Origin of the sequence: Paraburkholderia bannensis (assembly GCF_014200455.1) — a bacterium.
Lineage (GTDB): Bacteria > Pseudomonadota > Gammaproteobacteria > Burkholderiales > Burkholderiaceae > Paraburkholderia > Paraburkholderia bannensis_A.
The window spans coordinates 288,358-346,028 of record NZ_JACHBW010000003.1 but is presented as its reverse complement, the minus strand read 5'-3'; the positions used below and the strand labels follow the sequence as shown (position 1 = coordinate 346,028).

Below are 57,671 nucleotides of genomic sequence, written 5' to 3'. Positions count from 1 at the left end.
AAAGCGCTGGGCGACGCGCGAAGCCGCTCCCGCGTGTGGCACCACGATCGAAAAGCGCCGCGCGAGCGGTTGGGGCCCGATGCGGATCTGCGCGAGCGCGCCGTCCTCGTGCCGCATCGACATCGCAGACACGAAGCCAATGCCCATGCCCGCGCGCACCGCTTCCTTTACGCCCTCCACGCCCGCGATTTCGAGCGCGACGCGCATCGGCACTGCCGCGCGCGCAAAGGCGCGCTCGACCACCTGGCGCACGCCCGAGCCGTCTTCGCGGGTGACCAGCGGCAGGTCGCCGAACGCGGCCAGATCGCAGCGGCCGCCCGCCGCCGCGGCCGCAGCTTCAACCAGCGCATGGCCGCGCGGCACGATCGCCACGATCTCGTCTTCGTGCCACGGATGCACGGCGCAATCGGCAGGCAATTGCGCGCCCACCGGGCCTTCGACCAGCGCGATATCGAGATCGCCGAGCATCGCCACCACGTCCGCTGTATTGCCGCTGGCGGTTTCCAGCTTGACGTCCGGATAGCGCCGATGAAACGCCGCGACCAGATACGGCAGCCGGTAGCTCGCGGGCGTCGTGCTCGCGCCGATGCGCAGCGTGCCGCGCTCCAGACCGCGCAGCGCATCGCGAAACGCCAGCGCATCGCGCCAGTTCTCTCGCAGGCGCGCCGCGTAGGCGGCCAACTGCTCGCCGGTGGGCGTCAGGCGCACGCCGCGCCCGTCGCGCAGATACAGCGGCTCGCCGAAGTCTTCCTGCAACAGCCGCAACTGCCCCGACACGGCAGGCTGCGACAGATGCAGTGCGAGCGCCGCGCGACTGATGTTGCGATGCTCTGCAACGGCGGCGAAAGTTATCAGTTGTTCCGGGGTCATCAGGTGAAATTATCGGGTTGGCTTATATTTTACTTCGCAAATGACGATTTTTCATATCGTTATATGTAATTTAGGATTAGCGCATTCGTAGCGAAATTGCTGCCAACACGGAACACCCCCTGCCATGTCCACATCGCCGGCCACTCTTGCGCGTCCTTCGCAATCGTCGCAATCGTCGAATTCGTCACTTTCGACGCGCGGCCAGATCAACGGCGTGCTGTTCGTCGCGCTGTTTGCGTTCGCCGTCACCCGCCTCGCGGCGCTGCCCGCGATCGCCAATCTGGGGCTGAGCCCACTGATCGTCGGCATCGTCGCCGGGGCGGTCTACGGCAATCTGCTGCCCGACGCGATGCCGGAAAGCTGGGCGGCCGGCGTCAACTTCTCGGCGCGCAAGCTGCTGCGCATTGCCGTGGCGTTTTTCGGTCTGCGCGTGAGCCTGCAGGAAATCGCCCAGGTGGGCATGCCGGGTCTCGTCGAATCGGTGGCGATCGTGGTGAGCACGCTCGTGATCGGCACCTGGGCGGGCATGAAGATCATGAAGCTCGACCGCGACACGGCCATTCTGACAGCTGCCGGCAGCGCGATCTGCGGCGCGGCCGCCGTGCTCGCCTTCGAATCGACGCTGCAATCGAAGCCGCACAAGAGCGCGATGGCCGTGGGGAGCGTGGTGCTGTTCGGTACGCTTTCGATGTTCCTCTATCCGCTGCTGTATCGCGCTGGCTGGCTGCATCTCGATACCGTCGGCGCGGGTCTGTTCTTCGGCGGCACGATTCACGAAGTGGCGCAGGTCGTGGGCGCAGCCAGCAACGTGAGCCCGGAAGCCACGCATATCGCCACCATCGTCAAGATGACCCGCGTGATGCTGCTCGTGCCGGTGCTGCTGTTGCTCGGCGTGTGGCTCAATCGTTCGGCGCGTAAGGCGATCGGTGCCGATGGCGTGAAGCAAGGTGCGCGCAAGCTGGCGGTGCCCTGGTTCGCGCTCGGTTTCCTCGCGCTGGTGGTGGTGAACTCGCTGCATGTGCTGCCCGATGCCGCGACCTCGTCGCTCAATCTGCTCGACACCTTTGCACTCACGATGGCCATGACGGCGCTCGGCATCGAAACGCGCGTCTCGCAGATTCGCCAGGCCGGTCCGCGGGCGCTGACCACGGGTTTCATCCTCTATGTATGGCTGGTGCTGGGTGGTCTTGCGATCACCTGGGGTGTGCAGCGGCTGTTTGGTTGATGTTCGGTTGATGACAACGAAACACTTCGGGCCCAGCCTGAGAGACCGCGCACCGGCTGGTCCGGTCGCTTGCCCCGCCGATGGCGGGGCTTTGTGCGTTTCCGGTTGCGTTTCCGGGATTGATTGCGCATGCGTGCTTCGTCATGCCGCCACGCCACACAGCGCCCGGGCCCGACGGTTGCGGCCCATACTGTCCCATCCGACGAAGGGGACAAGCAATGGCATACGAACTGTATTACTGGGACGGTCTGCAGGGCCGTGGCGAATTCGTGCGGCTCGCGCTGGAGGAAGCCGGTGCGCCCTATGTGGACGTCGCGCGCGGCGAGAAAGAGGACGGCCAGGGGATCGGCGCGCTGATGGCTGGACTGGAGAGCGACGAGCCGTACCCACCCTATGCGCCGCCCTTTCTCAGGGATGGCGATCTGATCGTGCCGCATGTGGCGAACATCCTGTTCTATCTCGGGCCGAAGCTGAAACTCGCGCCTCGCGACGAGGGCCTGCGTATCATCGCCAACGGCCTGCAACTGACGATCGCCGATCTCGTCACCGAGGTCCACGACACCCATCATCCGATTGCCAGCGGCCTCTACTACGAAGACCAGCAGGACGCGGCGAAGGCGCGCTCGAAAGACTTCATCCAGCATCGCATGCCGAAGTTCATGCGCTACTTCGAGCGCGTGCTCGTGCACAATCCGGACGGCCCGCAGCATATGGTGGGCACGGCGCTCAGCTATGTCGATCTGTCGATGTTCCAGATCGTCGAGGGCCTGCGCTACGCGTTTCCGAAAGCGACGAAGCATCTCGCCGGCCATTATCCAAACGTGATTGCGCTGCACGACGCCGTGGCCGCGCGCCCGGCGATCGTCGCTTATCTGCAGTCCGAGCGGCGGCTTGCATTCAACGAAACGGGTATCTTCCGCCACTATCCGGAACTCGATCGGGCCACGCATTGAGCGCATTGAGCGCATTGGTGGCGCGATGCGCGCGCGCCACTGGGCGCGCTACCACACATATACAGACCCTTGCGGCCCCCGCCTCGCGCGGCGCCGCTTTTCCTTTGCCACTTCAACCTGTCCGCCTGCCGTGCTGTCATTCCTGCTGAAACTGCGCACCCGCGCCCGTGACCTCTTTCGTCTCTCCGATGCCCACACGATGTTGATCTGGTCGGTGATCGTCGGCGTGGCCGGGGCGTTCGCGACCGTCATCTTTCGCGAGGGGATTGCCCATCTGCAGATCCTTTTCACCGGCAAGGAAGGCAGTTTCGTCGAGATGGCGCGGCGGCTGCCGTGGCACACGCGCATCTGGCTGCCCGCGGCGGGCGGCTTTATCGCGGGCTGCCTGCTGCTGATCGCCAGACGCCAGTCGGCCAGCGCACGCAGCGCCCCCGCCGCCGGTAACAAGCCGATCCACACGGACTACGTCGAAGCCGTGGCGATCGGCGACGGCGTGATGCCGGTTGGCACGAGCCTGTGGCGCAGCGCCTCGTCGCTGTTCACGATTGCGAGCGGCGGCTCGATTGGCCGCGAAGGGCCGATGGTCCAACTCGCCGCGCTCGCCGCGTCGCTGATCGGGCGCTGGGTTCACTTCGATCCGCAGCGTCTGCGTTTGCTGGTTGCGTGCGGCGCGGCGGCCGGTATCACCTCGGCCTACAACGCACCGATCGCGGGCGCGTTCTTCGTGACGGAGATCGTGCTCGGCGCGATCGTCATGGAGAGTTTCGGGCCGATCGTGGTGGCCTCCGTGGTCGCCAACATCACGATGCGTGAATTCGCAGGCTACAAGCCGCCCTACGAGATGCCGGTGTTCCCGCCCGTCACGGGCGTCGAAGTGCTGCTGTTCGTCGCGCTGGGCATTCTGTGCGGCGTGCTCGCGCCGCGCTTTCTTTCCATGCTCGACGTGACGAAAGCCGGTTTCGGCCGCCTCAAATTGCCGCTGCCCGCCAAGCTTGCGCTCGGCGGCCTGGTGTGCGGCGTGCTTTCCGTGTGGACGCCCGAGGTCTGGGGCAACGGCTATAGCGTGGTGAATTCGATCCTGCATTCGCCCTGGACGTGGACGGCGCTTGCGACCGTGCTGGTGTTCAAGCTCGTCGCCACTGCCGCGACGGTGGGTTCGGGCGCGGTCGGCGGGGTGTTCACGCCGACGCTCTTCATGGGCGCGGTGATCGGCTGCCTGTTCGGCCAGGGCATGAACGCGCTGTGGCCGCACGGCACGTCGGCGCCATTCGCGTATGCGATGGTCGGCATGGGCGCGTTCCTCGCGGGCGCGACCCAGGCGCCGCTGATGGCGATCCTGATGATCTTCGAGATGACGCTCAGCTACCAGGTGGTGCTGCCGCTGATGCTCTCGTGCGTGGTGGCGTATTTCGTGGCGCGCGCCACGGGCACCCAATCGATGTACGAAATCACGCTGCACCGAAATCGCGAAGAAGCCGAACGCCTGCGCCTGCGCGCCACCCAGATGCGCGAGCTGGTGCGCCCCGCCGACACCGTCGTGCGCGTCGACGCCACCGTTCAGGAGATGACGCGCGTGTTTCTCGAATATCCGGTGAAGTACCTCTACGTGACCGACGACACCGGGCGCTTCCTGGGCGCAGTCGCGCTGGCGGACATCACCAGCGATCTGCTGCAAAAGCGCGATACCTCGAACAAACACGCCGGCGATTACCTCAAGGCGTCGTTCGCTGTGCTCACGCCCGATATGCCGCTCGCCGTGGCATTGCAGCACTTCATGTCGTTCCAGGGCGAGCGCCTGCCCGTGATCGAAAGCGCGCAGCAGCCGCGCCTGGCGGGGGTCGTCTACAAGACCTCCTTGCTGGACGCCTACCAGCGCATGAATCCGGAACGATAACAAGCGAGAATAACAACCGGGAGCGACCAGCATTTCAGGGTTAAGTCGATGATTTCATGTGACAAATAAAAAAGCACATGCGTTCGAGACGTGGTGCATCATTTGCTGCCATTATGAGATTTCCGCTCGCGCGTGCGCCCTGACAGATCTCGTCTGGTTGTCCTGTCACCGCTTTCCTCGCACCGCCGGCGGTGTGCCGCATGGCTCGCGCCGAATCACTTGTCTTCCTGCGCGCGGCCGCCCCGCCTCGTCCGGTCAGCCTGACCGCCACGGCACGGCACTTGCCGCGACCTTCGGGCCGCATGAGCAAAGGAGGTCGAGCGATGAAAACCTCGACGCTGTTGACGACCGTGCTGCTGTCGGCCTCGTGCTTCGCCGCACCTGTGCGCACGCAGGACGCCCAGATCGACCGAGCCAGCGCACCTGCGCCAGAGATGCGTTCGCCCATGGCGGACGTCCCTGTGGCGCCGCCCGCGCCCGACGTGCCAAGCGCAACTGGCGTGCAGCACTGGGAATATCTGAGCCTGCCGAAGTCGCACCGTCTGGACCGTTCGCTAAGCCCGGTTCTCCATCAGCAGACCTGAGCGCCTGCGCGGGTCCGTGAGCGCCTGCGCGGGTCCGCTATGCACCGCTGTGCACCTACTGGCTCAGCGGTGCGGGCTTTGTGTATGCTTGTCTGCGCGACGCCACTCACCCCGTCTCTTTGCGGGGCATCTATCTATCCGGTCTGAGCTGTTTTAAAGTTCGCGCGCCCGCCGCGCCGAGGATTTCGCGCATGTCCGCTTCATCCATCCCCGACGAACCCATCGACCTGCAGTTCTCCGATGTCCTGCGTGAAGTGCGCTGGCCGGCCAACAAGGATGATCTCGTAGAAGCCGCCCGCAACGCCGGGGCGAGCAACGAGGTGCTGGCGATACTCGACGGGATGCCCGAACAGGACTATCGCGACGTTGCTTCCGTCACGCGTCTGATCGGCAGCAATTACGGCCCTGGCCTCGGTATCTAGGGATTTTCGTGCGCGCGGCTCAGGCGTCGCGGCCGAATACCACGCGCGCGAAGAAGCGGCCCAGCACCGCTTCCACCACCGGCGGCGTCACATGCTGCGGATCGGCGGTGGCAAAGAATTGCACGCCGTCGCACAAGCCCATCAGTCCCAGCGCCATCAGGTCCGGTGCGATTGGCAACGGCGTGCCGACTCGCGCGGAAAACTCTTCGATATAGGCCGCGAGGCGCTCGCGCTTTTCTTTCATGAAGGCGTTGAAACGCGTGCGAAAGCGCGCGTCGCGGGCCGCGAGCAGCTTGGCCTCCACCCACAGCAGGAACATCTTGTTGTCTTGTGGCAGGCGGCTGTAGAACGTCAGCACCCGCGCTTCCATGATTTCGCGCGACGCATTGGCTTCGAAGATCGCGCGCAGATCGACCTCCATCGCCTCGTGGTCGCGCCGCAGCAGTTCGACCAGCAGTTCCGCCTTGCCGTCGAAATTCGAATAGAACGCGCCGCGCGTATAGCCGGCCTCCTGCGCGATGTCCTCGACGCTCGCGCCGACGAAGCCCTTGGCGATGAACAGATCCCGCGCAGCATCGAGCAGGCACTCGCGCGTCTGGTCGCGGCTCTGTTCGCGGGTGAGTCGGGTGCGCGGAGTGGCTTGGCGCGTCATGGTGTTGAAGTCACCGTCTAGTGAAAGGATTACGCCATCGCGGCCATGCTCCCGGCATCGCGATGGTCGCGCGAGTCTAACACTGAATCTTTCTTCGGATTCATTTCTGCATCCAGATACAGCGCTGTATTAGAATTCATAAAATCATCTGAGACCGGACGGTGTGCGACGGAGGAGACATCCAGGCGCCCCACGTCCTGCGCGCCTGACTGGCGCAGGCGAACGGACTCAGCGGCGGCGCGACAGGCCCGGCGCGAGCGACAAGCGCGCATGGGTTGGGCGCGCGTGCGTTCCAGGCATGTCGAGGTCCATGTGAATCGTCGCGGTCGTGGCGCATCGAACAGAATGCGCAGTCAGTCCCAGTGCCAGTCCCAGACTATCGTCGTCAATCCGTCCTTGCGGGGGGCTTCGCGTCCAGGTGTTTTGAGGTTATCGCGCTTCGCGAGCGCGTGCGCGTTGTGCGCCCTCGTCGGCCTTGCCGCCTGCGGCAAGCATGAAGAAGCCGCCCCGGGACCGCGTCCGGTCGTTTCGATGACGGTGCACGCCGACCAAAGCGCGCCCTCCACCACCTATCCGGGCGGCGTACAGGCGCGCAACAGCACGCCGCTGTCGTTCCGCGTGAACGGCAAGATCATCGAGCGCAGCGTTCGTCTTGGCGATGCAGTCAAGCCCGGCCAGGTGCTGGCGCGGCTCGATCCCGCCGATTACGACAAGAATGCCGCAAGCGCCCAGGCCCAGTACGACGCCGCGCAGCATCGTCTCGTATTCGCGAAACAGCAGCTCGACCGCGATACCGCGCAGGCGCAAGCCAACCTGATCGCGCGCGCCCAGTTAGAACAGACGCAGGACGCGTATGCATCGGCCGTGGCGCAGCGCGACCAGGCGAAACAGCAGCTCGCGCTGTCACAGGATCAGCGCCGCTACACCCAGCTCGTGGCCGATCACGCGGGCGTCATCACCGCCGAAAACGCCGACACCGGGCAGAATGTGCAGGCGGGCCAGGCCGTCTATCAGCTCGCGTGGACCGGCGAGGTGGACGTGGTGAGCGATCTGCCCGAAAACGCCATCGCCGGCTTGCATGCGGGCGACACCGCCCAGGTGACGCTGCCCGCCCTACCGGGGCGCAGCTATTCGGCGAAAGTGCGCGAACTGAGCGCAGCCGCCGATCCGCAAAGCCGCACCTGGCGCATCAAGCTCACTTTGGAGCATCCGGATGCGGACGTGCGGCTGGGCATGACCGCCAATATCGCCCTCGCGCCCAATCCGACCGGTAAGGCTAATGCGCAGCCGCGCTCCTTCACGATTCCCGCCACGGCGCTCTTTCACGACGGCAACGCGCCCGCGCTGTGGATCGTGCAAGGCACAGCCGGCGCGGATAACGTGCTGCAACTGCGGCGTGTGAGCGTGTCGCGTTATGACGCGCGCACGATCACCGTGACCGACGGCCTCAAGGACGGCGATCGCATCGTCCTGCAAGGCGTGCATACCGTGAGCGTGGGTGAGAAAGTGCAGCCGATTGCGCCGCTTCATCCGGAGGACTTCGCGTCATGAGCGAACGCGAAGCGCCGCAAAACATGGAACCTGACCTGAGCCCAGGCCACGATCACGACGAAGGCCGCTTCAATCTTTCGGCCTGGGCGCTGCGCCATCGCTCGCTGGTCACCTTTCTGATCGCGCTGGCGACGATCTTCGGCGCGCTGTCGTACACGCGTCTTTCGCAGTCCGAAGATCCGCCCTTCACGTTTCGCGTGATGGTGATCCAGACTTTCTGGCCGGGCGCGAGCGCGCGCCAGATGGAAGACGAAGTCACGAGCCGCATCGGCCGCAAGCTGCAGGAAACGCCGTATATCGACTTCCTGCGCAGTTACTCGCGGCCCGGCGAGTCGCTGGTGTTCTTCACGATGAAGGATTCCGCGCCCGTTTCCGAGGTGCGCGAGACCTGGTATCAGGTGCGCAAGAAAGTCGGCGATATTGGGCCGATGCTGCCGCAAGGCGTGCAAGGGCCGTTCTTCAACGACGAATTCGGCGACGTCTACACCAACATCTACACGCTCGAAGGCGACGGCTTTTCGCCCGCCCCACTGCACGATTACGCCGATAACCTGCGTGAAGAACTACTTCGCGTGAAGGACGTCGGCAAGGTCGACTATTTTGGCGATCCGAATCAACGCGTCTATATCGAGATCGCGAACGCGCAGCTCACGCGTCTGGGCATCTCGCCTACGCAGCTTGGCCAGGCGATCGGCGCACAGAACAGTGTCGCCGCAGCGGGCACGCTCACCACGCCCGACGACCGTGTTTTCGTGCGCCCGAGCGGCCAGTTCACGGATCTCAAGGCGCTCGCGGACACGCTCATCAGCGTGAATGGCCGCAGCTTCCGGCTGGGCGACATCGCCACCATCCGGCGCGCTTACGACGAGCCGCTCGCCACGCAGATGCGCTTCCAGGGCAAGGCCGTGCTGGGCATCGGCGTCACCATGCAGCCGGGCGGCGATGTGATCCGTCTGGGCAAGGCGCTCGATGCGCGCGTCGAGCAGTTGCGCCGCGAACTGCCTGCGGGCCTCAAGCTCGTGGAAGTGTCGAGCATGCCCGATGCGGTCTCGCATTCGGTCGACGATTTCGTCGAAGCGGTGGCCGAGGCGGTCGGCATCGTGCTGATCGTAAGTCTCGTCTCGCTGGGCGTGCGCACGGGCATGGTGGTGGTCATCACGATTCCGATCGTGCTGGCCGTCACCGCGCTCGTGATGTATCTGTTCGATATCGGCCTGCATAAGGTGTCGCTTGGCACGCTGGTGCTAGCGCTCGGCCTGCTGGTGGACGACGCCATCATCTCCGTCGAGATGATGGCTGTGAAGCTTGCGCAGGGCTGGAACCGCACGCGCGCGGCGGCGTATGCGTACACCAGCACCGCGTTCCCGATGCTCACCGGCACGCTGGTCACGGTCTCCGGCTTCCTGCCGATCGTGCTCGCGAAATCGAGCACGGGCGAGTACACGCGCTCGATCTTCCAGGTTTCGGCGATTGCGCTGATCGCTTCGTGGTTCGCGGCCGTCGTGCTGATTCCCCTGCTCGGCTATCGCCTGCTCCCCGAGCGCAAGCCAGACCCGAACGTGGCTCACACGCATGGCGCGCATCCCGAAGAAGACATCTACGACACGCGCTTCTACCATCGTCTGCGCGGCTGGGTGGGCTGGTGCATCGAGCGGCACATCGTCGTGCTCGCGCTCACCATTGTGCTGTTTGTCGTGGCGCTGGCGGGTTTCACGCTGATTCCGCAGCAGTTCTTCCCAAGCTCCGACCGCCCCGAACTGCTGGTGGATGTGCGCCTGCCCGAAGGCGCATCGTTCGACGCCACGCTGCGGCAGACGAAGCGGCTCGAAGAGGCGCTCAAAGGTCGCCCGGAGATCGATCATTCGATCGACTTCGTCGGTACCGGCGCGCCGCGCTTCTATCTGCCGCTGGACCAGCAGTTGCAGCAGCCGAACTTCGCGCAGTTCGTCATCACGGCGAAATCGGTCGAGGATCGCGAGAAACTTGCGGATTGGCTCGAAACGAAACTGCGCAACGATTTCCCCGCGATCCGCACACGCCTTTCACGGCTCGAAAATGGGCCACCGGTGGGCTATCCCGTGCAGTTCCGCGTGAGCGGCGACGATATCGCCACGGTGCGCGCCATTGCCGATCGCGTGGCGAAGCAGATGCGCGCCGACCCGCGCACCGAGAACGTCGGCTTCGACTGGGACGAGCCCGCCGAGCGTTCGCTGCACTTCGCCATCGACCAGCAGAAAGCGCGCGCGCTCAATATCACTTCGCAGGACGTAGCGAACTTCCTGCAGATGACTTACTCCGGCTACACGGTCACGCAGTACCGCGAACGCGACAAGCTCATCAGCGTCGATCTGCGCGCGCCCGCCAATGAACGCGTCGATCCCGCCCATATGCTGGCGCTGGCCATGCCGACCGCCAACGGACCGGTGCCGCTGGGGGCCATCGGGCACCTCGAAAACACGCTTGAATACGGCGTGATCTGGTCGCGCGACCGGCAACCGACCATCACGGTGCAGGCCGACGTGCGGCGCGGCGCGCAAGGCATCGACGTGACCCATGCGCTGCAGAAGTCGCTCGCCTCGATGGAAAGCACGCTGCCGACCGGCTATCGCATCGCGGTCGGCGGTTCGGTCGAGGAAAGCGCCAAGGGCCAGGCGTCGATCTTCGTGCAGTTGCCAGTGCTGATGATCGCCGTGTTGACGCTGCTGATGATCCAGTTGCAAAGCCTCTCGCGCGTGATGATGGTCGTGCTCACCGCGCCGCTCGGGCTGATCGGCGTGGCCGCTGCGTTGCTGCTGTTTCACGAGCCGTTCGGCTTCGTGGCGATGCTCGGCGTGATTGCGATGTTCGGCATCATCATGCGCAATTCGGTGATTCTGGTCGATCAGATCGAGAGCGATATCCGCGCCGGGCACAAGCGTTTCGACGCCATCGTCGGCGCCACGGTGCGGCGCTTCCGGCCCATCATGCTGACCGCAGCTGCCGCCGTGCTCGCGTTGATTCCGCTGGTGCGCTCGAACTTCTTCGGGCCGATGGCCACCGCGCTGATGGGCGGCATCACCAGCGCGACCGTGCTCACGCTGTTTTTCCTGCCCGCCCTCTATGCGGCGGCGTTCCGCGTGCGCAGCATCGAAAGCGACGCCGCGCGCCCGAATGCGGAGAATGCATCATGAAACGATCCGCGTTGATGAAAACCTCTGCCTTGCCGCGCCTGCCGGTGCGTGCGAGCGCGGCCGCACTCGCGGCGTTGTGCGCGAGCGCCTGCTCGTTTGGTCCGAGTGGCGAGCCGCCTGCGATTCCCAATCCCGCCCACTATGGCATCGATGCGCAGCCCACGCAGACCGTGGCTGCGCAGGGCGTCGCGCAGCAGTTCGTGGTGGGCGCGCAACCCGTGCCGCAATGGTGGACGCAGTTCGATTCGCCTGCGCTCGATGCGCTGGTCGAAGAAGGATTGGCGAACAGCCCGAACCTCGCCTCCGCCGATCACAGCCTGCAGGCCGCGCGCGAGCAATTGCGCGGCCAGATCGGCAGCACGCTGCTGCCGACCGTCGATGCGATCGGCACCGCGCAGCGCCAGCGCGCGCCCGGCATCCCGCAACTGGGCGTCGACAAGCTCGAATACAACCTGTTTGCGGGCCTCGTCGAGGTGCGCTACTCGTTCGATCTTTTTGGCGCAACGCGGCTGAACAACGCCGCGCTCGCCTCACGCGTGAATTTGCAGGCGTTCCAGTTCGAGGCGGCGCGCCGTGCGCTGGCCGCCAATATCGTCACGAGCGCGGTGGGGATCGCCACGCTGCATGCCCAGATCGATACGACACAGCAACTCATCGCCATCGCCAACGCGCAGGCCGACGATCTGCAAAAGCGCTATGCGCTGGGCGCGGTCTCGCGCACGGATCTGCTCAATGCGCAGCAAAGTGCGGCGGCGCTCGCCACCAATCTGCCGGGCCTGCAACAACAGGCCGCTGCGCTGCGTCACGCGCTGGCCGTGCTGCTCGGCCGCACGCCCGATCAGGCGCCGGCCGATCTCGATCTCGCGAGTTTCCATCTGCCGCAGCAAGTGCCGGTGGTGGTGCCATCGGACCTGTTGAAGACGCGTCCCGATATCGAGGCCGCGGGCGCGGCGCTGATCGCCGCCTCCGCCGATGTTGGCGCGGCGACAGCGCAGATGTTCCCGAGCATCACGCTTTCCGCAGGGATCGGCCAGGGCGGCTTTAGCTGGCCAGTGGCAACCTCGGGCGTGGGCGCGCTGTGGGCGATCGGCGCTTCGCTCACGCAGCCGATCTTTCACGGCGGCGCGCTGCTCGCGCAACGGCGCGCGGCCCTGCAGTCGTACGACGCGGCCAATGCTTCGTACAAGCAGACCGTGCTCGCGGCCTTCCAGGATGTCGCCGACCGACTCGCGGCGCTGGAGCACGATGCCCAGGCGCTCGACTCTGCCGGCACCTCGGCGCAGACCGCGCAAGGCGTCTACGACGATACCAACGCGCGCTACAAGCTGGGCGCGGTGCCCTACTACGCCGTGCGTCAGAGCGAGCAGCAATGGCGCAACGCCAGTCTCGACGCGATCCGCTATCGCGGCGCGCGGCTTTCGGATACCGCCGCGCTGTTCCAGGCGATGGGCAATCCGCCAACCGACGGCGGCACGAAAGCGGCCAGCGCGACGACATCGACGCCGTGAAAGCGCGTCGCCGTGCGCATGCAAGGTGCGCACGGCCATCCGGATGGCGGCGGATTTCGCGCCGCCGCGCGCCGTCTTCCCTGCCTTGAATCTCTGCGATTTTGCGCAGATTTCATGGTGTTCCGACAGAAAGATCTCAAGTAAATATTTAGGACTTTACTGATACACTCGGCCGCAAATCGAGCGTATAGAGATCCCTTTTAATTCTAATTAATTTGGATTCCTACATATAAATCGACGGCTTTGTCCGGAAAACGGACCACCCACAACCTCGCCAAGGGGGCCCCACCAATCATGGCACTCATCCCTCATCGCGGTCTTTGCGCCGCAGTGTTACTCATGGCTAGCGCCGCGGCGCATGCGGGCTTCGACTGCTCCAGTTCGCACGGCGGCTTTCGCGTGCAGACCGACGACAGCTGGACGGGCACGGACAAGCTGGAGCACTTCGGCGTCTCCGCGCCGTTTGGGGCGCTAGGCGGCTGGCTGATGCGCGACACCGATCATCCGGTGATCTACGGCACGCTGCTCGGCGCGGTGCCGGGTCTGCTGAAGGAAACCCTCGACGGCACCTGCCGCACCGATGGTTTCTCGTACAAGGATCTGTTCGCCGATACGCTGGGCGCGCTCACGGGCGCATGGCTCGCGCACTGGGCGCTGATGTATTCGGGCAGCCCGCACGGCAAAACCATCGGACTCCGATACGACAATACTTTCTGATCCGAACTGCCTGATTGCCGACGCATGAGAACAAGCGCTTGTGGATCAGGCAGTTAGCTTCGCTCTCCCAAGGTTACCCACAGGGCTGCCAACAAAAACTGTGGACAACAGACCATCGCACGCACGCGCGACTTATCAACAGATTCTGTTGAAGGTCCTGTGGAAAAGCCCTGGGCAACCTGCCCAAGTGCCTGTCGCAAAAGGATTTTGTCCGCAGAAAACAAAACACGGCACACCGTTGCCGATGTGCCGTGTCAGGGATTGGGTTTACCGGAATCGCCCGGGTTGCCGGTGATCGGGCAACCCGATGCTTCCATCAAGGCTTGTTCGTCTCGAACAGATCCATGATCTGCTGCTTCTCGCTCGACGTCACGCCAGGCGGCGTCATGCCGCCCGGCCCCATGCTGCCGGTCGCGCCGCTGGCGTCGCTGGCCGCACCTGCGGGCACGCCCGAATCCATGCCGATCGAGGCAACAAAGCCCGCTCCCGGCGTCACATCCGAGTAGTAAAGCTCGCCGCCGATCGTGGTGATACCGGCCGGCATCGGCGGCTCGGACTGCGGAATGTTGCGCAGCGCCTGGCTCATGTAGTTGACCCAGATTGGCAGAGCGAGCTGCGCACCGAATTCGCGGCTGCCAAGGCTCTTGGGCTGGTCGTAACCCATCCACGCCACCGCGACCAGGTTGCGCTGATAGCCGGCGAACCAGCCGTCGTGCGCGTCGTTGGTCGTACCGGTCTTGCCTTGCAGGTCGTCGCGGTGCAGCACGTTGGTGCCAGCGCCCGTGCCTGCCGTCGCCACCGAATGCAGCAGGCTGTTCATGATGTAGGCATTGCGCGGCGTGAGCGTCTGCGGCGCGTTCTGGCCCGCGACCAACGGCTGCGCGCGCGACACCGGCTGACCGTGCGCATCGTCCACTTCGGCGATCAGATACGGATTGATGCGATAGCCGCCGTTGGCGAACACGCTATACGCGCCCGCCGACTGCAGCGGCGTGACCAGACCCGCGCCGAGCGCCATCGGCAGATACGGCGGCGTCTTGTCGGCGTCGAAGCCAAAACGTTGCGTCACGTAGTCCTGCGCGTACTTGGTGCCGATATACGACAGGATGCGGATCGACACGAGATTCTTCGACTTCTGCAGCGCGAGGCGCATCGGCATCGGACCGTCGGGCTGGTCGTCGTCCTTCGGCTCCCACGCGTCACCGCCAGGCGAGCTGGGCGGGAAGTACAGCGGCGCATCGTTGATGATGGTCGCCGGTCCCAGACCCTTTTCGAGCGACGCCGAATAGATGAACGGCTTGAAGCTCGAACCCGGCTGACGCCAGGCTTGCGTCACGTGGTTGAACTTGTTCTTGTTGAAGTCGAAGCCGCCGATCAGCGCGCGGATCGCGCCGTCCTGCGGCGTGAGAGAAACAAGCGCGCCTTCCACCTGCGGCAACTGCGTGATCTGCCAGTTGTTCTTCTCGTCGGCGATCAGGCGCACGATCGAACCCGGGCGAATCTTGAGCGCCTGCGAGGCGCGCGTGGACAGTCCGGGCGCCGCGAAGCGCAGGCCCTCGCCCGTGATGCTGACCGAGGTGCCGTCGAGCAGCTGCGCCGTAACCGACTTCGGCCCCGCTTCGGTGACCACGGCCGAGACGATGTCGCCGTTGTCCGGGTGATCGGTGAGCGCATCGTCGATCGCCTGGTCGCGGTCGTCACCGGCTTGCGGCAGTTGCACGAAGCCTTCCGGGCCGCGATAGCCGTGACGGCGTTCATAGTCCATCACGCCCTTGCGCACGGCGGCGTAGGCAGCGTTCTGATCGGCCGAATCGATGGTCGTGGTGACCGTCAGGCCGCGCGTATAGGTTTCGTCCTTGTACTGCGCGTACATCATCTGCCGCACCATTTCCGCAACGTACTCCGCGTGCACGCTGTATTCGGTGCCGGCGGTGCGCGTGCGCAGCGGCTCCTTCACGGCTTCGGCGTATTGGTCCTGGGTGATGTAACCGAGATCGAGCATGCGCTTGAGGATGTACTGCTGGCGAATCTTCGCGCGCTTCGGATTGACGATCGGGTTATACGCGGACGGCGCTTTCGGCAGGCCCGCGAGCATCGCCGCCTCGGCGAGCGTGATGTCCTTCAGATCCTTGCCGAAGTACACGCGCGCCGCCGCCGAGAAACCATAGGCGCGCTGACCCAGATAGATCTGGTTCATGTACAGCTCAAGGATCTGGTCCTTCGTGAGCGCGCGCTCGATCTTGTAGGCGAGCAGCATTTCGTAGATCTTGCGCGTGTAGGTCTTCTCGCTCGAAAGGAAAAAGTTACGCGCGACCTGCATCGTGATCGTGCTCGCGCCCTGCGACGCGCCGCCGTGCATCAGGTCGGCCACGCCTGCACGCAGGATGCCGACGAAGTCCACGCCGCCGTGCTCATAGAAGCGGTAATCCTCGATCGCGAGGACGGCCTTCTTCTGCACGTCGGGGATATCCTGGAAGCGCACCAGCTGGCGTCGTTCGTCGCCGAACTCGCCGATCATCACGTGATCGGCCGTGTAGATGCGCAGCGGCACCTTCGGCTGATAGTTGGTGAGCGCGTCGAGCGAGGGCAACTGCGGCCCCATGACGACGAGCGCATAGCCAACGATCAGCGCGCCCACCACGGCAAGCGTGGCGAACAGGCCGAAGAAGCCCAGTGCGATCGACGAGAAAATGGAACGCTTGCGCGGGCGCTCGTTGCGCGAACCGGAGCGTGATTCGGAACGCGATTCGTCGTTACGCGGCTGGCGTCCGTTGTTGAAGGAGGGTTCCCGATCGTCGTTCGGGTATTGCGGTGAAGGCGGTCGTTTGATGATAGGCATGACTGGAATGATTGGCGCGTCTCAAGCTGCGCCCCGGCTGCGCGCAATAAAGCACGCATAGATCTGATCATGGCGTCATGGCGCCAATGCGGCGTGGACGGCATCGCACCCCGAGTGCGGTGCCGCGGCGTGACCGGCAACGCCCCCGTCCGGTCACGCGGCGCGTGGGTAAGACGCGCCGTCGCGTGGTCACTCTTTCAGCAACCTTTCGCGCAAAGCCTCTGAAGCGTGCATCTGCGCGAAATGTAACAGCGCATTCTAAATAAATCGCGCGCTGACAGTCGCGCTTTTTTTGTAAGAGTTTCCTGGACTCGGCCCGGGCGCGAGATCGCTTCCGCTTCGTGACTGCAGCTTGCGCCTTCTGCGCTGTTCCGCGGAGAAAATATCGACTCGAAGCCCGACTCGATATCGTAACGCGCGCCCATTATCATCATGCCCGATACATTGTTGCGTGCGTTGAGGCGCCCGCGGGTGCATCTTTGCGTTGCGCAGCGCGTGTGTCGTCTTATGATGGAAAGATTGCTCAACGCCTGCCTACTCTGAGCCGATCATGAACAAGCCCAGCGAACGCATCGTCGTCTTCGTCACGCCCGCCCAGAAGCGTGCGATCTCCGCCACGGCCGACGAACTCGGCATCAGCGTCAGCGAGCTGATGCGGCGCGCTGTGATCGCCTTCAGCGCGACGAGCGATCAGGTGAAGGCCGCGAGCATCGTCGACCGGCTGAACGCACCGCGCGAACCCGATGCGCTTGCCCAGGTGCTGCGCAAGGCGGCAAAGCCGCTGCGTGTGGGACGCGGCGCGGGAATCCGGCCCCCAACGCAGGTGCAGTTGCAGGCGCAGGAAGAATCCGCCGATGCTCCGCAACAGGAACCCGCGCTGAATCACGCCGAACGCGAACTGGCCCAGACTGTCGCCCGCCTTGCTGCCCAAGCGCACGCAGCCGAATGGGTGGAACCGGCGGAACCGGAAGAACGCGCAGCCGATGGTGGGAATTCACATTCCGATACCGTAAGTTTGCGTGAAGGCCCACCCTTGCAACCGCTCAGTAACGCGCCATTCGCGCGTACACAGCGCGTGCGCGACGAGACAGGCGAATCGGATAGCGACGCCGCGCCAGAAGGCGGAAAGTTCGCCTGAGGCCCGAAGCCTGCCGCGGGTATCGGCCAGCGTTCCAGCTTCAGTCGCCGCAGCAGTCTATGCGGGCCTTTAAGTCCCTTTTAAGAGACCCCGTGGTGTAATATCCGCGAGCATTGTGGGCGGGCCAGACGATCGAAACGAAGACGTAAGGTTTTGTCCGCACGGGCAATGCAGGTGACGCAATCGCACACCGTGAGCAATTTTCGATCACGCACCGTCTGGCTCTATTGCAATTGCCCGAAGCGCCCCGATTTTCGCGCTGCATGCGCAGCCCGCACAAAGCGGCGTAAGCTGAGTGCATAACGAATCGCAGTGAATCGCAGCGAATCGCACACGGCAAACGCAGCGCGGCATGAACGCACGTACTGCGGCCTTTATCGATATGAACAAGGCCGATCTCATTACACCGGAGGAATTCCATGTCGCTTTTCGACTCCATCTCCCGCACGGTCAAGGGTCTCCTTAACGACGCGGCCGATTCCGTGCAGGACCCGTCGCGCGACGCGCGCCAGATCGTGCGCGAACTCGACGACAGCATCGGAAAAGCCGAGAACTCGCTCGTCGAGATCCAGGCACAGGTCGCGATGCAGCAAAGCAAGCGCGACGTGGCCGCCGACAAGGCGAAGAAGTACGAGGACGGCGCAAAGCGCGCGCTGCAATCGGGCGACGAAGCACTCGCCCGCGAAGCGCTCGGCGCGCAGTCGACCGCAGAAGCCGAACGCGATGCGCTCGCTGCTGAACTCGCCAAGCTCGAGCCGTCGGTCGATCAGCTCAAGCAGCAGATCGACGACATGCGCTCGCGCCGCAACGATCTGAATGCACGCTCGAACATCCTGCAAGCCAAGCAGCAGATCGCCCAGGCCAAGGACACCGCGGCCACGGCGCTCGGCGGTATTGGCGGCAAGAATCTTGCGCAGGATTTCCAGAAGCTCGAAGACAAGGTGAACCTGTCGAACGCGCGCTCGGATGCCCGCCTGAATTCGGCGGACACCTCCAGCGGCAAGGCACTGGAAGACAAGCTCGCCGCGCTCAACAAGGGCCCGTCGGTGGACGACCGCCTCGAAGCCCTGAAAAAGCAGCTCAATACGCCGGCGCAGTAACGCGCCGCGCGTGACGGATGCGGCGCGGCGCTCTGCTTGCTGCGAGCACCCTGCCGCATCCACGTTACGTATGTCATGGAGACGGGCGACAAGCCGCCCGGCCTGCAACATGAAAAAGTTTCTTGTCGCTGTTTTCGCATCGCTCGCCCTCGTGAGCGGTCTGGCGTTCGCGGTACCGAGCGTGCAGCAGATCGAATCCGCGATGTCGCAAGGCGACTGGCAGCGCGCGGACTCGGGTCTGACCGAAGTTCTGCAGGCGCACCCCGACAATGCCCGCGCGCACTATCTGTACGCGCAGGTGCTCAATCGCGAAGGCCGCTACGCCGACGCGCTCACCCAGGTTGAGCAGGCGAAATCGCTCGATCCGCAGATCCGCTTTACGCAGCCGCAGCGTTTCGCCCAGGTCGAAGCGAAGATCCGTTCGGACGCCACGCGCGCGGGCGCCACGACCCCGAGCCGGACCAGCAATCCGTTCGCGCAGCAGTCGGCTGCCCCCGCCGCGATGGCCGCCGCAGCAGCGCCGCAGCATCACGGTCCCGGCATGGGCATGTGGATCGGCATTGCGATCGTCGTGATCGGCATTGCGCTGGTGCTGCGCTGGACGCTGCGCCGTGCGAAGTCGAATGACGACGCCAAGGCTGGCGACGACCGCCGCGACCAGCTCAAGCGCGCCACCGACCTGCTCACTGCCGTGCGCTCGCTCAAGCTCGACGTGAAGCTCTCGACCGCTACCGGGCACGAAGCGCTCGAAAAGGACGTGGAAGCGTTCGAGGCGCAGTTGCGCAGCGTGGTCGAGAAGCTTTCGGGCAGCAAGAGCCCGGTCGCGCCTTACGAGATCGAAGATCTGGAGCGCCAGTTCGCGAGCCTGAAGGCGCGCGCCGAAGGCCGTCCCGATCCGAACGCACAGGCTGCCGCGCCAGCTTCGTACGGCGGCGACTCGCCCTACGCCCGTGAAGCCGATGCGGCGTTCGGCCGTCAGCCGCAATATCCGCCGCAGTATCCGCCGCAACAGCAACCGCAGGTCATCGTCCAGCAAGGCGGTGGCGGCATGGGTGGCATGGGCGGTCTGCTGACCGGCGTGCTGCTTGGCGAAGCGCTCAATTCGGGCCGGGACCGTGTGGTCGAACGCGACGTGATCGTCGATCGCGACGACGAGCGCCGCCGTGGCGGCAACAACGATGGCGGCGTCGATTACGGCCAGGGCTCGAACGACTGGAACGACAATTCGGGCGGCGGGGTCGATATGGGCAGCAACGACTCGTCCGACGACTGGAATTCCTGAACGTTGCCTTTATTGCCGATCTGTCCAGACGGGCTCCCTCGCGGAGCCCGTTTCGTTTGATCGGCGCAGAAAATATCAAAGCGCTAGATATGGCCACCAACACGGGCACGCCACGTATCGTCATCGTCGGCAGCGGCTTTTCCGGCATCGGCATGGCGATCCAGCTGCGGCGCATGGGGATCGAAACGTTCACGGTCTACGAAGCGGCCGCGAGCCTCGGCGGCACGTGGCGCGACAACGCCTATCCCGGCGCTGCCTGCGATGTTCCCTCGCACCTCTACTCATTTTCCTTCGAGCCAAATCCCGACTGGACGCGCACCTATGCGCCGCAGCGCGAAATCCTCGCGTATCTGGAAGGTTGCGCGCACAAGTACGATGTCGAGCGCTTTATCGCGTGGCGCTCGCGCGTGAGCGCTGCGCGTTTCGACGCGGCGCGCGGCGTGTGGAACATCGAGATCGAGCGTGACGGAGCGACGCAGACGGTCGAAGCCGATCTGCTCATCGCCGCCAACGGGCCGCTTTCTCGCCCCGCGCTCCCCGCCATTGCCGGGCTCGAACGCTTCGAGGGCAAGCTGTTTCATTCCGCGCGCTGGGACCACGATTACGCACTCGAAGGCAAGCGCGTGGCCGTGATAGGCACGGGCGCAAGCGCCATTCAGTTCGTGCCGCGCATCCAGCCGCGCGTGGCGCAGCTCACGATATTCCAGCGCACGCCGCCCTGGATCATGCCGCGCCGCGACCGCGCCATCGATGCGCGCCGGCGCTGGATCTATCGGCATGTTCCCTGCGCGCAGCGCCTCGCGCGTGCGGCGATTTACTGGCAACTCGAATCGCGCGCACTGGGCTTCGTGGTCAATCAACGCCTGCTCAATGCGCCGATGAAATTCGCGCGCAACTATCTCGCGCACAAGGTCAAGGATGCCGCGCTGCGCGCCAAGCTCGCGCCCGACTACGTGCTTGGCTGCAAGCGCGTGCTGCTGTCGAGCGACTATCTGCCGGCGCTCACGCAGAGTAACGTCGCACTGCTGACCGATCCGATCCGCGAGGTCGTTGCCGATGGCATCGTGACCGCCGATGGCGCTCATCTCGTGTTTGACGCGATCGTCTGCGGCACGGGCTTTCAGGTCAACGATGTGGACGCGCCGTTTCACGTCAGCGGTCTGAATGGCGCGGATCTGGGCGAGGCCTGGCGGCGCGACGGCCCGCAGGCGTATCTAGGCGCCAGCGTCGCGGGCTTCCCGAATCTCTTTTTCGTGATCGGACCGAACACCGGCCTCGGCCACAACTCGATGATCTACATGATCGAGTCGCAGATCCGCTATATCGCCGATTGCATCCGCGAACTGCAGCGCCGCGGCGCACGCACGATGAATGTGCGCGCGGAGGTGCAGCGCGCCTACAACGACGAGTTGCAGGCGCAACTGCAACGCACCGTCTGGACCTCGGGCTGTCACAGCTGGTATCAGACGCGCAGCGGCAAGGTCACGTCGCTCTGGCCGGGATTTACGTTCACCTTCCGGCGCAGGACAAAACGCGTGCGCGCGCGCGATTACGAGTTTTCGCGCTAACGCAGCGGCTTGCCCGCAAACACACGCGTCTCGTAAGCAAAGTCCACGCGCCCGTTGTGCTGGGTCGCGTCGAACAATTCGCGCAGCGCCGCGAGCATTGGCTCATAGCGTGGATCGCCCGGCCTGGGCGCGTACGAAGACGATGCGAGCCGCCCGCTCAGCCCATCGAAATCGAGCAACTGCGCGTTCGGAAACACGGTCTTCTGTTCGAAGCCGTCGCCGAACCAGTCGGCCATGGCGGCGTCGGTGGGATAGCTTTCGGCGACGCTCGCGTAGTCTTCGGAAAAGCGCTGGAGCAAAGCCTCGTAGCCCTCCAGAAACGCCGATCCTTTGAGCTTGCGGCTATTCCAGAACAGCACGATCTTGCCGCGCGGTTTGAGGATGCGCGCGAACTCGCGGCGCGCGCCAGCCTTGTCGAACCAGTGGAAGGCCTGTGCAGCGCTCACGAGGTCCACGCTCGCGTCAGGCAAGGTGGTGGCTTCGGCCGTGCCGGCGACGCTGCGGTAAGCCGGATAACCCGCGAGGAAGCGCTCAGCCGCTTCGCGCATCGCGACGTTAGGCTCGACCGCCACGACCGGATGCCCGGCGTCCAGAAAGAGCTTCGACGAAATGCCGGTGCCAGCGCCGATGTCCGCAACGCTCGCGGCGGGCGCCACGCCACATTCGACATGCACGAAGGTCGCGACTTCGCGCGGGTAGGTGGGGCGGTACTTCACGTAGTCTGCAACCCGGTCGGTGAAACGCCGGGTGGAATCGTCGATCATCCTGTGCCCTTGTGTCGTGTCCACGTGCGTCGCTGCGGCCGCTCGAACGCACGCCGTACCTCAAAGCCGTCGCGGCGCGCCCTCGCGAACCCGCCGCACCCCGTAGCCCGCCACTGGCCGTCAGGTGCCGCCCAGCAGCTTGAGCAGTCCCAACAAAAAGCGGCAGACCATGACGATCAGCTCCCAGAGCTGGATCAGTTGCTGCCAGAGCGTAGTAATTGCGCCCTCTTTGAAAATCGTTCCAATCATCGTGTTCCCGCAACGGTCGCTGGCCTGACGAGCCAGAGCCGCGAGCCACATTTGTCCACGATCATAGCGCCTCGTCACCGGGTCACGCTAAAACGCCCGGCCTGGCATCGCACCCTGAATCGACCGAAAAAAGCAAAACGGCGCGTGGGCCGAAGCCCACGCGCCGTCTTCTTGCCCAGCCCGAGGATCGAGCGTCAGACCGCCATCGCCGTACGCTTGCGCTCCGCGCGCTGCATGAAGTAGTTGCCGACGATCACGCCCACCGTCACCACGGCGATAAAGAGCGTCGCGAGCGCATTCATTTCCGGATTCAGGCCCAGGCGCACGCGCGAGAACACCACCAGCGGCAGCGTCGTCGAACCGGGGCCGGAGAGAAACGCCGACAGCACCAGATCGTCGATGGACAGCGTGAACGACAGCAGCCAGCCCGCCGCGAGCGCCTGCGAGATCAGCGGCAGCGTGATCTGGAAGAACACCTTGAACGGCGTCGCGCCCAGATCGAGCGCGGCTTCTTCTAGCGACGGGTTCAGCTCGCGCACGCGCGACTGCACGATGATGGCGACATACGAGATACACAGCATCACGTGGCCGATCCAGATTGTGAACACGCCGCGCCCCGCCGGCCAGCCGAGCAGCTTGCCCATTTCCACGAACAGCAGCAGCAGCGAGATGCCCTGGATCACTTCGGGAATTACCAGCGGCGCGTTGATCATGCCCGTGTAGAGCGTGAAGCCGCGGAAATTCCCCATGCGCGCGAGCACGAAACCCGCCCACGTGCCGATGATCACCGAGGCGAACGCCGTCATCAGCGCGATGCGCAGCGACAGCCACGCGGCGGCGATGAGCTCGTCGTCGGTGGCGAGCGCCTGATACCAGCGCGTCGAGAAACGCGTCCACACCGTCACCAGTTGCGACTCGTTGAACGAGTAGACGATCAGGCTGATGATCGGGATATAGAGGAACGCAAAGCCGATGCCGAGCGCGATGAATTGCAGTACGCGATTCGGTTTCATTTGCCGCGGCCCTCCAGTTCCTTCGCCTGGAAGTGCTGGAACAGCGCCATCGGCACGAGCAGCAGCAGGACCATCGCGCAGGTGACGGCGGAAGCCATCGGCCAGTCGGCGTTATCGAAGAACTCGTTCCACATGACGCGGCCGATCATCAGCGTGTTCGCGCCGCCAAGCAGTTCAGGAATCACGTATTCGCCCACCGCCGGGATGAACACCAGCAGGCAGCCCGCGATGATGCCGTTCTTCGAGAGCGGCAGCGTGATTTCCAGGAACGCGCGCCACGGCTTCGCGCCCAGATCGTAGGCGGCTTCGAGCAGCGTCAGATCCATCTTCACCAGATGCGCGTAGAGCGGCATTACGAGGAACGGCAGATACGAATACACCATGCCGATGTAGACAGCTGTATTGGTGTGATACAGCTCGATCGGCGAATGGATGATGCCGGTCCACACCAGGAAATTGTTCAGCAGTCCATTGTTCTTCAGAATGCCGATCCACGCGTAGACGCGAATCAGGAACGAGGTCCAGAACGGCAGCATCACGGCCATCATCAGCACGTTGCGCGTGGCCGGATTCGAGCGCGCGATGTAGTACGCCATCGGATAGCCGATCGCCAGACACAGCAGCGTCGAAATCGCCGCCACGACCACCGAATTCACATACGTGGCGAAATACAGGCTGTCCTGGAATAGAAACGCGTAATGAGAAAGGTCGAGCGCGACATGCCAGACCCCTTCGCTGAACGACGTGAGTTCCGTGTAGGGCGGAATGCCCAACTGCTGGTCGGCGAAGCTGATCTTCACCACCAGGACGAACGGCACGAGGAAGAACAGCAGCAGCCAGAAGAACGGCCCCGCCACCACGGCGGTACGGCCGGTCAGGTTGAAGCGCTTCGCCGGCCAGTTGAGGATTTTCCTGAACGTGCCCGGGTTGCTGGAGGTGCTGGAAAGCGTCGTGCTCATGACGTCAGCACCACGCCGGCCGAGGCGCTCCAGCGCACGTAGACTTCGTCTTCCCAGGTGGGGGAATCGATTTCCGACAGCGCGAGGCTCGACATGTTGGCGATCACCGTCTTGCCCGAATCGAGCTTGACGTGATAAAGCGAGTAGCCACCCATGTAGGCGATGTTCTTGACCACGCCCTTACCCCAGTTGAAGGTGCCTTCGGGCGGCTTGCGCGTGAGCGAGATGCGCTCCGGGCGCACCGAAATCGTCACAGGCATGCCCAGCGGCCCGGTGATGCCGTGATTCACGTACAGGTGCACGGGCAGATCCGGCGACTCCACGTAGACGTGATCCGGCTCGTCTTCCACCACGTTGCCTTCGAACAGATTGGTCGAGCCGATGAATTCGGCCGAGAAACGGCTGTTCGGGTATTCGTACACTTCATTGGGCGTGCCAAGCTGCACGATCTGGCCTTCGCTCATGACGGCCAGACGCCCCGCCATCGTCATCGCCTCTTCCTGATCGTGCGTGACCATGATGCAGGTGACGCCGACCTTGTCGAGAATGTTGACCAGTTCGATCTGGGTGCGCTGGCGAATCTGCTTGTCGAGCGCCGACATCGGCTCGTCGAGCAGCAGCAGCTTGGGGCGTTTAACGAGCGAGCGCGCCAGTGCGACGCGCTGCTGCTGGCCGCCGGAAAGCTGATGCGGCTTGCGCTTCGCGAAACGCGACATCTGCACCAGTTCGAGCGCATTGGCCACGCGCTCCTTGAGTTCGCCCTTTTTCACGCCTTCCTGGCGCAGCCCGAAGCCGACGTTCGATTCCACCGTCATATGCGGAAACAGTGCATACGACTGGAACATCATGTTGACCGGGCGACGGTACGGCGGCAACGACGCGAGGTCTTCGCCATCGATCAGGATCTTGCCCGACGTGATCGTTTCCAGACCGGCGAGCATGCGCAGCAAGGTGGACTTGCCGCAGCCCGAACTGCCAAGCAGCGCGAACAGCTCGCCCTTCTTCACCGACAGGTTGACGCCCTTGACGGCCGTCGTGTCGCCGAACTTCTTGACGACATCGACGACCTGCACGAAGTTGTCCGCGGCTGGATCGCTCGCGGCAAAGCCCGAAGGCAGCGCGACGGCTGCGGCCGGCACACTCGACTGGTCACTCATGATTCTCTCTGCCCTGCCTTTCTGACTTGATACCTGGACGGGGTTGACGAACAAAGCCCCCGGTAGGTGCCGAGGGCTTGGGGTAAAACGCGAAACGTAATCGTGGCTACGCGGGCGGCCGCGTCAGCGGCCCGACTTGAACTCGGTCCACAGACGCGTCTGCAGGCGCTGGATTTCCGGCGGCAGCGGCTTGAGCAGGAACAGCGTCTTGAGCGTTTCCGGCGACGGATACACGGCCGGATCGTTCGCAATGTCCTTGTTCACGTACTTGCGCGCTTCCGCGTTGGCGCTCGGGTAGTACACGGCGTTGGTGATCGCGGCGTGGACCTGCGGCGTCTCGATGTAGTTGATCCACTGGTGCGCGGCATCCTTGTGCTGCGCATCTTTCGGGATGGTCATCACGTCGAACCAGATCGGTGCGCCGCCCTTCGGAATGTAATACTCGATGTGATAAGGCTTCTTCGCCTCGATCGCGCGATGCTTGGCGATCACGACGTCGCCCGACCAGCCGTAGGCGAAGCAGACATCGCCGCCGACCATATCGTTGATATAGCCCGACGAATTGAACTGCGTGATGTACGGACGGATCTTCTTCATCATCGCCAGCGCGGCGCGATAGTCTTCCGGATTCGTCGAGAGCGGGTCACGGCCAATGTAGTGCAGCGCGGCGGCGAAGAACTGGTCCGGCGCGTCGAGCACGGACACGCCGCAGGCCTTCAGCTTCGAGATGTTCTCGGGCTTGAAGAGGACGTCCCAGTTGTCGAGCGGCACGTTCTTGCCGAGGATCTGCTGCGCCTTTTCGACGTTGTAGGCCAGGCCCGTCGTGCCGTAAGCCCAGGGCACCGCGAACTTGTTGCCCGGATCCGCGCCGGCGACCAGCGCCATCAGTTGCGGATCGAGATACTTGAAGTTGGGGATCTTCGACTTGTCGAGCGGCGAGAAGATGCCGGCGGCGATCTGCTTGCCTGCGTAATTGGTGGTCGGCACGACGATGTCGTAGCCCGAATTGCCCGCGAGCAGCTTGGCCTGGAGCGTATCGTCGCTATCGTAGTTGTCGTACTTGACCGTGACGCCGGTCTGCTTCTGGAAGTTCGGAATCGTGTCTTTGGCGATGTAATCGGACCAGTTGTAGACGTTCAGTTGCGTATCTTTCGCCACCGACGCGACCCACGGCGACGCACACAGTGCAAGCACAGCCAGTTTCGCCCAAACCCGTTTCTTCATCCCGTTCACCGTTCTTAGATCTTTGTTTGCCGCGTACCGCCATCCAGGCGGCATGTGCGCCGCCCGAGGCGGCCCCCAGAATTTACCGAACCTACCATCAATCGCGCCAGGCGACAAAAAAGAACACCAGCATGTCGCGCAAACGGAACAGGCCCCGCGCTGCCGACTCGCAGGCGGGTGGCAGGCGGTTAAATCGCGCGCAATTTTAGCCGTTTGAGCGTCCCTGTCCACAAAAAAAACCGTCCGTGCGACATTCGCGCGACGCTGGCTGCCCGCCCCCGCGCATGGCTGATCCGGATCGCATCGGAGGCCGCGCGGTGCAGGCTGCGGCAGGGCCGGCAGTCACCCTTCCCGCTGGTAAGAAAATCCTTGCCATTCCAACTGGATGGGCAACAAAAGCCGCCGTCCGCGAATCGGTTAACATAGCGGGGTTTTCCGCACGGCCGGCGCGCCATTTTCGCCCCGGCCATCCCGCCCCAAGATATATCGATGGCCTCCAATCTCCACGACCTTCCCGACAGCCCCTGCATCGGCGTGTGCTCCACGCTTTTCGACGACATCTGCAAAGGCTGCGGCCGCACCGCGATCGAAGTCTCCAACTGGGTGTTCCTGAGCGACGAGGAAAAGCGCGCCATCTGGACCCGCATCGAGCGCGAAGGCACCGCCATGCGCTTTCAGCCGAAAAACGCCTGACACTTCAGGCCAAAAAAAACGCCGGACTTTGCCGGCGTTCGATTTTGCTTCTACTGAGGTTCTCTGACGCACGCGGCGCTCAGAACTTCATGCCGACGCCAACACCCACGATGATCGGGTCGATATAGAGCGTGCCCAGCGACGATCCGTTGAGCGACGCGCCCGTGCGCATCCAGATTTTCTTGATGTCCGCGTTCACGAATACATTCTTCGCCACCTGGTAATCGACGCCGAATTGCAACGCCGGCCCGAAACTATGGTTGTCGACCGAAATCGGCTGGCCGCCCGCATGCAGACCGTTGTTGTAGAACAGCGTGTAGTTGATGCCCGCGCCCACGTACGGACGGAACACGCCGGCGTTGTTGAAGTGGTACTGCAGCAGCAGCGTAGGCGGCAGCACGCCAACGCCGCCCAGCGCGCCAAGGCTCGACGTGACCTGATGGCGCGAAGTGCCCAGAATCAGCTCGGCGCCGATGTTGTTCGTCACCATGTAGGTGAAGTCCAGCTCGGGCACGATGGCGTTATTGACGTCGGCCTTGAGCGTGGTGAGCGCGCCGCTGGTGCCCACCTGCGGCATGATGCTGATCGCGCGCAGGCGCACGAGCCAGTCGCCTGCATAGATCCCCGTGTCGGGCGTGGCGGCTTGCGCGGCCGAAGCGGCGAAGGCCGCGCCAATTGCGAGTACGGCCGCGGCCGCGATGGTCTTGATCTGGATTTTCATGGTGATTGCCCCTGTTGTTCCCGCGGTGATTCGCAAGACCTGAGAATTTTCCAGGGCAAGGGCTATCACTTTTTTGATTCGAATCAGTTGAGCGCAAACGCCGCGCGATGTGCGACCGCAGGTCGCGCAGAACCCGTCAAAAGCAGCTCCAAAAGGTCCCTCACCGGGCGGATGGCGTTGCCAAAAGGCAACGCTTCACGGCCGCGGAAAAAGAGCCCGTTCGACACTTCGCCGCGCAAGGCAGCGGCAAGACGGGTGTCGATGCAGAAATGCCCGAACTTTTCGATGCCGTCGCGCAGACCGCATACGGAAAGACATTCGAGTCCCGTCGGGCAGGCGTTCTTGACCTGACCAATCTTCGTGCGGATACGCGATTCGTTGCGCAGGTAACGATCGAGCCACGGCGTTCTCACGGCACGCGCGGGCAAGCCCGTCACGCTCACGAATTCAACAATGTCTTCAGGCTTCGCGTCGACAAGCACCCGCTTGAAGTTGGGATGCGCATCGCCCTCTTCCGTCACCGCGAACGGCGTGCCCACCTGGACGCCGTTTGCGCCGGCCTGCAGCCAGTGACGCACGGCTTCATGACTGTTGATGCCGCCGCCCACGATCAGCGGCACGTCGGCGCGCGTGATGCCGAGCGTGGCGTACACGCCGTCCAACTCCTCGAAAATGCGCTCGAAGCCGAAGCGCTCGTTGCTCATATCGGCGAGATCGGTCACGCCGAGATGGCCTCCCGCATGCGCCGGATGCTCGATCACCACGGCATCGGGCAGACGGCCCTTCTTCATCCACTTCTTGAGGATGAGCGACACGCCGCGCGCGTCGGAAAGGATCGGGATCAACGCGATATCCACGCCTGCGGTGAGGTCGGGCAGATCGAGCGGCAATCCCGCCCCCATGACGATGGCATCCGCGCCATGCTCGCAGGCTGTGCGCACGTAATCGGCATGCGCGTTGACGGCCTTCATGACGTTCACGGCGATCATGCCGTTGCCCGCGGCCAGCCTGCGCGCGGCTTCAATCTCGCGGCCCAGCGCGACGAGATTGGCGTGAGCGAGCGTTTCATGGCGCGGATCGGCGCGGCATTGCTCGATGAGATCGGCGTGGTGATGGCGCAGGTCGATGCTGGCGATGGTGCCGACCGCACCCTCGCGCGCAACGCTGCCCGCAAGCCGGTGCGCGGAAATGCCGACGCCCATGCCGCCTTGCACGATGGGCAGCAGCTGACGGCCACGAAGTTGGAGCGGCGCAAATGAATGATCAGGAAACATGATGACCTGCTTAGCGTTGTCGATGACAAAACACTAATGGTCGCGCGCACCCCAATCTCGGCATTGATGAAAATCAAATGCAAATGCGGGAGCCACAAGTGACTCCCGCATCAATGACTTACATCAATATGTCGCACCGGGACATTTGCCAGGCGCGACAGTTTGACGATCTCGGTGACCCGCTCAGGCTTTCGGCACCTTGAACTGCATCGACTTGTATTCGAGGTATTCCTCAAGCCCATAAACGCCGTTTTCACGGCCGTGGCCCGACTGCTTGTAGCCGCCGAACGGCGCGGCCATGTTCCATGCGCCGCCGTTGATGTCGATCTGGCCCGTGCGGATGCGCCGCGCCACGCGCATGGCGCGCTCGTCGCTGCCGGCCCAGACTGCGCCGCCCAGACCATAGAGCGAATCGTTGGCGATCGCCACGGCGTCGTCCTCGTCCTTTGCCGTGAGGATCGTGAGCACCGGGCCGAAGATTTCCTCCTGGGCGATGGCCGCGTCGCGCGGCACGCGGCCAAACACGGTCGGCTTCACGAAGAAGCCCCTGGTCAGCCCTTCGGGCATGCCTGCGCCGCCCGTGACGAGTTCCGCGCCATCGGCAATGCCACGCTCGATGTAGTGCCGAACACGCTCCTGCTGCGCCTTCGAGGCGAGCGGGCCGAGCTTCGCCTTTTCGTCGCGCGGATCAGCGACCGTGTAGGCTTCGGCCGCGGCCTTCGCCAGTTCGCGCGCTTCCTCGTAGCGCGATTCCGGTACGATCATGCGCGTATGCGCCGAGCAGGTTTGCCCCGAGTTCAGGAAGCAGGCGCCCACGGTGCCCTTCACTGCAGCGGCGAAATCCGCGTCGTCGAGCACGACCGAGGCCGATTTACCGCCCAGTTCCAGCGACACGCGCTTGACGCTAGCCGACGCCACTTCCGAAACGCGCTTGCCCGCGCGCGTCGAGCCCGTAAACGAGACCATATCGACTTCGGGATGGCGCGCCATCAATTCGCCGACGACCGGGCCGTAGCCGCTCACGAGATTGAACACGCCTGCGGGCAGGCCCGCTTCGTGGATCGCTTCGGCCAGTACGAAGGCGTTGAGCGGCGCGATCTCGGACGGCTTGAGCACCACCGTGCAGCCCGCGGCCAGCGCAGCAGCGACCTTGAGCGTGATCTGGTTGAGCGGATAGTTCCACGGCGTGATCGCGGCCACGACGCCCACTGGTTCGCGCACGACGAGCGAATTGCCGACGCGCTCCTCGTACTGGAATTCGTTCGCGAGCTTCGCGTACGCGGCCCAGTTGTAGACCGGGCCGCCCACCTGGATCGCGCGCGCGAGCTTGAGCGGCATGCCCACTTCACCCGCGATCAATTGCGCGAGTTCGTCGGTGCGGGCCTTGAGCTTGTCGGCGATCTTTTGCAGATACGCGCCGCGTTCGGCGGCGGGAGTGGTGGACCAGGCGTCGAAGGCGGCGCGCGCGGCGGCGATGGCGGCTTCGGCATCGGCATCGACGCCTTCAGGGATGCGGCCCATGATGGCCTCGGTGCCCGAGTCGATCACGTCGATCGTACCTTTGCCTTGCGGCGCGACCCACTGGCCGTTGATGTAGAGCTGGTCGAACTGTTTCATGCGCGGTGCTCCTGTCTCCATGTGTGTTTGGCAGTGTCCTGCATTCTAGCTTGCTTGACGCATACGGAAAGGCCAGCCGGGCTCTGCATGCGGTTTCGCCAACTTCTCCCGTGGCGTCCCGTCATATATCGCGGCTATTATCAGGAGATTAATGCAGAAAACTGATACAGGGGAAAATATGGAAGAGGTGAGAATAAATCACGAAGCGCGCTCAGCAATCGACGAAGACAAAGCAGACTCAGTTTTTGACGAAGACGGGAAAATCAGGATTGGTTTCGTAGTTCGCGGTTGGGCAAGCGAAGCCTTGCCGTTGGCCGTCCCGTCTTTACTTCTTGGCATCCTTACGCATGCCGGCAACTCAAAATGGCATCAGTGGATTTCCGATTCCATAAACGAAAAGTACGCGCCGAGTACGTCGTTGCTTATCCTCACGTACTCATTGTTCGCAATTTTGGCCACCCTGCCCATCACAGCGATTCTGAATAAACGCTCGAAAGACCACAGCAACGCAACGCGCTTTGTCGAATGGATGGTGTTTAAACCCCTTTTCATCGCGACGAAATACATGATCATCACGGTCGTCGCTGCCTTCTGCTTCGACGTTGGGCGCGGTGTGGTGACAGTGCAATATATTCTGGGCATGCTGCTGACGCTTGCCTATATCGCACTCATCTATGGCTATGTTATCGGCGCCGCCTATTTTTCATGCGTCAGAGTCTGGCGCAATGGCGGCCCAAAGAAGAAAGGCGACCGCTGGATTTTTTGGGTAACGTATTTGTTCATAACCGCTGTCACAGCGGTCGGCTTCGTCTGCGATTACGTTGTGCAGACGACATGCGCTATCTGCCAGTCACTGCATTTCTTTCACGAAAACACCTTGGGTTTCTCCATCACCGGAGGTGTCATGCTGTGTATCGGCTTCGCCCTCATTCAGTGGCAATCGCGCAAATGACGCAAGCGTGGACTGCATAAGGTCCCGCTGCGTGACGATCCCCCCAAACAAAACGGGCGACGCATCACGCGTCGCCCGTTTTCATTTCAAGCTGCCATTGGTTTCAGCAGCGGTTTCAGCAGCCGGATCTCAATGCAAGCCCTGGCTCGCCAGGAAGTCCTCATAGTTGCCGCTGTAGTCGTTGATCGTGCCATCGGTTTTCACTTCGATGATGCGATTGGCCAGACCGTTCACGAATTCACGGTCGTGCGAGACGAAAATCAGCGTGCCTTCGAACTTCTCAAGCGCGATCTGCAGCGACTCGATCGATTCCATGTCCATGTGGTTGGTCGGCTCGTCCATCATCAGCACGTTGTGGCGGCCCAGCATCAGCTTGCCCCAGATCATGCGGCCCTTCTCGCCACCCGAGAGCACCTTGACCGACTTGCGGATATCGTCCGCATTGAACAGCAGACGGCCCAGTGTGCCGCGCACGGATTGCTCGTCGTCGCCTTCCTGGCGGTACTGGTCGATCCACTCCATCAGCGTGACGTCGGCGGGGAATTCTTCGTACGTATCCTGCGGCATGTAGCCGATGCTGGCGTTTTCCGCCCACTTCACCGTGCCGCTATCGACAGCGACATTGCCCAGCAGCGAACGCAGCAGCGTGGTCTTGCCCGCGCCGTTCTCGCCGATGATGGCGATGCGCTCGCCCGGCTGCACGCTGATGGAGAATTTGTTGAAGATGCGGCGCTCGTACGTCTTCGTGATCTCTTCCGCGACCACGACGATGTTGTGCAGTTTCTTCTCGAATTCGAAGCGGATAAACGGGTTCTGACGCGACGAGGGCTTGAAGTCCTCGATCTTGATCTTGTCGATCATCTTCAGACGGCTGGTCGCCTGACGCGCCTTCGACTTGTTCGCCGAGAAGCGGCGCACGAAGTCCTGCAGATCGGCCACGCGCTCCTTCGCCTTCTGGTTGGCGGCCTGCTGACGCTCGCGCGCCTGCGTCGACGCCAGCATGTAGTCGTCGTAGTTGCCCGGCCAGACCTTCAGCGTGCCGTAGTCCATGTCCGCCATGTGCGTGCAGACCTGGTTCAGGAAGTGTCGATCGTGGGAAATGATGATCATGGTCGAGTTGTACTCGTTCAGAACATCTTCCAGCCAACGGATCGAGTTGATGTCGAGGTTGTTGGTCGGTTCGTCGAGCAGGAGCACGTCCGGCTTCGAGAACAGCGCCTGCGCCAGCAGCACGCGCAGCTTCCAGCCCGGCGCCACGCCGCTCATCGGGCCATTGTGGAATTCCGTGCCGATGCCGATGCCGAGCAGCAGTTCGCCCGCGCGCGCTTCAGCCGTATAGCCGTCGTACTCGGCGAACTTGGCTTCGAGTTCGGCGGCGTGCATGTAGTCGTCGTCGGTGGCTTCGGGGTTCGCGTAGATCGCGTCGCGCTCGCTCATGGCGGCCCACATTTCGGTGTGGCCCATCATGACGACGTCGAGCACGCGCACGTCTTCATAGGCGAACTGATCCTGGCGCAGCTTGCCCAGGCGCACGTTCGGTTCGAGGATGACGTTGCCCGAGCTTTGCTCAAGGTCGCCGCCCAGGATCTTCATGAACGTGGACTTGCCGCAACCGTTCGCGCCGATCAGGCCATAGCGGTTGCCTTCGCCGAATTTGACCGAGATATTCTCGAACAAGGGCTTCGGCCCGAATTGCATGGTGATGTTGGCGGTAGAGAGCACAGCGCGTCCCGGTAAGTAGATCGACGAAAAACCTGTAATTTTAGCAGGTTATGCCAGTTCGCGCGCGTCTGCCAGAGTGAAGGCATGCCAGGCGCGCGCCGTCGAAGTTACCGGAAATTCGTGGCAGATTCGTGCAGGCGTACCACCTCAGCCCTGTCGCGGCGTTTGCAGCACGTCGACGAAACCGGACAGGTCGGCCTGATCGAGCCCCATCGCCGCGCCCAGCCGCAGGATCTGCTGGACCGTCCCCGCCACGGGCATCGGCGTGCCGGTCTGCTGCGCGGCGGCAGCCACCGTATCGACGTCCTTCTGGAACGTTTTCAGCGCGCCGATCGGTGCGAGGCCTGCCTGCGTCATGCGCGGCACGAAGGTGCGCAGGAGCGTCGAATCGGCCCAGCCGCCCGCGAGCGCTTCAGGCAGCTTCGCGGCGTCGATGCCGCTGCGGCGCGCGAGACCCACCGCCTCGGCAATGGCGGCGACCGTCGCCGTAACGATGGCCTGATTGCAGAGCTTGGTGGTCTGGCCCGCGCCCGCCGCGCCCATGTGGGTGACGCGCGCCGAATATGCCGCGAGGATCGGCGCGACGGCCGCCACGTCTTCGGCCTCGCCGCCCGCCATGACCGCAAGCGTGCCCGCCTGCGCCCCGGCCACGCCGCCCGACACCGGCGCGTCGACCCATCCGACGCCCAGCGCGGCCGCGCGCGCGGCCAGCTCGCGTGTGAGTTCCGGCGCAATGCTCGAATGATCGACGATGCGGCGCACGCGCCTGATGCCCGTGCCCGTGCCCGTGCCGCTTAGCAAGCCGTGCTCGCCGAACACAGTCTGCTCGACGGCCGCGCCGTCGGCGACGCACAGCAGCACCACATCGGCGCGCTGCGCCAGCGCTGCCGGCGCATCCACCACCTGCGCGCCGTCGGACACCAGCGCATCGGCCTTCGCACGCGAGCGATTCCACACGTGGACGGCGTGACCAGCGCCGAGCAAATGGCGAATCATCGGCGCGCCCATCAAACCCGGCCCGCAAAATCCCAGTTCCTGCTTCTGCATTGTCTTTGTCTCCTGCTTCATGTCTTCGACGGCATCGTCCGCTGCGCGCCCCGCTTGCAGGCACGTGCAATGCGGTTTGCGATGGACCGTTTGCACGAGGCGCCATGATACCCGCCGACGCCCTCCGCGCAGCTCACCCACACGCGCGCTGGCGCACGGCAACTTGTTACCTATACTCGTTTGACGTGCCTCTGGAACGTCCTGCGCGCCCCGCCCCCCTTGGAGGAGACTTTTGTCATGAGCGACCACGTCTACAAACAAATCGAACTCACGGGTTCATCGACGGTTTCAAGCGACGAAGCGATCCGTTGCGCCATCGCGCGCGCGTCGAAAACGCTGCGTCATCTGCATTGGTTCGAAGTCACCGAGACACGCGGCCTGATCGAAGACGACAAGGTCATGCACTGGCAGGTAACGATCAAGGTCGGCTTGCGGATCGACGAATAAGTTGCGACGAGTAAAAACGGCTGCGCGCGCCAGAGAGGCATCGCGCAGCCGCGCGGCGCTGCGTTGATGTTGCGAAACCCCCGCTTACTTCGGCAGCGAGCCGTCCACGCCTTCGACGTACCAGTTCAGGCGCTGCAGTTCGGCGTCGCTCAGCGTCTTGCCGGCCGGAATCTTGACTGCGCCCGTCTGATCCTTGATCGGGCCTGTGAACACGTCCCACTTGCCGACTGCGATGGCTTCGCGCTTTGCGGCCACGGCCTTTTGCGCATCGGCGGACAGCGCGGCGGTATTCACATCGCCAAGATCGACGGCCTTTTGCGCAATGCCCCACCAGACCGGATCGTTTTTCCACTTGCCGTCGAGCACCTGCTGGATCGCGGCCGTGTAATAGACGCCCCAGTTCGCTTCAACCGAACCCAGGTGCGCGTCCGGGCCGAACTTCTTCATGTTCGAATCCCAGCCGAACGCATGCACGTGTTTCTCTTCGGCGGTCGCGAGCGTGGCGCTCGAATCGGTGTTCTGCAGCAGCACGTCCGCGCCCTGCCCGATCAGCGTTTCGGCGGCCTGCTTTTCCTTGCCCGGATCGAACCAGCTGTTGATCCAGATAACCTTGGTGTGAACCTTGGGATTCACCGAGCGCGCGCCCAGCGTGTATGCATTGATGTTGCGCACGACCTCGGGAATCGGCACGGAAGCGACAAAGCCTAGCGTGTTCGTCCTGGTCGCATAGCCCGCCGCGACGCCCGCGAGATACGCGCCCTGGTACATGCGCACGTCATAGGTGCCGAAGTTCGGCGCCTTCTTGTAACCGGTCGCGTGCAGGAACACCGTGTCCGGAAAGTCCTTCGCGACCTTTAGTTCGAAGTCCTGATAACCAAAGCTCGAGCCGAAGATGATCTTGTTGCCCTTGCTGGCGAGATCGCGGAACACGCGCTCCGAGTCCGCCGATTCCGGCACGTTTTCCACGCGCGTGATCTTGATCTTGCTGCCCAACTTCTGCTCGGCGGCCTTCGAGCCCTGATCGTGCGCGTAGGTCCAGCCGGCATCGCCCGGATTGCCGAGATAGACGAACGCAACGCCCGGCGTAGCGACGCCCGGCGCCTCAGCGGCCTGTGCCGCTGGCGCGAGCGCCGCCGCGCCGCAGGTGGCGGCGACGGCGAAGGCGGTCAGGATGGTTTTTTTCATTGTGATCTCCGATGTGGATAGAGAACTGCGAGCAAGGCGAACGATCGAAACGTGATTACGCGGCGCCAAAAAACGGCTTGCCGAGCGATGCGGGCGCGTTCAGGCGAATGGTGTTCGGGTTGCGCGAAATCAGCACCAGCACCACCACGGTCGCCACGTACGGCAGCATGGCGAGGAACTGCGTCGGCACCGGCACGCCAATTGCCTGCGCGTAAAACTGCGCGCCCGTCACCGCGCCGAACAGCAGCGCGCCGATCAACAGACGGCCCGGGCGCCACGTCGCGAACACCACCAGCGCCAGCGCGATCCAGCCGCGCCCCGCCGTAATCTGCTCCTGCCACAGATGCAGTTGCACGACCGAGTAGTACGCACCCGCGAGACCCGCCATCGCACCGCCAAACGCCGTCGCGCCGTAACGCACGCCGATCACCGCAAAGCCCACCGAATGCGCAACCTGCGGCGACTCGCCGACCGAACGCAGCACGAGTCCCGCGCGCGTGCGATAGAGGAACCACGCGACCACGGCGAACATCACGAACGCGAGGTAATCGACGGGCGTGAGATTGAAGAGCGCCGGACCGAGCACGGGCAGATGCGAGAGCCCCGGAATCGGCCAGGCGTTGATGGTCGCGGAGGTGGCCGCCGAGGTGTACGGCTTGCCCACATACGCCGATAAGCCCACGCCGAAGATCGTCAGAGAAAGCCCCGTCGCGACCTGATTGGCGAGCATCGTGAGCACGAGAAAGCCGAACAGCAGCGCCATCGCCACGCCCGCCGCCATGCCCGCGGCGAGTCCCAGCCACGGATTGCCGCTGATCGTCGTGACCGCGTAACCGGTGACCGCACCCATCAGCATCATCCCCTCGACGCCCAGATTGAGCACGCCGGACTTTTCCGTGACGAGTTCGCCCACGCCCGCGAACATCAGCGGAATGGCGGCGGTGACGGCGCTCGATGCGAGCGAGCTGGCTTGCTGGATATCCATATCGTGTTGCCTTGTTATTCGTGTGTGGATCAATGCGCGGCGGCAACGGAGGAGCGCTTGCGAACCCGGTAGTTCACGAACAGGTCCGCGCCGAGCAGGCAGAACAGCAGCAAGCCCTGGAACACGCCCGAGAGCGCCTGTGGCAATTGCAGCGAGGTCTGCACCGCTTCGCCGCCCAGATACAGCAGCGCCATCAACAGACTCGCGAGCACGATGCCGACCGGATGCAGCCGCCCGACGAACACCACGATGATCGCCGTGAAGCCGTAGCCCGGCGACCAGGTTGCCTGCAACTGGCCGATCGGCCCGGCGATTTCGCCCATGCCTGCGAGGCCCGCAAGACCGCCCGAGAGCAGCAGCGAAGTCCAGATCGTCTTCTTCTCAGAAAACCCCGCGTAACGCGCGGCGAGCGGCGCGAGGCCGCCCACGCTCATGCGATAGCCCGCGAAGCTGCGGCGCATGAACAGCCACACCAGCGGTATCGCCGCGAGCGTGAGAAAGATCGACGCATTCAGACGCGTGCCGCGCAGCCAGTGGATGCGCCAGTCGCCGCCGAAGGTCGGGTAGAGCGCGTCGCCGCTGAACATTTCGGAGAGCGGAAAGTTCATGCCGTTGGGGTCGCGCCAGGGGCCGCTCACCAGCCAGATCAGCAATTGCGTGGCGACGTAGGTGAGCATCAGGCTCGTCAGAATTTCATTGGTGTTGAAGCGGCTCTTGAGCCACGCGGGAATCGCCGCCCACGCCATGCCGCCGAGCACGCCCGCGATCATCATCAGGAACAGGATCCACCAGCCGCTCGCCTGATCGAAGTAGATCGCCACGCCGCTCGCGGCGATGCCGCCCAGCACCATCTGCCCCTCCGCGCCGATATTCCAGACGTTGGCGCGATAGCCCGCCGCGAGGCCCAGCGCGATCAGGCATAGCGGCGATGCCTTGAGCAGCAGTTCCGACCAGCCGTTCACGCTCGATAGCGGCTCGATGAAAAACGCGTGCATGGCCTGCACGGGGTCGCGGCCCACCAGGCCGAAAATCAGGAAGCCGATCGCCAGCGTAAGCAGCGCGGCGATCAGCGGCACGGCGATGCGCACCGTACGGGACGGCGTCGTGCGCGCTTCGAGTCGGTAAGGAAAAATCATGTCGATGAGATCGTGGTCGCGATTTGTCGTTATGCGGTATGCGGTACGCGGTACGCGGCGTGGCGCGGTGTGAACTACGCGTGCGCGGCCGGTGCGGCGGGTTCCGCGGGCGGCGGAGCGCCGTTTGCCTGCGAGGCGCGATCGCCGAACAGCCCCGCCATCCAGCGGCCGATTTCCTCGGCGTTGGTTTCGCCGGTCAGGCGCGCGGGCGAGAGCCGTCCGCCTGCGAGCACGGCGATGCGGTCGCAGATATCGAACAGTTCTTCGAGTTCTTCCGAGATCACGAGAATCGCCACGCTACGCGCCGAGAGATCGAGCAACTGCTGACGGATAAACGCCGCCGCGCCCACGTCCACACCCCAGGTAGGCTGCGCGACGACGAGCACCTTCGGCGCCTGCAAAATCTCGCGCCCGACGATGTATTTCTGGAGATTGCCGCCCGAGAGACTTTGCGCGAGCGCGTCGGGGCCGCCGCAGCGCACGTCGAAAGCGCCGATGCAGCGCTCGGCGAACGCGCGCATCGCGCCGGTATTGAGCCAGCCCGAGCGCACCATGCCTTCGCGATGCGCCGTGAGCAAGGCGTTCTCCGCAAGCGACATCGCGGGCACCGCACCGCGTCCGAGACGCTCTTCCGGCACGAACGCGAAGCCCAGCCGCCTGCGCGCGCCCGCAGAAAGCTTTCCGGCGGCCTTGCCGCAGATCGTCACCGAATCCGCGGCGCCGTGCTTTCCCGCAGGCGTTTGTCGCGCCTCGCCCGAAAGTGCTGCGAGCAGTTCCGCCTGACCGTTGCCCGACACACCGGCGATCCCCAGAATCTCGCCCGCATGCACGCCGAAGCTCACATCGTCGAGCGAGGTGCCGAACGGATCGTCGCTGGGCATCGACAGATGCTTGACGTCGAGCAGCACATCGCCGGGCGTATGCGCACGGCGCTCGTATGCAGGCAATTCGCGGCCCACCATCAAGCGCGCGAGCGACGCCTGCGTTTGCTCACGCGGCGTCACGTTGCCGGTCACCTTGCCGCCGCGCAGCACCGTGGCGGTGTCGCACAGCTCCTGGATTTCGTCGAGCTTGTGGCTGATGTAGAGGATGCTGCAACCTTCCGAGGCCAGCCGCCGCAAGGTGCCGAACAATTTGCGCACGGCCTGCGGCGTGAGCACGGAAGTGGGCTCGTCCATGATCAGCAGACGCGGGTTCTGCAACAGGCAGCGCACGATTTCCACGCGCTGGCGCTCGCCCACCGTGAGGCTATGCACATGGCGCTGCGGATCGACATCGAGCCCGTATTGCCCCGACACCTCGCGGATACGCGCCGCCAGGGTCTTGAGATCGAATTTTTCGTCGAGCGAAAGCGCGATGTTCTCGCCGACCGTCAACGTTTCGAATAACGAAAAATGCTGGAACACCATGCCGATGCCGAGCTTGCGCGCTGCCGCCGGGCTTGCGATCTCCACAACCTCGCCTTCCCAGCGGATCTCGCCCGCGTCAGGGCGCACCGCGCCGTAGACGATCTTCATGAGTGTGCTCTTGCCCGCGCCGTTCTCGCCGAGCAGCGCGTGGATTTCTCCAGGCGCGACCGTGAGCGTGACGTTGTCGTTGGCGCGCACGGCCGGGTACTGCTTCGTGATGCCGGAAAGCGCGAGGCGCGGCACGCGCTGCGCTGATGAATCGCCCATGAATATTCCGCTGTAGTGCGTTATGACTAGTTCGTTGTTCGTGACTACTCTTTGCGCGTCAGTCACTTCCCGGGCCGCGCAAAGCGCCCCCATGCGGGATGACGATACCTTGCCGCCCGTGCCAGCGTCGAGCCGACAAAAATCCTCGATACACGCCGTTGTGCCTCGCGCAACAGGGACTTGTCAGGATGGCTCAGTAGAACCCTCTCTTGACGGGTTTTTTTGTACATATTAAAAAACATATATCCCTAAAGCCCCTCGATCAGCCAGAACATATAATTCGGAGATTTCATGAGCCAGCAACGCGAGGCGATCGACACGTACCTTTTGCGCGTCTTGCACACCCTCTTGATGGAGCGCAGCGTGACGCGCGCGGCCGTCAAGCTCAATCAGTCGCAACCCGCTATCAGCGCGGCGCTACGGCGTCTGCGCGACATCACCGGCGACCCGCTGCTCGTGCGCGGCAAGTCCGGCATGGTGCCGACCGAGTACGGTCTGCGCCTGCTCGAACCCGTGCAGAACGCCTTGCGCGAGATCGAGCGCATCCGTTTCCAGCAGCATAATTTCGATCCGGCGACTTCGATCCGCTGTTATCGCATCGGCTGTCCGGACTACCTGAACGTGCTGTTCGTACCCACCGTGGTCGAACGTTTCCGCCAGGCCGCCCCCAACGCCACGCTGGAGTTTCATTCGCTCGGTCCCGCGTTCGATTACGAACTCGCGCTCGAAGAAGGCAAGCTCGATATCGTGATCGGCAACTGGCCGGAACCGCCCGAGCAGTTGCACCTTTCGAATCTGTTCGTCGACCAGATCGTCTGCCTGATGAGCAATACGCACCCGTTCGCCAAGCGCGGCGGGCTCACGCTCGATCAGTACCTCAACGCGCCGCATCTTGCGCCCACGCCCTATTCGGTTGGCCAGCGCGGCGCCATCGACGTGCATCTGGCGCGCGAGCGTCTGAAGCGCCACGTGGTCGTCACGCTGCCGTACTTCAATCTGGCGCCGTATGTGCTCATCAAGTCGGATCTGGTGTTCACCACCACGCGTCTGTTCGCCGATCACTACGCGCGCTTCCTGCCGCTCACGGTCGTGCCCGCGCCGCTCGACTTTCCGCCGATGCAGTACTACCAGTTGTGGCACGAGCGCTGTCATTATTCGGATGAAGTCCGCTGGTTGCGCAGCCTCGTCGCCGAAGCCACCAGGACGCTGATCGACAAACCCTGACGTCACTTATGCATCGAAGCCGTTTTGCCGAACGGCCCAGACGCTCCTGAACGGGCGGCCCGCTTTTGCGCGCCGCCCGTCTGTTTTTGGGCTCCGTTAGCGCGCGGCCTGCGCGAGTTGCCCGGCAAGCCGGTTATGGCGCTCGATCACCGGGCCGAGATCGACCGTTTGCAGCACGCCCTCCTTCACCACTACACGCCCGTCGATCACCGACAGTGAAACCTGCGAGGGCGCACAGAACGCCAGCGCCGCGACCGGATCGTGCAGCGCGCCCGCGAACAACGGCTGGCGCAGATCGAATGCGATGAAATCCGCGGCCATGCCCGGCGCGAGTGCGCCGATATCTTCCCGGCCCAGCACCTGTGCGCCGCCCAGCGTGGCGATTTCCAGCGCTTGGCGCGCGGTCATGGCATCGGGCCCGAAGCCCACGCGCGCGAGCAGCATCGCCTGGCGCATTTCGGCCACCATCTGCGCGCCGTCGTTCGATGCGGAACCATCGACGCCAAGGCCCACCGGCACGCCTGCGAGCCGCATTTTCTTGATCGGCGCGATACCGGATGCCAGCCGCATGTTCGAGCACGGACAATGCGCCACGCCGGTGCCCGTGCGCCCGAATAGGCCGATACCGTGATCGTCGAGCTGTACGCAGTGCGCGTGCCAGACGTCGCGGCCAACCCAGCCCAGATCCTCGGCGTATTCGGCGGGCGTCATGCCGAATTTTTCACGGCTATAGGCGATGTCGTTGACGTTTTCCGCGAGGTGCGTATGCATCGACACGCCGTAATGGCGCGCCATCGTCGCGGATTCGCGCATCAAATCGCGGCTCACCGAGAACGGCGAGCACGGCGCCACCACCACGCGCAGCATCGCGTAACGGCCCTCGTCGTGATACGTCTCGATCAGGCGTTGCGTATCGGCGAGGATCGCGTCTTCGTTTTCGACCACAGAATCGGGCGGCAGGCCGCCATCCTTCTGTCCCACACTCATACTGCCGCGGGCCGCATGAAAGCGCATGCCGATGTTTTGCGCCGCGCGGATGCTGTCGTCCAGACGGCTGCCGTTCGGGTAGATATAAAGGTGATCGCTCGACGTCGTGCAGCCCGACAGCAGCAGTTCGGCCATCGCCGTGAGCGTCGACACTTCGATCATCTCGGGCGTGAGATTCGCCCAGACCTTGTAGAGATTCGTGAGCCAGCCGAACAGTTCGGCATCCTGCGCGGCGGGCACGGCGCGCGTGAGGCTCTGATACATGTGGTGATGCGTGTTGACGAGGCCTGGCGTAACAATATGACCGGTCGCGTCGATGATTTCATCGGCGGTCTGGGGCAGTTCCGCCGTCGGGCCCACCGCGACGATGCGGTTGTTCTCGACATAGATGCCGCCGCCGCGGATCTCGCGGCGCGCGCCGTCCATCGTCACCAGCATGTCGGCGTTCTTGAGCAGCAAGGTTTTCGTGCGTTCCATCGTGTCTGTTCGCTCCGTTGTCCGTGTATCGACTGTGAATATGAAGCAAACGTCCTTGCCGCCACGCCGATCCACCGGAAACCGGTGCCGACGCATCCTGGGAAGGACGCCGCTGGCCCGGTTACCCGGCGCCCAGCGCCGTCTTCGGGTTGCGCGAGCGGTGGTGTCACCGTGCCGCTGCGCGCATGACCGCAACCTTGCGCAACCAAAATTCAGCTGGCAATTCGCCTGGACGAGATACCGGAATTCAGCCTCCGCATATAAAGGTCGATTTTTGGCGCGGCCTGGATGTGATTAGGATAAGAACATGCGTGAAAACCCGAGGTTTGGAACCCCGCCAGAGCCTCGTGTAGCAAGGCGCGGCGGGCAGGCTCATGCGGCGGGGATTATCTTTCCTATCGCTCACGCGATTGCGGCCCGAACGTTCTTAAAATGCGTTCACGGCGCTCGCTTCGATCCGCCGACGGGTATGTAGCCACTGACGTGGAGCCTCGATCCGCCGCTGATGCACGCTTGTGCATCACAGGATCGAGACGCCGCCGAAACCTCGCAATGACACCAGGAAGAGACAAGGAAAACTGCGAATGGGCAAGCTGACTACCCACGTGCTCGACACCGCGAACGGCCGTCCCGGCGCGGGCATCAAGGTCGAACTCCATGCGCTCGACGGCGACGCCCGCCGCGCGCTGAAGACCGTCACGACCAACCATGACGGCCGCTGCGACGAACCGCTGCTAGAAGGCGCGGCGCTCACCCCGGGCGAATACGAACTCGTGTTCCATGCCGGCGATTACTTCGCTTCGATCGGTACGAAAGTGCCGGAACCGCGCTTCGTCGATCGCGTCGTGCTGCGCTTTGGCGTGGCCGATGCCGGTGCGCACTATCACGTGCCGCTGCTGGTCTCGCCCTGGTCGTACAGCACGTATCGCGGTAGCTGAGACGGTTGCTGAGGCGGTTGCTGACGCGGTCGCTGATTTAGTAACCGGCTGGCGCGATTCACACTGCTCACGACGCACTACAGACAACAACATAACCAGGAAAGAGACTGGCGGCGCACCGGGTTCGATCCCGGACGTGTCCCCGCCTGGCGGCGCTGCATTCTTGCCGCCCCCGCAGTCCCGCGCGAGACGCCCCCGCTGTCCGCGCGCAACGAATCAGGAGTGGAGGAGTTTCATGGAAGGCTTTATTACTGACTGGCTGAACCTCGCATTGCGCTGGTTCCACGTCATCGCAGCGATCGCCTGGATCGGCGAATCGTTCTACTTCGTCGCGCTCGACAACAGCCTCAAGCCGCCGGTGGATCCCAACCAGAAGCGCCGCGGCGTGTTCGGCGAGCTGTGGCACGTGCACGGCGGCGGTTTCTACAACATGCAGAAGTACACCGTCGCGCCGCCCGAAATGCCGGACGATCTGCACTGGTCGAAGTGGCCGTCGTACACGACGTGGCTCTCGGGCGCGTCGCTGTTCACGGTGCTCTATCTGTTCGCGCCGAACACGTATCTGATCGACAAGAACGTGCTCGACATGGGCCCGGTGGTCGCCGTTGCTGCGGCGCTGGGCTTTCTGGCCGCGGGCTGGATCGTCTATGACTCGCTGTGCCGCCTGCTGGGCACCCGGGACAAGCTGCTGGGCCTGTGCGTGGGCATCTATGTGGTGATCGCCGCTTACCTCGCCTGCCACATCTTCTCGGGCCGCGCCGCGTATCTCATCATGGGCGCGATGCTGGCGACGATCATGTCGGCGAACGTGTTCTTCGTGATCATTCCGGGCCAGCGCAAGATGGTCAACGCGATGCTCAAGGGCGAAGTGCCCAACCCGATCTACGGCAAGCGCGGCAAGCAACGTTCGGTGCACAACACGTATTTCACTCTGCCGGTGGTGTTCGCGATGCTGTCGAACCACTACGCGATGACCTACGCGCACGAATACAACTGGGCCGTGCTCGTCGTCATCATGCTGGCCGGCGCGCTGATCCGTCAGTTCTTCGTGATGCGTCACCGTGGTCAACAGCTCTGGTATCTGCCGATCGGCGGCGTGGCGCTGATGTTCGTCGCGCTGGTCTGGACGCTGCCGCGCCCGGTGGTGCCGCAGGCCGAAGCCGCCAACGCCCCGACCATCAAGATCGGCGATATCCAGCCGATCCTTCAGCAGCGTTGCGCGGGTTGTCACTCGGCCCACCCGACGATGATGGGCGCAGCTCCGGCTGGCGTGATGTTCGATACGCCCGATGAAATCTCGCAGAATGCGCAGCGTCTGTATCAACAGGCGGTGACGCTCAAGGCGATGCCGCTGGGCAACGTCACGCATATGACGGATGACGAGCGGATGAAGATTGCCGCCTGGTTCCAGGGTGGCGCGAAGTAAGCGTTATGTTGTTGTAGGTGATAGGAAGACGCAGAGGCCCGAAGCGTGTTGAGCGCTTCGGGCTTTTTTGTTTTTGGCGAGTCGTGCTTGATGGTGCGATCGAGCTCGCGAATCGCAGTCGCTACACGTGACGCGATGCGCGCTGTCGGCCGATGGCAGACTGACAGCTCTGTGTCTGCCCTTCTTGCCCACAGGAAGCCTTTAGCCTTTCGCATATCTCATCGTAGCCGCGAAACCGCGCACAGAGCCGCTATTGATGCGGACGATGCTCCAGCACCTGTGCAGCCGACGCAGCCACTATCGATGCGCTGCCGGTGCCCATGACGCTCCTGGCGCTGACCGCAACCGAGCGCCTACGCCAACGCAGAATCTGCGTCATCAGCACGACGATATATTGGCAAATGCACCGTTGCTGGAATGCCTTCGCGGCCCTATCACAAACTTCCGTGCGCGTTCGCCTCTTCGGCAACCTCGCCGCGCGGTTCAGCGCGCCGATCTCTGCTTCACAAACGCCAGCAGCAAAGCAAAAAGCCACGGCGCGAGCCGTGGCTTTTCATTTACAGCATGTGGAAGGGCTTCAACCCTGCGCTTCGCGCATTGCCTCTTCAGTCAGCCAGAGCGACTCCGGCAGATCCTGTTCGTTGAGGTTCAGCCCCTCGCCACCGCGATCGACGACGATGAAGTCGCTCACCTCGCCAAGCGCGATCAGCGGATGGTGCCACACACCCTTCGCATAGTTCACGCCCTGCCAGCCGCTCGACACGAACGCGCGAATCTTCGCCACGTCCAGATCGCCGGCCGGCGCCACCACAACGAGATACGGCTTGTCGTTGAGCGGCACGAAGGCCTGGCTGCCGAGCGGATGACGTTCGAGCATCTTCACCTCGAACGGCAGCATGCGCGGCTGGCCGCGAAAGAGATTGACGAGCGTGCGCCCGCCCTCTTCCGTGACGTCCACGTTCGCGAGATCGTGATAGCGGATCGTCGTGCCCAGGTTGATCGGAATCTGCTTCGCGCCTTCGAGTTCGATCACGTCGCCAAACGGCGCGAACGCCTCGCGCGTGAGCGATTCGATGGTCAGCGTGGTGCGGGTATCGCTCATGATGGTCTCGATGCCGCCGCTCAAGCGAGCGTGCCCCACAGACGAATGCGCGACACGCCGCCGTCCGGGAAGATGTTGAAGCGCACGTGCGTGACCGGGCCGAGCGATGCGATCTCGCTCTCGTAGTAGTGCTGCTTGTCCATCTGGAGCTTTTGTTCGCCCAGCAGCACCGGCCAGAACATCGCCTGCGTCACCAGCGAGCTGTCCGTGCCGCCCACCACGCGGGCAGCCTGGAACGAGCAGCGGTCCGGATAGTTGCCCTTGAAGTGCGCCGTATCGACTTCGATCTTCTTGATGATGCCCGGCTGCGCCAGCGCGATGATCGCCCAGTCGTTGCCCGGTTCGCGGCGGCGGCGCGTTTCCCAGCCGTCGCCCATGTTCACGCCGCGGCCCGGCATCAGCAGCGTCGAAGCCACACCGAAGTGCTGGTTGTTCGCGCCGACGAGATATGCGCCGTTCTCCATCGCGGCGAGGTCGAACAGTTCCGTGCGGCTTGCGCCTTGCCAGTCGACTTGCGGCTGACCGTAGACGCGCAGGCGCGCGATGCCGCCGTCCGGATAAATATTCACGCGCAGATGCGTGAAGGGCTTCTCGCTCGTCACTTCTACATAGTGGTGGCTGTTGCCGTTGAGCGAGGTCGACGGAACGATTTCGGTCCACTGCGTCGAAGCGTTCGGCGCGCCGTCCACCACGTACGCGCCTTCCACCGAAGCCGCCGGCGGGAAGTTGCCCGTGAAGTGGCTCGTATCGAGATCGAGGCCCTTGATGACGCCCGGACGCGCGAGCTTCACGACACACCAGTCGTAGCCGTTGCTACGCTTGCGGCGCGTTTCCCAGCCGTCCATCCACTTGCCGTGGTCGTCGTACTTGCCCGGGATAAAGACAGCCGGCTCCGGATTGAGCATGCGCTCCTTCGGCGCGAAGAAGTCGTCGCTCGCCTCAAGCGCCTGCGCCCCTAGCCGCGGGTCCGCGAGATTGACGAAGCGGCGCGTGAAGTCAGGTGCGTTGGGGTCGAGAGTCGGGAGTGCCATCTTTGTCTTCCTTCGTGTCTTTTCTATGGTTAAAACGGCGCTGCGCATGCATGCTGCTCAATGCCGGAGCGCATCGCCACGTCACGCGTCGATCAGTTCTTCCAGCCTGAAGCGCGCGATACGGTAAATCTGGTCGAGGCTCGCGCGCAATTCGTCGGCGCGATTATTGTTCACGCGCGATTCGAAATTCGCGATGATGCCGTGGCGGTCATAGCCGCGCACCGCGAGAATGAACGGAAAGCCGAACTTCTCGCGATAGGCGCGATTGAGCGCCTGGAGTTTGTCGAATTCTTCCTGCGTGCACTGGTTCAGGCCCGCACCGCTTTGCTCGCGCGTCGACTCCACCGTGAGTTCGCCGCGCACCGCCGCCTTGCCTGCAAGCTCCGGGTGGGCGTTGATGAGCGCGAGCTTCTGCGTCTCGCCCGAACGTTCAACGACGCCCGACATCGTTGCATGTAGCGCGTCGATGCTTGCGTAGGGCCGCTGTTGCGCCGCCGCCTCGGCGACCCAGGGTGAGTGTTCGAAGATGCCCGAGAGCGCCGCCACGAAGGCGTCGGTCGATGCCGTATTCAGCTGTTCGAGGGTGTAGTGCATTGCCTTCATGCGGCGGCCCCGCGGTGGTCGTTTTGTTGCGGTTGATAGGGATGGTGCTCGCGCCAGTGACGCGCGATATCGACACGGCGCGTCACCCAGACGCGGTCGTGCTTTTCGATGTGATCGAGGAAACGCTGCAGCGCGCGCATGCGGCCTGGCCGGCCGAGCAGGCGGCAATGCATGCCGATCGAGAGCATCTTGGGCGCTTCGTCGCCTTCTTCGTAGAGCACGTCGAACGCGTCGCGCAGATAGGTGAAGAAGTGGTCCGCCGTGTTGAAGCCTTGCGGCGTGGCGAAGCGCATATCGTTGGTGTCGAGCGTGTACGGCACGATCAGTTGCGGGACTGTCTTGCCGCCCGTCACTTCGACGTCCATCCAGAACGGCAGGTCGTCGCCGTAGTAATCGGAGTCATACAGGAAGCCGCCGTATTCAGCCACCAGACGATGCGTATTGGGGCTGTCCCGGCCCGTGTACCAGCCCAGCGGCCGCTGGCCCGTCACGCGCTCGATCGCTTCCATGCCGAGCTTCATATGCTCCAGTTCGCGCTCGGGCGTGGCATCCTGATAGTGAATCCAGCGATAGCCGTGGCAGGCAATCTCGTGACCCAGTTCGACGAACGCACGGCCCAGATCCGGATGGCGCTCGATCGCCATGCCCACGCCAAAGACCGTGAGCGGCAGACCGCGCTTTTCGAACTCGCGCAGGATGCGCCATACGCCGGCGCGCGAGCCGTATTCGTAGATCGACTCCATGCTCATGTGACGCGCCGGATAGGCCGCGGCGCCGACGATCTCGGAGAGGAACTGCTCGGAGGCCGGATCGCCGTGCAGCACGCAGTTTTCGCCGCCCTCTTCGTAATTGAGTACGAATTGCACCGCTACGCGCGCCTGGCCTGGCCAGTTGGCCTGCACCGGATGGCGGCCGTAGCCGATCAGATCGCGGGGATAATGGGGATCGAGTGGCATGCTGTCGAATCTGTCGAAGGATGATGACGAAGCGAAACTACGCGAAACTGCGCGGAACTACGCAAAACTGGGAAAAGCTACTCGAAGCGAATTGCCTTCGCCGCGTTAAAACCTTGCGCCACAAGGATTTGCAGGAATACGGACAGTCTGCTTCGAGGACCGGCCCAGTGTAGCGAAATCGTTCGGGCGCGCCCATACGCAAGGACGGATAGTACGGGTCAAGCGAGGTGTATGTGCCGGGCGCGCGGTGGCCCGGCATCGTCTGCCTGGTTTGCGTGCTTACACGCGTTTACCCGCGCTTACCCGCGCTTACCCATAGCGCAGCGGCCGCACGGGCGGCGGCGTCTCGGTCACGCTTGCCGTGCTGGACGGGCTGAAATGGGCGAATTCGCCGTCGTAGCGCTTCGCCAGCGGCCGCGCGAAGTCGCCTCGCTTGGCCGTCATCAGCCGCAGTGCGACCAGCGCCTCGACCCATTTCACCGCGGCGGTCACGCCGTCCACCACCGGCACGCTTAACGCATCCTCTACCTGCGCGCACAGGCTCGTCATACCCGCGCAGCCGAGCACGATGGCGTCCGCGCCATCCTCGTCCAGCGCACGGCGGCATTCCTCGACAATCGCACGGCGCGCCGCCGATCCGGGCTCGTCGAGTTCGAGCACCGCCACGTCGATCGCCCGCACGTTGCGGCAGAAGCGCGTCATGCCATAGCGCTCCGCCAGGTGCCACGCCATCGCCCTGGTGCGCGAGAGCGTGGTGACGACCGAGAAGCCCGGCGCAAGCACGCTCGCTGCGTGCATGGCCGCCTCGGCGATGCCGATCACCGGTCCGCGGGCAAGTTCGCGCGCGGCATAGAGACCGGGGTCGCCAAAGCAGGCGATCACATAGCCGTCAAAACCCTCGCGCTCGCCCGCTTCCACCTCGGCGAGCAGACCGGGCGTGGCGAGCGCCTCGTCGTAATAGCCTTCGATCGAGGGCGGTCCCATCGTCGGGCTCACCGCCACCACTTCCGTGCCCGAAGCGACGACGGCGCGCGCGCACTGCCCCATCGCCGCTGTCATACGTTGGGTGGTGTTCGGGTTGATCAATTTGATACGCATGGCCTTTCCTTAGCTCGTTGCTTGCTCGTGTGCGGTCGTTCAGACTTGCGCGCGGGCACGTTCGCCCATCGTCAAGACGCGATAGAACAACGCACCCAGCGCCGCGCCGATGAACCACGAGAAGTTCGCCGCATTGCCCAGCGCCGGCACCATCACACAGAGAATCGCGATTACCGCAGCGGGCAGCAGCGCCAGCACCGCACGCCAGTTCACGCCATTGCTGTACCAGTACGCGCCCTTCGGCGACACCGTATAAAGATCGTCCACCGCAAGACGGCCGCGCTTCACGAGGTAGAAATCAACGATCAGGACACCATACAAAGGGCCGATGAAGGCGCCGAGCACATCCAGCGTGTAGTGAATCACAGCCGGATTGTTGAAGAGGTTCCACGGCGTGATGAAGATCGACGCCACGGCGGCGAGCATGCCGCCCGCACGCCAGCTGATCAGACGCGGCGCGACGTTGGAAAAATCGAACGCCGGCGACACGAAGTTAGCGACGATATTGATGCCGATGGTCGCAATCGTGAAGGTCAGCGCACCCAGAATCACCGCGGTCGGATGATCGATACGGCTCACGGTTTCCACCGGATCAGTAATCAGTTGTCCGAACACAGGGAGCGTGGCCGAGGTCGTGATCACCGTGACCAGCGAGAACGCGAGGAAGTTGACCGGCAAGCCCCAGAGGTTGCCGCGATGCACGCTGCGCAACGTTTTACCGTAGCGCGAGAAGTCGCCGAAATTGAGCATCGGGCCCGAGAAATACGACACCACCAGCGAAATCGCCGTAATCATCACCGGGATCACTTGCGTGCCGTGATACTTCACGCCGCCGAGATTGAGGCCAATGTCTTGCCAACCCGCGCGATACACCATGTAACCGGCAAGCGCAAACATCACCACATACACGGCCGGACCCGCGAAGTCGATGAACTTCTTGATGGTCTCCATCCCGTTCCAGAACACGAAGGCCTGCAGCACCCACAGCGTCATGAAACCGGCCCAGCCCACGGTCGACAGACCCAGCATGCCGTGTTTGTGCACGTCGGCGTAAGGCATTAATTGCGGGAAGAACTTGAGCACGACGATCACCAGCGCGCTCGACGCAAGGAAAGTTTGAATGCCGTACCACGCCACCGCGATCAGACCGCGAATCACGGCGGGCACATTCGCGCCGAGCACGCCAAAAGTGCCGCGACACGCTACCGGATACGGCACGCCGTGGCGCTGGCTGGGGCGCGCGATCAGATTGCACAGCACGTTGACGATCGAAATGCCGACGATCAGCGCCACCAGTACCTGCCAGCTAGTCAGGCCCAGCGCGAACAGGCTGCCCGCGAATACATAGCCGCCGACGCTATGCACGTCCGACATCCAGAAGGCGAAGATGTTGTAAGCGCCCCAGGTCTGTTCCTTGAGAGGCGCGAGGTCGTGGTTATAGAGGCGTTCGCTGTAGCCGGCGGGCATTCGCATGCCGTCGCCGGGTTCGTTGCCTGAGCCTGAGTCGAAGGTGGGCACTGCTGGACTGCCATGTGACGCGCTGAACTGAGCCATGATCCGCTCCCTGGGATGGATACGCCGACGAAAGAAAGACGCCTGAACGCCTCGAAACGCACGCCGCGCCGCACGATGGCAGCTGCCGCGATATCTGCGCGGATAGCATCGCGCGCACACTGCGACGGTCGCCGATGGGGCGCCCTGCTCGCCGTACTGCTGCTATCCCGATTCCTTCCCCGTTTGAAGCGCTTCAGATGCCGCGCTTCGCATTAGTCAGTTGTCCTGCAGTTCCGTCTGGCGGGAACGTCAACGTTCCCACGGCCACGCCTCAGCGCATTGCTGGCGCCGCGTCGCGCATGCCAAAAACATCCTGTAGATCCACCGACGCGCCGGTCGGCCGATCGAGCATCCTGAGCTCCACGCCTTGCAGGTGGCGCACCATCAGCGCGGCAGCTTCCTGCGTCTGCCCGGCTTCCAGCGCGACGAGAATCGCTTCGTGATCGTCGAACGAGCACGGGCTTCGTCCGGGCGATTCATAGAGCGCGGAAATCAGCGTCGAACGCGCGACCAGCCCATTGAGGCAATCGCACAACACGGTGTTGCCCGTCAGCGCGGCCAGTTCGGTATGAAACTCGCCCGACAGGCGGATCCACGCGGGGAAATCGCGGCCCTCGAAGGCCTTGCGCTCGCGGCGAATCGTTTCGCCGATGCTCTTGAGTCGCCGCGTGCCGTGCTGCGCGCTGCACACGCGTTCCACGACCGCCAGTTCGATGATGCGGCGCATCTCGAACACTTCATGCACCTCCTGGAGCGACGGACTCGCGACGAACGCGCCCCGATTCGGCTCCAGATCCACAAGGTGATCCGTGGCAAGCAGCGCGAGCGCCTGGCGGATCGGTCCGCGCTTGACACCGAAGACTTCGCACAACTGCGCTTCCGTGAGCTTCGCGCCAGGCGGCAGACGATGCTCAAGGATCGCAGCGCGGATGCGCGCGGCAATCGCTTCGGGCTTCGTGCCGGTCGCGTCGGCTTCGGTTTCAGCGGTTTGCACGTCTTTGGCCATGTCTGTCACCTTGATGTTGGCTATGCTAGTTTGGACATAAAGATTGTCAACAATTTTATCGGCGAACCTGGTGAATATGCCTGGCCTGACCGGTCAGACAGATGCATTCTTCCGGTGAAAAGAGCGTCAATATTGGGAATAGCGCACTTCGATGGGGCTTGCACGCCCTCGGATCGCCCATTTTTTGTCAACAATCTGGCGCGATAGCGTTTCCGGAATATCGTCCTGAAACGAATTTACTTGGCGGTTAGTTGCATATAAATGATTGAAAACAGCGCCCGGAGGCGCTGACACAATGCGCGCAACCAACTGAGCGCAATCAACCCAGATGCGGGTAGCCTCTCACGTTAAGCTCGAACCCGTGCGCATTGGCGCTCAATTGCGCATCGCCGCCAAACGGCAGCGTCACCATATCGGCGATATGGCCGAACGGCAGGCCTGTGATGACCGGGATGCCCGCCAGCGCACGCACCTGCTCCACCACCGCATGCAGGTCGTAGCCGTTGTCGTAGTCGAAGGGCTTGCCGCCCGAAAAATCACCGAGCACCAGCGCCTTCTGGCGTGCGAGGATCCCCGAGAGATGCAGCTGATACAGCATCCGCTCGACGCGGAACGGCTGTTCGTTGACGTCTTCCACAAACAGAATGCCGCCCTCCGCCGGCGGCATGTACGGCGTGCCGATCAGCGACGTCAGCACGGCCAGATTGCCGCCCCAGAGCATCCCCGAAACATCGGCGTGCTGCGCCTGCGCCGCCTTCACCTTGAGCGTGAATTCCGGCTGCGTGAGCGCCTGCCAGAAGTGCTGCATCGTGAAACTGCTCAGCTCCGGCGCGCCGAAATCGCTCAACAGCATCGGGCCGCCGAAGGTCGTCAATCCCGCGCGCGCGTAGAGCGCGAGCTGGATCGCCGTGAAGTCGCTGTGGCCGACTAAAGCGACAGGCTGACCCGCAAGACGCCTCTGCAGCCCGTCGTAATCGAGTCCATGCAGAATGCGCACCGCGCCGTAGCCGCCGCGAACCGCCAGCGCGATATCGGGCAAGGCGCGCGAGGGATCGGCGAGACGGTTCAGCTCGGCGGCGCGCTGACCGTCGGTGCCTGCGAAGCGCTGAAAGCGGCGCTCGGTCGCCTCGATATTCTCGACGCGATGACCCTGCGCGCGCAGCCGCGCGATGCCGCGATGGACGGCTTCCGGATCGTGGGGACAGCCTGACGGAGCAATCAGTTCGATGGTGCGATGGGTGGCCATGTTCGACTAGTTCGAATTCCACCAGGGCGCCATCTGGCTGCGGCGGCGCGACGTGGCGGTGTGAGTCAGGTTGGGTCGGCGCCGCCAGCATCGGCGGCGGCGCGGCGTGCTTCGCGGCTGGCGCGGCGGCGCTCGGCGAAAAACGCGCGCAGCGCATCGCCGCATTCGCTCTCCAGCACCCCACCCTGCACGCTCGTGTGGTGATTGAGCTGGCCGTTCGAGAAGGCATCGACGACACTGCCGCACGCGCCCGTCTTCGGGTCGCGCGCGCCGTAGACAACGCGCGAGATGCGCGCGTGCATGATTGCGCCCGCGCACATCAGGCACGGTTCCAGGGTCACATAAAGTTCGCAGCCGGGCAAGCGGTAGTTACCCAGTGCGGCGCCGGCCGCGCGCAGCGCCGCCATTTCGGCGTGTGCGGAGGGGTCGTGCGCGCCAATCGGATGGTTGAAACCCGTCGCGATGACTTCGTCGCCACGTACCAGCACCGCGCCGACGGGCACCTCGCCGGCTGCGCGCGCTTCGCCGGCGGCGGCCTGCGCGAGGCGCATGAAATGGCGGTCGCGTTCGGTGATGGGATCGGGTTCGGATACAGAAGACAATTCAGCGCTATCCGCCAGCGGCGCATGCGCCTGGGAGGTCGTGTCGTGCTCGTCGTGTGCGGCGCGCGCTTCGCCGGATGGCGTCATGGCGCTCACACCCAAGCGGCACCCGCGGCGAAGCCCTGCGCGCTCGCGGCACGCTCGGACAGCCGTTCGGCAATACGGCGGCGATATTCCTGCGGCACCACCATTGGGCCGCCGCGCAGCGATTCGAGCGCCATATCGAGGGCGAGAAGACGCGCGCGCAGACGGCACTGCGCGGCCTTGTCGCCAACCTTGGCGAGTTCTTCTTCGAGATCGCGCAGGGCGCGAAGCTGTTCGACCGCGGGCGGCACGAAGCCGGCATTCTTCAGAATGCGGTTCGCAACACGCACTTCTTCGGGCACGAAGAGGTCGTCGTCGAGTTCCTGGGGCGCACCGGCGCCAGGCAATCCATCGAGATCGCCACGCGCAGCCGCGGCGGCAATCCGTTGTTCGACGAGGGCATCAAGCAATTTCATCAGCAATCCACTACGTTGCGGCCACGGCATTCTATCAGGGGAACACCTGGAAGACCGCGCTCGTCTGACGTGGACGACGTGGAGGTCTTACACGTTGACAGCGGCAGCAATTGATGCGAGGCGCATGCGCAATGGCGCCCTAAAACAGCCCGAAAAGCCGGATTCGTCCGATAGGCGCGCCTCGGAGGCGGGGTTAAGGAGGTCCGAATCGTTTGATTCGCCGCCAGCAGACGTCGGCAAAAGCCGAGGCGGACCTCCTTCCCTTACTTGCGCAGACAACGATGAAATCTTCTTCATTCTTCCGTTTCCCTGATCCACGACGGGCAGTTTGCGCACTGCTGCTCGCCAGTCTGATCGGACTATCCGGATGCAGCGTCTTCTGCGGCGCGGCAGGCGGCAGTGGCGGCGGCGCATCGGGCGTGTGCGGAATCGGCACGGGCATGCGCTTCTAAATGAAAACGCCCGGATAGCCGGGCGTTGTTTCATCAAGACGGTCAGACGCAGCTTAGTCCTTGAGCACCTTGCCCACGGCATCGACCACGATGCTCACGTTCCTGTCGTTCAGACCGGCCACGCACATACGGCCCGAGCGCAGGATGTACACGCCGAACTTCTCCTTGAGGCGATCGACCTGAGCCGCGCTCAACCCCGTGTACGTGAACATGCCGCGTTGCTTGATGTACCGCGACAGCGCCTCGCCGCTCACGTGCGCCTTCAGGCCCTCGTGAATCGCCACACGCATGCGCGCGATACGCTCGCACATGGCCGCCAGCTCGCTCTCCCACGATTGGCGCAGGGCGGGCGTGCCCAGCACGCGCGTGACCAGCTTTGCGCCGTGCGTCGGCGGATTGCTGTAGTTCGAGCGCACCGCACCCGTCAGCTGGCCCAGCACGCGGTCGGCCGCGGCTGCGTCTTCGCAGATCACGTGCAGACCGCCGCAACGTTCACCGTAGAGCGAGAAGTTCTTCGAGAACGAATTCGCCACCAGCGCCGGGACGCCGCGACGACCGAGTTCGCGCACCGCGAATGCATCGGCGTCCAGACCTGCGCCAAAGCCCTGATACGCCATATCGACGAACGGCAGCAGATCGCGCTTTTGCAGCACGTCGATCAGTTGCACCCACTGGGCGTCGTCCAGATCCACGCCGGTGGGGTTATGGCAGCACGCATGCAGCAGCACCACGCTCTTCGCGGGCAGCGCGTCGATCGCCGAGAGCATCGCGTCGAACTTCAGGCCACCCGTCGCTTCGTCGTAGTACGGGTAGGTGTTCACCTCGAAGCCCGCGCGCTCGAAGATGAAACGATGGTTTTCCCACGTCGGGTCGCTCACCCACACCTGGCTTTGCGGGAAATAGCGCTTGATGAAATCCGCGCCCACTTTCAGCGCGCCCGAGCCGCCGAGCGTCTGCACCGTGGCCACACGCCCTGCGCCGCGCGACGGACATTGCGCGCCGAACACCAGCGTCTGGACCGCATCGCGATACTGGGCGAAACCGGCCATCGGCAGATAGGGCTTGGCGCCCGGCTCGTTCAGAAGCGCGGCTTCCGCTTCATGAACCGCCTTCATGACCGGCAGGCGGCCTTCGTCGTCAAAATAGATGCCAATGCTCAGATTGACCTTGTTCTGCCGCGGATCTTTCTGGAAGCTCTCGTTAAGCGAGAGGATCGGGTCGCCGGGATAGGCATCGATATGTTCGAACATGGCCTTAGCTTGTCGGTTACGGGAAAGTTGCTGGAATACGGATGATAAGCGCCTGATGCGGGTTCAAGGGGCAAGGGCCCGCGGGCCCTGCTGCCCCATGCGGCTCTAGCGCGTCTGCACGCCGCCATGCAGCGCCGGGGCCGCGCCGCGCCGCCAGAAGCGATACGCGCCGGCCAGCACCAACAGCCACACCGGAATCAGCCATACGGAGATGCGCAGATCCGGAATCAGGTACATCACCACGAGGATACCCGCCAGGAACACAAGGCACAGGTAATTCGTGAACGGATAGCCCAGGCTGCGGAAGATCGTCGGCTCGTTCAGACGCGCCTTCTCGCGGCGGAACTTCAGGTGAATCAGGCTGATCATCGCCCAGTTGATGATGAGCGCCGACACCACGAGGCCCATCAGCAGTTCGAACGCCTTGCCCGGCATGAAGTAGTTTATGACCACGCAGGCCGCCGTCGCCACCGCCGTGACCGCCAGCGCCGTCAGCGGAATGCCGCGGCGATTCACCTTGAGCAGCGCCTTGGGCGCATTGCCCTGCTGCGCCAGACCGTAAAGCATGCGGCTGTTGCAATACACGCCGCTGTTGTAGACGGACAGTGCGGCGGTCAGCACGACCACGTTGAGCACGTGCGCCACGAAGTTGCTGTTCATGGCGTGGAAGATCAGCACGAACGGGCTGCCGCCGCTCACGACCTTTTCCCACGGATAAAGCGAAAGCAGTACGCCCAACGCACCGACGTAGAAAATCAGGATGCGATAGATGACCTGATTGGTGGCGCGCGGGATGGTGTGCGAGGGATCGTCGGCTTCCGCTGCGGTAATGCCCACCAGCTCCAGGCCGCCGAACGAGAACATCACCACCGCCATCGACATCACGAGGCCCGAGACTCCGTGCGGGAAGAAACCGCCGTGCGCC

51 protein-coding genes (2 of these 51 only partly in view) are annotated in these 57,671 nt (G+C 63.7%); 20 read left to right on the top strand and 31 right to left on the bottom strand.

The genetic code is table 11. From position 1 onward, the window contains the following. Nucleotides 1–870 carry the 5' portion of a LysR family transcriptional regulator gene (locus tag F4827_RS07255; RefSeq protein WP_183723243.1) on the bottom strand. The gene continues 84 nt to the left of window position 1, outside the view, so the window shows 870 of its 954 coding nt (coding positions 1–870); the start codon lies at nt 868–870; the stop codon falls past the left edge of the window. Nucleotides 871–994: 124 nt separating this feature from the next. On the opposite strand from F4827_RS07255, the gene F4827_RS07250 reads away from it, so the two are divergent. The 5 genes from F4827_RS07250 (at nt 995) to F4827_RS07230 (ending at nt 5,948) form a co-directional block, all read left to right on the top strand. Next, nucleotides 995–2,095 (top strand): YeiH family protein, encoded by a 1,101-nt coding sequence (locus tag F4827_RS07250; RefSeq protein WP_183723241.1) that lies wholly within the window; start codon nt 995–997, stop codon nt 2,093–2,095. 218 nt (nt 2,096–2,313) lie between these two features. Beyond that, nucleotides 2,314–3,048 carry a glutathione S-transferase gene (locus tag F4827_RS07245; protein ID WP_183723239.1) on the top strand — a complete coding sequence of 245 codons (735 nt, stop codon included), beginning with the start codon at nt 2,314–2,316 and terminating at the stop codon, nt 3,046–3,048. Nucleotides 3,049–3,178: 130 nt separating this feature from the next. Next, complete coding sequence (locus F4827_RS07240; RefSeq protein ID WP_311672786.1) at nt 3,179–4,942, top strand: ClcB-like voltage-gated chloride channel protein; 1,764 nt, start codon at nt 3,179–3,181, stop codon at nt 4,940–4,942. A gap of 323 nt (nt 4,943–5,265) precedes the next feature. After that, nucleotides 5,266–5,526: a hypothetical protein gene (locus tag F4827_RS07235; protein ID WP_183723235.1), complete on the top strand. Its 261-nt coding sequence runs from the start codon at nt 5,266–5,268 to the stop codon at nt 5,524–5,526. Nucleotides 5,527–5,717: 191 nt separating this feature from the next. Beyond that, nucleotides 5,718–5,948: a DUF2795 domain-containing protein gene (locus F4827_RS07230; protein ID WP_183723233.1), complete on the top strand. Its 231-nt coding sequence runs from the start codon at nt 5,718–5,720 to the stop codon at nt 5,946–5,948. A gap of 19 nt (nt 5,949–5,967) precedes the next feature. Here F4827_RS07230 and F4827_RS07225 read toward each other — a convergent pair whose 3' ends face one another. Further along, a complete protein-coding gene (locus F4827_RS07225) occupies nt 5,968–6,600 on the bottom strand; it encodes a TetR/AcrR family transcriptional regulator (protein WP_183723231.1) in 633 nt (210 codons plus the stop codon). A gap of 456 nt (nt 6,601–7,056) precedes the next feature. On the opposite strand from F4827_RS07225, the gene F4827_RS07220 reads away from it, so the two are divergent. The 4 genes from F4827_RS07220 to F4827_RS07205 all read left to right on the top strand — a co-directional run bounded on the left by F4827_RS07220 (nt 7,057) and on the right by F4827_RS07205 (nt 13,546). Continuing rightward, nucleotides 7,057–8,151: an efflux RND transporter periplasmic adaptor subunit gene (locus F4827_RS07220; protein ID WP_311672783.1), complete on the top strand. Its 1,095-nt coding sequence runs from the start codon at nt 7,057–7,059 to the stop codon at nt 8,149–8,151. Between the two features lie 23 nt (nt 8,152–8,174). Continuing rightward, complete coding sequence (locus F4827_RS07215; protein ID WP_183723410.1) at nt 8,175–11,321, top strand: efflux RND transporter permease subunit; 3,147 nt, start codon at nt 8,175–8,177, stop codon at nt 11,319–11,321. 14 nt (nt 11,322–11,335) lie between these two features. Then, nucleotides 11,336–12,829, top strand: coding sequence for an efflux transporter outer membrane subunit (locus F4827_RS07210; RefSeq protein WP_183723227.1), 1,494 nt, complete (start codon nt 11,336–11,338; stop codon nt 12,827–12,829). Between the two features lie 294 nt (nt 12,830–13,123). After that, nucleotides 13,124–13,546: a hypothetical protein gene (locus tag F4827_RS07205; protein WP_183723225.1), complete on the top strand. Its 423-nt coding sequence runs from the start codon at nt 13,124–13,126 to the stop codon at nt 13,544–13,546. 316 nt (nt 13,547–13,862) lie between these two features. Here F4827_RS07205 and F4827_RS07200 read toward each other — a convergent pair whose 3' ends face one another. Next, nucleotides 13,863–16,385 (bottom strand): penicillin-binding protein 1A, encoded by a 2,523-nt coding sequence (locus F4827_RS07200; protein WP_183723223.1) that lies wholly within the window; start codon nt 16,383–16,385, stop codon nt 13,863–13,865. A gap of 550 nt (nt 16,386–16,935) precedes the next feature. On the opposite strand from F4827_RS07200, the gene F4827_RS07195 reads away from it, so the two are divergent. From F4827_RS07195 to F4827_RS07180, 4 genes are all read left to right on the top strand, one after another. Beyond that, nucleotides 16,936–17,523, top strand: coding sequence for a plasmid mobilization protein (locus F4827_RS07195; RefSeq protein ID WP_183723221.1), 588 nt, complete (start codon nt 16,936–16,938; stop codon nt 17,521–17,523). A 419-nt stretch (nt 17,524–17,942) separates the two neighbouring features. Continuing rightward, nucleotides 17,943–18,623 (top strand): PspA/IM30 family protein, encoded by a 681-nt coding sequence (locus F4827_RS07190; protein ID WP_183723219.1) that lies wholly within the window; start codon nt 17,943–17,945, stop codon nt 18,621–18,623. A 109-nt stretch (nt 18,624–18,732) separates the two neighbouring features. Beyond that, nucleotides 18,733–19,905, top strand: a complete 1,173-nt coding sequence (locus F4827_RS07185) for a lipopolysaccharide assembly protein LapB (RefSeq protein WP_183723217.1) — start codon at nt 18,733–18,735, stop codon at nt 19,903–19,905. An 89-nt stretch (nt 19,906–19,994) separates the two neighbouring features. Next, the gene (locus F4827_RS07180) at nt 19,995–21,473 is read left to right on the top strand and encodes an NAD(P)/FAD-dependent oxidoreductase (protein ID WP_183723215.1); all 1,479 of its coding nucleotides are present in this window, start codon (nt 19,995–19,997) and stop codon (nt 21,471–21,473) included. On the opposite strand, the gene F4827_RS07175 is transcribed toward F4827_RS07180, so the two are convergent. The 6 genes from F4827_RS07175 to F4827_RS07155 form a co-directional block, all read right to left on the bottom strand. Then, the gene (locus tag F4827_RS07175) at nt 21,470–22,261 is read right to left on the bottom strand and encodes a class I SAM-dependent methyltransferase (RefSeq protein ID WP_311672778.1); all 792 of its coding nucleotides are present in this window, start codon (nt 22,259–22,261) and stop codon (nt 21,470–21,472) included. The genes F4827_RS07180 and F4827_RS07175 overlap by 4 nt on opposite strands. Nucleotides 22,262–22,357: 96 nt before the next feature. After that, nucleotides 22,358–22,486, bottom strand: coding sequence for a hypothetical protein (locus tag F4827_RS35135; RefSeq protein WP_260175015.1), 129 nt, complete (start codon nt 22,484–22,486; stop codon nt 22,358–22,360). 194 nt (nt 22,487–22,680) lie between these two features. Further along, nucleotides 22,681–23,499: an ABC transporter permease subunit gene (locus tag F4827_RS07170; protein WP_183723213.1), complete on the bottom strand. Its 819-nt coding sequence runs from the start codon at nt 23,497–23,499 to the stop codon at nt 22,681–22,683. Next, nucleotides 23,496–24,458, bottom strand: coding sequence for an ABC transporter permease subunit (locus F4827_RS07165; RefSeq protein ID WP_183723211.1), 963 nt, complete (start codon nt 24,456–24,458; stop codon nt 23,496–23,498). The genes F4827_RS07170 and F4827_RS07165 overlap by 4 nt, the downstream gene beginning before the upstream one ends. After that, complete coding sequence (locus F4827_RS07160) at nt 24,455–25,615, bottom strand: polyamine ABC transporter ATP-binding protein (protein WP_183723209.1); 1,161 nt, start codon at nt 25,613–25,615, stop codon at nt 24,455–24,457. Before F4827_RS07160 ends, F4827_RS07165 begins: the two co-directional genes overlap by 4 nt. 123 nt (nt 25,616–25,738) lie before the next feature. Continuing rightward, complete coding sequence (locus tag F4827_RS07155; protein ID WP_183723207.1) at nt 25,739–26,839, bottom strand: polyamine ABC transporter substrate-binding protein; 1,101 nt, start codon at nt 26,837–26,839, stop codon at nt 25,739–25,741. Between the two features lie 489 nt (nt 26,840–27,328). On the opposite strand from F4827_RS07155, the gene F4827_RS07150 reads away from it, so the two are divergent. Further along, complete coding sequence (locus tag F4827_RS07150; protein ID WP_167055714.1) at nt 27,329–27,532, top strand: DUF1289 domain-containing protein; 204 nt, start codon at nt 27,329–27,331, stop codon at nt 27,530–27,532. Between the two features lie 79 nt (nt 27,533–27,611). Here F4827_RS07150 and F4827_RS07145 read toward each other — a convergent pair whose 3' ends face one another. The 3 genes from F4827_RS07145 to F4827_RS07135 all read right to left on the bottom strand — a co-directional run bounded on the left by F4827_RS07145 (nt 27,612) and on the right by F4827_RS07135 (nt 31,144). Beyond that, a complete protein-coding gene (locus F4827_RS07145; RefSeq protein ID WP_183723205.1) occupies nt 27,612–28,253 on the bottom strand; it encodes an OmpW family protein in 642 nt (213 codons plus the stop codon). Between the two features lie 83 nt (nt 28,254–28,336). Next, nucleotides 28,337–29,527, bottom strand: a complete 1,191-nt coding sequence (locus F4827_RS07140) for a nitronate monooxygenase family protein (RefSeq protein ID WP_183723203.1) — start codon at nt 29,525–29,527, stop codon at nt 28,337–28,339. A 183-nt stretch (nt 29,528–29,710) separates the two neighbouring features. After that, complete coding sequence (locus F4827_RS07135) at nt 29,711–31,144, bottom strand: aldehyde dehydrogenase family protein (RefSeq protein WP_183723201.1); 1,434 nt, start codon at nt 31,142–31,144, stop codon at nt 29,711–29,713. Between the two features lie 151 nt (nt 31,145–31,295). Between F4827_RS07135 and F4827_RS07130 the strand changes: the two genes are divergently transcribed. Continuing rightward, nucleotides 31,296–32,096 carry a hypothetical protein gene (locus F4827_RS07130; RefSeq protein WP_183723199.1) on the top strand — a complete coding sequence of 267 codons (801 nt, stop codon included), beginning with the start codon at nt 31,296–31,298 and terminating at the stop codon, nt 32,094–32,096. Between the two features lie 129 nt (nt 32,097–32,225). Here the strand turns inward: F4827_RS07130 and F4827_RS07125 are convergent, their stop codons facing one another. After that, a complete protein-coding gene (locus F4827_RS07125) occupies nt 32,226–33,818 on the bottom strand; it encodes an ABC-F family ATPase (RefSeq protein ID WP_183723197.1) in 1,593 nt (530 codons plus the stop codon). 147 nt (nt 33,819–33,965) lie between these two features. After that, a complete protein-coding gene (locus F4827_RS07120) occupies nt 33,966–34,865 on the bottom strand; it encodes an NAD(P)-dependent oxidoreductase (RefSeq protein WP_260175014.1) in 900 nt (299 codons plus the stop codon). A gap of 237 nt (nt 34,866–35,102) precedes the next feature. On the opposite strand from F4827_RS07120, the gene F4827_RS07115 reads away from it, so the two are divergent. Beyond that, a complete protein-coding gene (locus F4827_RS07115) occupies nt 35,103–35,312 on the top strand; it encodes a dodecin (RefSeq protein ID WP_183723193.1) in 210 nt (69 codons plus the stop codon). A gap of 84 nt (nt 35,313–35,396) precedes the next feature. Here F4827_RS07115 and F4827_RS07110 read toward each other — a convergent pair whose 3' ends face one another. The 4 genes from F4827_RS07110 to F4827_RS07095 all read right to left on the bottom strand — a co-directional run bounded on the left by F4827_RS07110 (nt 35,397) and on the right by F4827_RS07095 (nt 40,294). Further along, nucleotides 35,397–36,497 carry a BMP family ABC transporter substrate-binding protein gene (locus tag F4827_RS07110; RefSeq protein WP_183723191.1) on the bottom strand — a complete coding sequence of 367 codons (1,101 nt, stop codon included), beginning with the start codon at nt 36,495–36,497 and terminating at the stop codon, nt 35,397–35,399. A 55-nt stretch (nt 36,498–36,552) separates the two neighbouring features. Continuing rightward, a complete protein-coding gene (locus tag F4827_RS07105) occupies nt 36,553–37,482 on the bottom strand; it encodes an ABC transporter permease (RefSeq protein ID WP_183723189.1) in 930 nt (309 codons plus the stop codon). Between the two features lie 29 nt (nt 37,483–37,511). Continuing rightward, nucleotides 37,512–38,618 carry an ABC transporter permease gene (locus tag F4827_RS07100; protein ID WP_183723187.1) on the bottom strand — a complete coding sequence of 369 codons (1,107 nt, stop codon included), beginning with the start codon at nt 38,616–38,618 and terminating at the stop codon, nt 37,512–37,514. Nucleotides 38,619–38,692: 74 nt separating this feature from the next. Continuing rightward, nucleotides 38,693–40,294 carry an ABC transporter ATP-binding protein gene (locus F4827_RS07095; protein ID WP_183723185.1) on the bottom strand — a complete coding sequence of 534 codons (1,602 nt, stop codon included), beginning with the start codon at nt 40,292–40,294 and terminating at the stop codon, nt 38,693–38,695. 291 nt (nt 40,295–40,585) lie between these two features. On the opposite strand from F4827_RS07095, the gene F4827_RS07090 reads away from it, so the two are divergent. After that, the gene (locus F4827_RS07090; RefSeq protein WP_027814783.1) at nt 40,586–41,518 is read left to right on the top strand and encodes a LysR substrate-binding domain-containing protein; all 933 of its coding nucleotides are present in this window, start codon (nt 40,586–40,588) and stop codon (nt 41,516–41,518) included. 96 nt (nt 41,519–41,614) lie between these two features. Here the strand turns inward: F4827_RS07090 and F4827_RS07085 are convergent, their stop codons facing one another. Then, entirely contained in the window at nt 41,615–42,982 is a 1,368-nt protein-coding gene (locus tag F4827_RS07085; protein WP_183723183.1) for an 8-oxoguanine deaminase, read from the bottom strand. 584 nt (nt 42,983–43,566) lie between these two features. On the opposite strand from F4827_RS07085, the gene uraH reads away from it, so the two are divergent. Both uraH and F4827_RS07075 read left to right on the top strand, forming a co-directional pair. Beyond that, nucleotides 43,567–43,920 (top strand): hydroxyisourate hydrolase, encoded by a 354-nt coding sequence (gene uraH / locus F4827_RS07080; RefSeq protein WP_103703844.1) that lies wholly within the window; start codon nt 43,567–43,569, stop codon nt 43,918–43,920. Between the two features lie 235 nt (nt 43,921–44,155). Beyond that, the gene (locus F4827_RS07075) at nt 44,156–45,346 is read left to right on the top strand and encodes a urate hydroxylase PuuD (RefSeq protein ID WP_183723181.1); all 1,191 of its coding nucleotides are present in this window, start codon (nt 44,156–44,158) and stop codon (nt 45,344–45,346) included. Between the two features lie 577 nt (nt 45,347–45,923). Here F4827_RS07075 and F4827_RS07070 read toward each other — a convergent pair. The 10 genes from F4827_RS07070 to F4827_RS07025 form a co-directional block, all read right to left on the bottom strand. Continuing rightward, nucleotides 45,924–46,448, bottom strand: coding sequence for an ureidoglycolate lyase (locus tag F4827_RS07070; RefSeq protein ID WP_183723179.1), 525 nt, complete (start codon nt 46,446–46,448; stop codon nt 45,924–45,926). Nucleotides 46,449–46,468: 20 nt separating this feature from the next. Continuing rightward, nucleotides 46,469–47,479 (bottom strand): allantoicase, encoded by a 1,011-nt coding sequence (alc, locus tag F4827_RS07065; RefSeq protein WP_183723177.1) that lies wholly within the window; start codon nt 47,477–47,479, stop codon nt 46,469–46,471. Nucleotides 47,480–47,560: 81 nt separating this feature from the next. Next, nucleotides 47,561–48,082 (bottom strand): 2-oxo-4-hydroxy-4-carboxy-5-ureidoimidazoline decarboxylase, encoded by a 522-nt coding sequence (uraD, locus tag F4827_RS07060; RefSeq protein ID WP_183723174.1) that lies wholly within the window; start codon nt 48,080–48,082, stop codon nt 47,561–47,563. Continuing rightward, nucleotides 48,079–49,038 carry an allantoinase PuuE gene (puuE, locus tag F4827_RS07055; RefSeq protein WP_183723172.1) on the bottom strand — a complete coding sequence of 320 codons (960 nt, stop codon included), beginning with the start codon at nt 49,036–49,038 and terminating at the stop codon, nt 48,079–48,081. The genes uraD and puuE overlap by 4 nt, the downstream gene beginning before the upstream one ends. A gap of 309 nt (nt 49,039–49,347) precedes the next feature. Continuing rightward, complete coding sequence (locus F4827_RS07050; RefSeq protein WP_183723170.1) at nt 49,348–50,136, bottom strand: aspartate/glutamate racemase family protein; 789 nt, start codon at nt 50,134–50,136, stop codon at nt 49,348–49,350. A gap of 39 nt (nt 50,137–50,175) precedes the next feature. Then, a complete protein-coding gene (locus F4827_RS07045) occupies nt 50,176–51,690 on the bottom strand; it encodes an NCS1 family nucleobase:cation symporter-1 (RefSeq protein ID WP_183723168.1) in 1,515 nt (504 codons plus the stop codon). Between the two features lie 271 nt (nt 51,691–51,961). After that, nucleotides 51,962–52,696, bottom strand: coding sequence for a GntR family transcriptional regulator (locus tag F4827_RS07040; protein ID WP_183723166.1), 735 nt, complete (start codon nt 52,694–52,696; stop codon nt 51,962–51,964). Between the two features lie 319 nt (nt 52,697–53,015). Further along, nucleotides 53,016–53,942: a muramoyltetrapeptide carboxypeptidase gene (ldcA, locus tag F4827_RS07035; protein ID WP_183723164.1), complete on the bottom strand. Its 927-nt coding sequence runs from the start codon at nt 53,940–53,942 to the stop codon at nt 53,016–53,018. A 65-nt stretch (nt 53,943–54,007) separates the two neighbouring features. Next, nucleotides 54,008–54,631, bottom strand: coding sequence for a tRNA adenosine(34) deaminase TadA (gene tadA / locus F4827_RS07030; RefSeq protein ID WP_183723162.1), 624 nt, complete (start codon nt 54,629–54,631; stop codon nt 54,008–54,010). 5 nt (nt 54,632–54,636) lie between these two features. Beyond that, a complete protein-coding gene (locus tag F4827_RS07025; protein ID WP_183723160.1) occupies nt 54,637–55,044 on the bottom strand; it encodes a DnaJ family domain-containing protein in 408 nt (135 codons plus the stop codon). A gap of 212 nt (nt 55,045–55,256) precedes the next feature. Here F4827_RS07025 and F4827_RS07020 point away from each other — a divergent pair, with 212 nt between their 5' ends. Then, nucleotides 55,257–55,496 carry a hypothetical protein gene (locus F4827_RS07020; protein ID WP_183723419.1) on the top strand — a complete coding sequence of 80 codons (240 nt, stop codon included), beginning with the start codon at nt 55,257–55,259 and terminating at the stop codon, nt 55,494–55,496. Nucleotides 55,497–55,549: 53 nt separating this feature from the next. Here the strand turns inward: F4827_RS07020 and F4827_RS07015 are convergent, their stop codons facing one another. Both F4827_RS07015 and F4827_RS07010 read right to left on the bottom strand, forming a co-directional pair. Continuing rightward, nucleotides 55,550–56,746 (bottom strand): amino acid aminotransferase, encoded by a 1,197-nt coding sequence (locus F4827_RS07015; RefSeq protein WP_183723158.1) that lies wholly within the window; start codon nt 56,744–56,746, stop codon nt 55,550–55,552. Nucleotides 56,747–56,851: 105 nt separating this feature from the next. Next, nucleotides 56,852–57,671: the 3' portion of an amino acid permease gene (locus F4827_RS07010; RefSeq protein ID WP_183723156.1), read on the bottom strand. It continues 596 nt past the right edge of the window; the window shows 820 of its 1,416 coding nt (coding positions 597–1,416); its start codon lies beyond the right edge, outside the window; the stop codon is at nt 56,852–56,854.

Coding starts and splice junctions, on each gene's coding strand:
- F4827_RS07145 (WP_183723205.1), bottom strand. CDS start 28,253: ATGAAAATCCAGATCAAGACCATCGCGGCCGCGGCCGTACTCGCAATT.
- F4827_RS07205 (WP_183723225.1), top strand. CDS start 13,124: ATGGCACTCATCCCTCATCGCGGTCTTTGCGCCGCAGTGTTACTCATG.
- uraH (WP_103703844.1), top strand. CDS start 43,567: ATGGGCAAGCTGACTACCCACGTGCTCGACACCGCGAACGGCCGTCCC.
- F4827_RS07045 (WP_183723168.1), bottom strand. CDS start 51,690: ATGGCTCAGTTCAGCGCGTCACATGGCAGTCCAGCAGTGCCCACCTTC.
- F4827_RS07170 (WP_183723213.1), bottom strand. CDS start 23,499: ATGAAACCGAATCGCGTACTGCAATTCATCGCGCTCGGCATCGGCTTT.
- F4827_RS07115 (WP_183723193.1), top strand. CDS start 35,103: ATGAGCGACCACGTCTACAAACAAATCGAACTCACGGGTTCATCGACG.
- F4827_RS07095 (WP_183723185.1), bottom strand. CDS start 40,294: ATGGGCGATTCATCAGCGCAGCGCGTGCCGCGCCTCGCGCTTTCCGGC.
- F4827_RS07190 (WP_183723219.1), top strand. CDS start 17,943: ATGTCGCTTTTCGACTCCATCTCCCGCACGGTCAAGGGTCTCCTTAAC.
- F4827_RS07075 (WP_183723181.1), top strand. CDS start 44,156: ATGGAAGGCTTTATTACTGACTGGCTGAACCTCGCATTGCGCTGGTTC.
- tadA (WP_183723162.1), bottom strand. CDS start 54,631: ATGACGCCATCCGGCGAAGCGCGCGCCGCACACGACGAGCACGACACG.
- F4827_RS07165 (WP_183723211.1), bottom strand. CDS start 24,458: ATGAGCACGACGCTTTCCAGCACCTCCAGCAACCCGGGCACGTTCAGG.
- F4827_RS07245 (WP_183723239.1), top strand. CDS start 2,314: ATGGCATACGAACTGTATTACTGGGACGGTCTGCAGGGCCGTGGCGAA.
- puuE (WP_183723172.1), bottom strand. CDS start 49,038: ATGCCACTCGATCCCCATTATCCCCGCGATCTGATCGGCTACGGCCGC.
- F4827_RS07130 (WP_183723199.1), top strand. CDS start 31,296: ATGCAGAAAACTGATACAGGGGAAAATATGGAAGAGGTGAGAATAAAT.
- F4827_RS07015 (WP_183723158.1), bottom strand. CDS start 56,746: ATGTTCGAACATATCGATGCCTATCCCGGCGACCCGATCCTCTCGCTT.
- F4827_RS07180 (WP_183723215.1), top strand. CDS start 19,995: ATGGCCACCAACACGGGCACGCCACGTATCGTCATCGTCGGCAGCGGC.
- F4827_RS07105 (WP_183723189.1), bottom strand. CDS start 37,482: ATGGATATCCAGCAAGCCAGCTCGCTCGCATCGAGCGCCGTCACCGCC.
- F4827_RS07230 (WP_183723233.1), top strand. CDS start 5,718: ATGTCCGCTTCATCCATCCCCGACGAACCCATCGACCTGCAGTTCTCC.
- F4827_RS07135 (WP_183723201.1), bottom strand. CDS start 31,144: ATGAAACAGTTCGACCAGCTCTACATCAACGGCCAGTGGGTCGCGCCG.
- F4827_RS07225 (WP_183723231.1), bottom strand. CDS start 6,600: ATGACGCGCCAAGCCACTCCGCGCACCCGACTCACCCGCGAACAGAGC.
- F4827_RS07090 (WP_027814783.1), top strand. CDS start 40,586: ATGAGCCAGCAACGCGAGGCGATCGACACGTACCTTTTGCGCGTCTTG.
- F4827_RS07200 (WP_183723223.1), bottom strand. CDS start 16,385: ATGCCTATCATCAAACGACCGCCTTCACCGCAATACCCGAACGACGAT.
- F4827_RS07050 (WP_183723170.1), bottom strand. CDS start 50,136: ATGCGTATCAAATTGATCAACCCGAACACCACCCAACGTATGACAGCG.
- uraD (WP_183723174.1), bottom strand. CDS start 48,082: ATGAAGGCAATGCACTACACCCTCGAACAGCTGAATACGGCATCGACC.
- F4827_RS07025 (WP_183723160.1), bottom strand. CDS start 55,044: ATGAAATTGCTTGATGCCCTCGTCGAACAACGGATTGCCGCCGCGGCT.
- F4827_RS07250 (WP_183723241.1), top strand. CDS start 995: ATGTCCACATCGCCGGCCACTCTTGCGCGTCCTTCGCAATCGTCGCAA.
- alc (WP_183723177.1), bottom strand. CDS start 47,479: ATGGCACTCCCGACTCTCGACCCCAACGCACCTGACTTCACGCGCCGC.
- F4827_RS07210 (WP_183723227.1), top strand. CDS start 11,336: ATGAAAACCTCTGCCTTGCCGCGCCTGCCGGTGCGTGCGAGCGCGGCC.
- F4827_RS07040 (WP_183723166.1), bottom strand. CDS start 52,696: ATGGCCAAAGACGTGCAAACCGCTGAAACCGAAGCCGACGCGACCGGC.
- F4827_RS07100 (WP_183723187.1), bottom strand. CDS start 38,618: ATGATTTTTCCTTACCGACTCGAAGCGCGCACGACGCCGTCCCGTACG.
- F4827_RS07140 (WP_183723203.1), bottom strand. CDS start 29,527: ATGTTTCCTGATCATTCATTTGCGCCGCTCCAACTTCGTGGCCGTCAG.
- F4827_RS07070 (WP_183723179.1), bottom strand. CDS start 46,448: ATGAGCGATACCCGCACCACGCTGACCATCGAATCGCTCACGCGCGAG.
- F4827_RS07085 (WP_183723183.1), bottom strand. CDS start 42,982: ATGGAACGCACGAAAACCTTGCTGCTCAAGAACGCCGACATGCTGGTG.
- ldcA (WP_183723164.1), bottom strand. CDS start 53,942: ATGGCCACCCATCGCACCATCGAACTGATTGCTCCGTCAGGCTGTCCC.
- F4827_RS07185 (WP_183723217.1), top strand. CDS start 18,733: ATGAAAAAGTTTCTTGTCGCTGTTTTCGCATCGCTCGCCCTCGTGAGC.
- F4827_RS07120 (WP_260175014.1), bottom strand. CDS start 34,865: ATGCAGAAGCAGGAACTGGGATTTTGCGGGCCGGGTTTGATGGGCGCG.
- F4827_RS07110 (WP_183723191.1), bottom strand. CDS start 36,497: ATGAAAAAAACCATCCTGACCGCCTTCGCCGTCGCCGCCACCTGCGGC.
- F4827_RS07160 (WP_183723209.1), bottom strand. CDS start 25,615: ATGAGTGACCAGTCGAGTGTGCCGGCCGCAGCCGTCGCGCTGCCTTCG.
- F4827_RS07195 (WP_183723221.1), top strand. CDS start 16,936: ATGAACAAGCCCAGCGAACGCATCGTCGTCTTCGTCACGCCCGCCCAG.
- F4827_RS07155 (WP_183723207.1), bottom strand. CDS start 26,839: ATGAAGAAACGGGTTTGGGCGAAACTGGCTGTGCTTGCACTGTGTGCG.
- F4827_RS07215 (WP_183723410.1), top strand. CDS start 8,175: ATGGAACCTGACCTGAGCCCAGGCCACGATCACGACGAAGGCCGCTTC.
- F4827_RS07150 (WP_167055714.1), top strand. CDS start 27,329: ATGGCCTCCAATCTCCACGACCTTCCCGACAGCCCCTGCATCGGCGTG.
- F4827_RS07235 (WP_183723235.1), top strand. CDS start 5,266: ATGAAAACCTCGACGCTGTTGACGACCGTGCTGCTGTCGGCCTCGTGC.
- F4827_RS35135 (WP_260175015.1), bottom strand. CDS start 22,486: ATGATTGGAACGATTTTCAAAGAGGGCGCAATTACTACGCTCTGGCAG.